Raw genomic sequence first — 57671 nt, forward strand, 5'->3', positions numbered from 1 at the left:
GGGGCGGGCACCGGCGCGGTGAACTGTTCCGCCTGGAGCGAGTACAGCTCCGCGTAGATACCGCCACCGGCCAGCAACTCCTCTGGAGTGCCGGACTCCGCCAGCCGCCCCTGGTCGAGCACATGCACCAGATCGGCGTGCCGCACGGACGCCAGCCGGTGGGTGATGAGGACCACGGTCTGGCCCGACGAGGCCAGGGCGCGGATCTTCTCGAAGACCTCCAGCTCGGCCCGGGCGTCCAGGGCCGCCGTCGGCTCGTCCACGACCAGGATCCGGCCGCGTCGGTAGGCCGCCCGCGAGATCCCCAGCCGCTGCCACTGTCCGCCGGACAGCTCGTGCCCTCCGCTGAACTGGCGGGCGAGCAGGGTGTCCAGGCCGCGCGGCAGACCGGCCACCACGTCCTCGGCGCCGGCCTCGGCGAGCGCGGACGTCATGCGGTCCTCCGTCAGCGGCGCCGAGGAGCGGCCGATCGCCACGTTGACGCGGGCCGTGAACGGCCAGCGCTTGAAGTCCTGGGCGACCATCGCCACCCGCTCGGCCAGCTGGTACCGGTCGGCGGTCGCCGCGTCCACGTCGTCCCACAGGATGCGGCCGCTGTCCGGCCGGTACAGGCCCGCCAGCAGCTTGACCAGGGTGGTCTTGCCGGAGCCGTTCTCGCCGACCAGGGCCACGATCCGGCCGAGCGGGAGGCTGAGGGTGACGTCGTCGAGGGCCGGGCGCGCGGACTCGCCGGGATAGCTGAAGCTGACGTGTTCGAAGCGGATCTCCCGCGGGTCCTCGGGCAGGGGTGCGCCGCCGACCGGGATCGCCCGTTCGGCCGCCTCCACGTACAGCCGCTGCAGATCGCCCACGAACAGCGCGTCCTCGTGCAGCGAATTGACCGCCACGACCAGGTTGTCCAGGCTCGACGAGCCCGTCCGGATCGCGATCACCGCCGTACCGGCCACCGACAGCGCCATCGCCCCGGCCAGCAGCAGCCCGGTGAGCGTCGCGTACGTCGCCACGGTCGTGATGCCCGTCCAGGCCGACGCGATCACCCCGGTGCGCGCCGCCAGCCGGGCGAGCCGCGCCTGCTCGGCCTCCGCGGTCTCCGCCATGGCCCGGTAGTGCCGCAGCAGGAAGGGGCCGACACCGTGCACCCGGATCTCGGGCGCCGCCTCCGGCTCGGTCAGCAGAGTGCTGACCAGGCGGCTCGCCCGGGCGTGCTGCACCCAGGTGTGCCAGGACTCGTAGCGCCGCCGGGCGTTCGTCAGCGCGCCCCAGGCGGTCGGCAGCGTCATCGTCGCCAGCAGCGGCAGCAGCACCGGATGCAGCACGGTCAGCACGCTCGCCGCCGCGACCAGCGAGATCAGGGCGCTGACCACACGCGTGGCGTACGAGATCATCCGCCGCGCCGATCCGGCGCCGTACTGGGCGGTGTCCAGCAGTTTGTGGAAGGCGTGGTCCTCGATCGCGGACAGCTCCACGGCGGCCGCCCGCTCCAGGTACAGCTCGGTGGCCACCCGCTCCACCTTGGGCTCCAGCCACCCGGTCGCCCAGGTGGACGCGGCCCGCAGCAGCGCCCCGACCAGGGCCACGGCGGCCATGACGGCCAGTACCGGTACGGCGTCGCGCAGCCGGTCCCCGATCGCGCCCCCCGCGATCAGCCGCCCCAGCACGCTGTTCACGGCCAGCAGGCCCACCGCCTGCGCCACGCCCCGGCCCACCTCGGCCGCCAGCACGGCCCGCGCCGCCCGCGGGTCCGCCTGCCAGGCCAGTCGGCAGCTCGCCCCCAGCAGCTCCGGCAACCGCGTCACCATGGCCCGCAGACTCAGCTCCAGGAACGCTTCGTTGTGCCGGTTCCAGCCCATGTCGTAACGCAGCGGCCCGCCGAACAGCAACTGCTCGGACTCCGACACCCCGGGCTGCGCACCACCGACGCGCTTCTTCCGCCGACGGAGGAGGCGCGTCCACCTACGGCTGCCGCGGGGGCGGGCGTCCTCCCGCGCGTCGGATCCGTGTGTTCCCGCGCCGGCTTCCGCACGCCGGGCTTCCTCCCGGGGGCCGGCGTCCTGCGTCCCGCTCCGTTCCTCCGCGCTTCGCGCGTCGCCCAGTTCGTCCGAGTCCCGCGTTTTCCCCACCGCCGGCTTCCCCCTTCGCCTCGCCGGACGGCCACTATCGCGGGACGGCGTCCGCGAGGGCAGGGCGCGAGTGGGGGAAGGCCCGGCGCGCGGGCGTACGCCCCATGGCGGCACGAGGGCCGCGTGGGTCCGGTGCCGGGTGGTGACCCCGGCCCGGACCCGCGCGGCCCTCGTGCCGATGTTTACGCAACCATGCGCGCCAGCCCGTTAGGCGGTCACCGGGCGGGACCACGTCGGCGTCGTTCCCGTGACCCGGCACAGGGCCAGGTACAGCGGTATCGGCGGGGTGTACGGGAGTGTGCCGTCCGGCTTGTGGATCAGGCCGGGGACCGCCGGGGCGTCCGGAACTACCGCCCCGGCGGCGTACAGGGCGGGGGCCGGCCACTCCAGGGCGTAGTCGGAGTCGGACGGGACGAGCCACCACCAGTGCGCCTCATCGGCGTAGACGCACCCCACCCGTGGCAGCCGGGGCATCAGCAGCGGGCCGAAACAGGCGGGCACCGCCACCGCGTCGCAGCCCAGCGGGGCCGCCATCCCCTCGGGCACGGGCAGCCGGCGGGGCCTGGCCGAGCCGTGCAGTCCGCGCTTGAGGCGGACCAGCGTGTCCAGGCTCAGCACCTGACCGCCGGATGTGGCCCTCACTCCCGTCCCCCCTCTCGGAGCCGCGCGGTCGGAGCGGCCCCCACGGCCCCCGTCCCGTGCTGCGTGTCCGCCTCGTCGCCGTCGTCCTCGCCGCCGGCCGGGCCGGGCTTGGGGCGGGCTCCCCAGCCCAGGTCGTTGCAGGGTCCGCAGTCGTGCCACGGCTCGTCGGCCTGGCGCGGCAGCTCCGCCCAGACCAGCAGGCCCGGGCCGTGTTCGTGGGCCCCCCACGCGTGACAGAGGGCGTCGATGAGAAGCAGTCCCCTCCCGTGCTCCTCCTCGGGCCGAGCCCGCGACGGATGCGGCGCACCCGGCGCACAGCCCTCGTCACGCACGGCTATCCGCACCAGGTCCTCGCCGTCGTGCAGCTCGCAGACGATGAGGCTGCTCGCGGTGTGGACGAGGGCGTTGGTGACCAGCTCGGTGACCACCAGTGCGGCGGTGTCGCAGACGTCCTCGCATACCGACCAGCCGTTCAGCCGCGCCCGGGTCATGCGTCTGGCCTGCGCGGGAGAGCCCGGATGGGCGGCCAGCTCGAACCGGAACCGGCGCTCGGCAGCGACCCCTGCGGGGTCTGCTCCCGGGGCGGCACCGAGGCTGTGGGGGTGGCCTGCGGCGGCGTCTGTTCCTAAGGGCGCGGACGGAATCACGCTTGCCACTATCGCCCCGGCGTGAACACTTGGCAAGTGTCACTCTGAAAATTGCAGAGTGCGGTGTGACGTTGTGGAACGGCGTGGCACACTGCTCGCAACAGCACGTCGAACGGCGCCAGTTGAGATCAGCGTGGATCGGTACCGAACCGTACAGATCCTTCGAATAGGTCTTCGAATGGCGCCGTATGGCTGTCAGCATGCTGGTGGATTCCCAGGGGGCGAGGAGGTGGAGGGTGAGCGAGCCGCGGTCCGCGCCGACGGTCGGTCAGGTCGTCCTCGGCCGACGCCTGCTGGACCTGCGGGAACGCGCCGGGCTCAAGCGCGAGGAGGCCGCCAAGGTCCTGCGTGTCGCCCCCGCCACCGTGCGCCGCATGGAGATGGCCGAGGTCGGCCTGAAAATCCCGTACCTGCAACTGCTGCTGAAGTCCTACGGCGTCTCCGACGAGGAGGCCGAGACCTTCGTGCAGCTGGCCGAGGAGGCCAACAAACCCGGCTGGTGGCAGCGGTTCCACGACATCCTGCCCGGCTGGTTCTCCATGTACGTCAGCCTGGAGGGCGCGGCCTCCCTCATCCGCTCCTACGATCCGCACTTCGTCCCCGGCCTGTTGCAGACCGAGGACTACGCGCGCGGCGTGCTGAGATCGGGCGCCATCGGCCAGACCCGGCCCGAGGACATCGAGCGCCATGTCGCGCTGCGCGTACAACGCCAGGAACTGCTCACCCGCCCGGACGCGCCCCGTTTCTGGGCCGTGTTCGACGAGACCGCGCTGCGCCGCCCCGTCGGCGGCCCGGAGGTGATGCGTGCCCAGATCGACAAGCTGCTCGACGCCACGAAGCTGCCCCACGTCACGCTGCAGGTCGCGCCGTTCCTGAGCGGCCCGCATCCCGGGACGTTCGGGCCCTTCGTGCTGTTCCGATTTGCCATGTCAGAACTGCCGGACATGGTCTACAGCGAGTACCTGACCGGCGCCGTCTACCTGGACGCGCGCGCGGAGGTGGCGACCCACCTCGAGGTCATGGACCGCATGGCGGCGCAGGCCGCTACGGCACATCGCACGAAGGAGATCCTCCGGGATCTCCGCAAGGAGCTGTGAATGGATCGCATCAAGCCGCGCAAACACGTCTACAACGGCATGCCCGCACGGGAGTTGGGCAGCGAGGGCTGGCACAAGCCCTGGAGCGGCGGCAACGGTGGCAACTGCCTGGAGGCCATGAAACTCGCCGACGGCCGCATCGCCGTCCGCCAGTCCACCGACCCGGACGGCCCGGCGCTGATCTACACCACCGACGAGATGACGGCGTTCATCGAGGGCGCCAAGGCGGGGGAGGCCGACTTTCTGCTGTCGTGACGCGACGGTCCGGACGCGGTGGTCCGGCGCTCGATCGGCTTTCCTTTCCGTGGTTGTGAATTGATGGGTAATCAGGCAATGGTTGAGATCGACAGCAGGAAGTGCGCAACGGCCGGCAGACGTCGGTTCCGGACCTTCACGCGCCACACGTGGCACGTGTCAACCGACCAGTCCCGCACCGGAATCCGATGAAGTCCGGGTAGGCCGGCCTCCGGTTCGGAGGTCGGCCTACCCGGCACGTACACCCCCACGCCCCTTCAGACAGTGCCGGGCAACCCCCGGCACAGTGCCTCCAACGCCGCCTCGTACGCGTGCTCCGCGGGCGTCGCGTACCCCACGACCAGGCCGTCTGCGGCCTCCATGTCCGTCTCCGGATGCCGGAAGCCGGCCAGCCCGTCCAGCGCGACGCCCTGCCAGGCCGCGGCCTTGACGGCGGACCGCTCGGTGCCGGGCGGCAGCCGCAGCACCGCGTGCAGACCCGCCGCGACCCCGCTCACCTCGACGTGCGGCGCCTGCGCGGCGAGGGCGGCCACGAGCCGGTCGCGCCGGCTCCGGTACCGCTGTCGCATCCGCCGTACATGACGGTCGTACGACCCGCTCGCGAGGAAGTCGGCGAGGCTCAGCTGGTCGAGGACGCTCGCCCACGCCTCACGCTCTCCCTTGGCCGCCAGCACCCCCTCGACGTACCGCTCCGGAAGCACCATCCATCCCAGCCGCACGGCCGGTGACAGGCTCTTGCTGACCGAGCCCAGCAGGATCACCCGCTCGGGGTCGAGTCCCTGGACGGCGCCGACGGGCTTGCGGTCGTAGCGGAACTCCCCGTCGTAGTCGTCCTCCAGCACCACACCGCCACGCGCGCGTGCCCAGTCGATCACGGCCGCCCGGCGCTCGGCGTGCAGCGGCCCGCCCGTCGGGAACTGGTGCGCGGGCGTGAGCAGTACGGCCCGCTCCCGCCCCAACCGGTCCACCCGCGCCCCGTGTTCGTCGAGGGGCAGCGGTACGGTCCGCACGCCCGCGGCCGTGAGCAGGTCCCGGTGGAAGGGCAGCCCGTACGCCTCCACGGCCAGCGGCCCGCGCAGCACCCCGCCGCCGAACAGCAGCCGCAGGGCGTGCGCGAACCCGGAGCAGACCACGATCCGGTCCGCGTGGGTCCGCACGCCACGCGCGCGTGCCAGATATTCCGCGAGCGCCTCCCGCAACTCCACGCGCCCGGCCGGATCGCCGGGTCCGAACACCTCGTTCGGCGCCTGCTGGAGAGCCCGCCGGTACGAGGTCAGCCAGGCCGCGCGGGGGAACGCGGAGGCATCCGGGGTGCCTTGACGCAGGTCGTGCAGCGGGGGGTGCGGGGGTGGGGTCGGCGTCGAGGCGCGCTTGCCCGGGGTCGGCGTCGAGGCACGTGTGCCCGGGATCGGTGTCGAGGGCCGTGTGCCCGGGGTCGGCGTCGAGGTACGCGTGCGTGAGGTCGGAGTCGAGGTACGCACGCGTGGGGATGCCTTCGCGGACCCCCGTTCGGCGCGCCGCAGCGGTGCGGCGCGGTCCGCGACACGGGTGCCCGAACCCTGCCGGGCGGTCAGCCATCCCTCCGCGACGAGCTCCGCGTACGCGTCGGCCACCGTGTTGCGGGCGACGCCCAGGTCGGCCGCGAGCGAACGGTAGGGCGGCAGCCGGGTGCCGGGCGCGAGCCGCCCGTCGCGCACGGCCTCGCGCAACGCGGCGATGAGCGCGGCCCGCCGCCCACCCGTCCCGGACAGCTCCAGATGCAGGTCCGTCCCGACCCGCTCCGCGGAATTGACCCACGATTTCGCCATGGAAATGCACCCTACAGCGGGTCTTTGAGGTCCGTAGGGTCGATCACATGACGACGCACGCGACGCACACGACATCCCTGACGGTTCCCGCCGGCCCCGCGGCCGCGGCCGGTTCGCCCCGTACGCGCCTCGACTTCGCGAAGTCCGCCCCCAAGGTCTTCCGCGCCCTCGTCGGCTTCGACGCCGCCGCCCGCGAGGGCCTCGACCCGGCCCTCGTCGAACTGGTCCAGATCCGCTCCTCGCTCCTCAACCACTGCGCGTACTGCCTGCACATGCACACCAACGACGCCCGCAAGGCCGGTGAGAGCGAGGACCGGCTGCACATGGTCGCCGTCTGGCGCGAGGCACGCCATTTCTTCACCGAGCAGGAGCGGGCCGCCCTCGCCCTGACGGAGGCGGTGACCCTGGTGTCCGACGGCGGCGTCCCCGACGACGTCTACGCCGAGGCCGCGGCCCACTTCGACGAGGAGGAACTCGCCCACGTACTGGCCCTGATCCTCACGATCAACACGTGGAACAGGGTGGCGCTGTCGACGGGAAAGGTGGCGGGGACGGACGAGCGGCGCCGCTGAGGCAGCTCCGTTCACCGCACGGGTCCGCAGCCGCCCGCTACACGGCCATCGGCCGGTCGAACGGCCCGATCGGCGCCGGCAGTCGGGAACTCCCCGTCAGATGACGGTCCACGGCCGCCGCCACCGCCCGCCCCTCCGCGATCGCCCACACGATCAACGACTGCCCGCGAGCGGCGTCCCCGGCGGCGAACACGCCCGGCACACTCGTCGCGAACCCGGCGTCCCGCCTGATCGTCCCGCGCGGCTCCATCTGAAGCCCCAGCTGGTCGATCAGCCCGTCGCCCCGGTCCGGCCCGGAGAAGCCGAGCGCCAGCAGCACCAGGTCGGCGGGCAGTGTCCGCCCGGTGCCCGGCAACGGGCGCCGGGCCGCGTCGACCTCGACCAGATGCAGTGACCGCACATGCCCGCCCCCGTCCCCGGTGAAGCGGAGCGTGGACGCCGCGAACAGCCGCGCGTCCGCGCTCGCCGCCGGCGCCGTCCGAAGGTCACGCGCCTCCTCGTGGGCGGCCGACAGCCGGTAGACCTTCGGGTACGTCGGCCACGGCTCGGCGTCCTCGTCGCGCTCGGCGCCCGGCTGCGCGTAGATGTCCAACTGGGTCACCGAGGCCGCCCGTTGGCGCACCGCCGTACCCAGGCAGTCGGCGCCCGTGTCACCGCCGCCGACGATGACGACATGCTTACCGGCGGCGGACACCGGGGAGCTCTCGAGGTCCCCCTCGCACACCCGGTTGGCCAGCGGAAGATACTCCATGGCCTGATGTATGCCGTCCAACTCGCGCCCCGGTACGGGCAGTTCGCGCCACGCCGTCGCCCCCGTGGCGATCACCACGGCGTCGTAGCGGCTGCGCAGCTCGGCCGCCCCGACGTCCCGGCCGACCGCCGTCGACGTGCGGAACTTCGTCCCCTCGGCCAGCATCTGCTCGATCCGCCGCTCCAGATGGTGCTTCTCCATCTTGAACTCCGGGATGCCGTACCGCATCAACCCGCCGAGCCGGTCGTCCCTCTCGTACACCGCGACCGTGTGGCCGGCCCGGGTCAGCTGCTGTGCCGCCGCCAGCCCGGTCGGCCCCGAGCCGACCACCGCGACGGTCCGTCCGGAGAGCCGCTCCGGCGGCCGCGGCGGCGCCAGCCCCAGTTCCCAGGCCCGGTCGGCGATGGCCGCCTCGACGTTCTTGATGGTGACCGCGGGCTGGTTGATCGCCAACACGCACCCCGCCTCGCAGGGCGCGGGACACAACCGCCCGGTGAACTCGGGGAAGTTGTTGGTGGCGTGCAGCCGGTCGGCCGCCTGCCGCCAGTCGTCCCGGCTGACCAGGTCGTTCCACTCGGGGATCAGGTTGCCGAGCGGACAGGCTTCGTGGCAGAACGGTACGCCGCAGTCCATGCAACGGTCTGCCTGCCGGTTGACGATCGGCAGCAACACCCCGGGGACGTAGACCTCGTTCCAGTCCCGGACGCGCTCCTCGACCGGCCGGCGGGGCCATTCCTGCCGGGGCGTGGTCATGAAACCCTTGGGATCGGCCATGGCCGGTTTCCTTGCGTACGGGTACGGCGGCCGTGCGTCATCGGGCGGCACTCTTTCGGCCACGATACGACGGGTCGGGCAGCGGCGCAGAGTGGGCGGACAGCGCTTTCCGACCGGCCTTCTCAGGAGCCGCCCAGCCCGCCCTCCACACCCCTCAGGGCGCCCTCAGGTGATCGCCAGCACATACGCCACCGCCGCCCCGGCCGAGGCCACCGTCCGGACGTGGTTCCAGAACGTCCACTCGCGCACGTACGACGGCCAGTACGCCGCCGCCTCGGAGGTGCCCGGATCCAGCCTGCCCAGTATCTCGTTGCGGGGCACGTTCGCGACCATGGTCACCCCGAAGCACCCGAACAGATACAGCGCGCTGCCCACCAGCAGCTCCGCCGTGCCGCTCTCGGGCCACAGTACGAACGTCACCACGCCGATCACCGCGCACAGCACCGCGGACCCCACGAACACGATCATGAACGCCGGCCTCACCGCCGTCGTGTTGATCGCGTTCATCGCGGCCACTCCCTGCGCCGGCGGCAGCGTCGCCAATGCCCTCATCACGAACGTCGAGAACCCGTAGAACACCCCGGCCACCAGACCGGTCCCCAGCACCCCCAGCACCGTCAGCCAGAAGTACGGCCCATCGATCACCACAACGTCAACTCCCCGTGTCGGCCGGGACCTCGCCCGGCGCCCCCGTCACCACAAGTCGAGCCCCTTCCACGCACCGGGACCACGGCCGAGGAACGCGGGCCCGTGCGCGAGCGTCCCAGCCCCGGCACGACCACCGGTCCCGCTCCCGATCCCTCATCCCGCCTCCGCACCCGTCCCCGCGGACCGCCAGCTCCGCAGCACCGTCTCCACCCCGGCCCTGATCCGCCGACGAGCCTCGTGCCGCGGCACCCCGCTCATCAGCAGCTGGTCGTACGGCGTCTCCAGATGCCGCACGGACGCCGCCACCGCCGCGACCACCGCCCCCTCCGACAAGGCCCGCCCCGCCGCGCTCCGGCCCACCCGCCCGCTGCCCCGCACCGACGCGTGACCGGCGACGGCCCGCGCCCGCTCCTGCGGGCACCCGGGAAACAGCCGCCGTATCTCCGCAGCGAACGCCTCCGCGAACCGCACGTCCTCGGCGGCCCGCCGCCGCGCGTCCCGGGCCCGGCGCCGACGCCGCGCCTCCGCGTCCGCCAGGCACCGCTCCTCCGCCCGGGCCAGCCCCGCCTCCTCGACCAGGACGCCCTGCCGCTCGTAGCGCGCCTTCCGCCTGTTGAACCGAACGACGACCGCCGACAGCGTGCTCTCCTCCCGCGATCGCCGCGTCAACGCCGTGTCGCCGCGCGGCAGGAACACCAGATGCCCCAGGTCGGCGCAGTCCAGACAGCGCGGCGTTCCCTCTTCGAGCACGAGCATCCCGAGCGGCCCCGCCTGGCAGTCCGCGCAGTGGCGTCTCTTCAGCGGTTGGATCACGAGAAGTCCGGTGCGGGGCGGAGAAGTCGCGAGGTGCGCCATACGTGTTTCCTTCCCCCTCCTCATCCGCGGACCACTCGAAATCCCGCCCTCGGCAATCCCGCCCTCCGCACCACGCCGGGCCCGGACGCATGCCGATCGGTGCCTGACGCATCATGGGCCCTGTGCGACTCGAAGCGATCACCTGGGACCGGCTCGGCGACCTCCTGGCCGAGCGACTGCTCGACCTGAAGCCTGCCGACGGCGGTCCCTGGCCCCGTATCGCCTTCGACGGCGCCCCGGCGGCCCGCCCGGAAGACCTCGCCGAACGCGTCGCCGAGTCCCTGCGCACACGCGGCCGCCCCTCCCTGGTCGTCGGCACGCGGGGCTTCCTGCGCCCGGCCTCGGTCCGCCTCGAGTACGGCCACCAGGACCTGGAGGCCTACTACAACGGCTGGTTCGACACCGGCGCACTGTGGCGCGAGGTGTTCGGCCCTCTCGAACCCGGCGCCGACGGACGCGTCCTGCCCGACCTGTGGGACCCGTCCACCGACCGGGCCACCCGCAGCGAGTACGTCCAACTCCCGCCCGGCGGCTTCCTGTTGCTCCACGGCCCCCTCCTGCTGCGCCACTGGTTCCCCTTCGACCTGACCGTCCACCTCCTCCTCTCGCCGGGTGCCCTGCGCCGCCGCACCCCCGAGGCCGACCACTGGACACTCCCCGCCTACGAGCGCTACGAAGCCGAGACCGACCCGGCCGGCACGGCCGACGTACTCGTACGCGCGGACGACCCTCGCCATCCGGCGTGGAACGGGTGATCCGGCAACCAGAACTTCGCCGGTGTCGCCACGCTCGGGCCCGACAGGGCTCCGCACGACTCGGTGGTGTGGATCAAGCGTGAAGGCGACACCGTGGTCTTCTCCGTCTGAGCGGATGCGTCCTTCATGCCCCGCGGCGAGAATGTAGGGCGCCGGTTTCCGCGGTGCGTCCCGTGCCGCGCCGGCCGCCCGGCACCGGGAGGTACTCCATGACCACCGCCGGAGACATCATGCACCGGGGCGCCCAGTGGATCCCCGCTCACGAGACCCTGGACCGCGCCGCCCAGCTCATGCGGGAGCTGAACGTCGGGGCCCTGCCCATCAGCGACCAGGACGAGCGGTTGTGCGGCATCCTCACCGACCGCGACATCGTCGTCGGCTGTGTGGCCATGGGCCACGACCCGTCCAAGGTGACCGCCGGCGAGATGGCCAAGGGCACCCCACGCTGGATCGACGCGGGCGCCGACGTCGGTGACGTGCTGCGGGAGATGCGCGACCACCAGATCCGCCGGCTCCCCGTCATCGAGGACAAGAGGCTCGTCGGCATGATCAGCGAGGCCGACCTGGCCCAGCACCTGACGGAGGACCAGATCGCCGACTTCGCCCACGGCGTCTACGCCAGGACGACGACCGGCTGACCGCCGTCCCCGGATCTCACAGCCAGCCGTTGCGCCTGAACCCGCGGTAGAGGACCAGGCACGCCGCCGATATCACGGCTATGACCAGGGGGTAGCCGAACTTCCAGTGCAGCTCCGGCATGTACTGGAAGTTCATGCCGTACACCCCGCAGACCATCGTCGGTACGGCGATCACGGCGGCCCAGGCGGTTATCTTCCGCATGTCCTCGTTCTGCGCGACGGTGACCTGCGCGAGGTGGGCCTGCAGAATCGAGTTGAGCAGTTCGTCGAAGGAGGCGATCTGCTCCTTCGCCCGCATGAGGTGGTCCAGGACGTCGCGGAAGTACGCCTGTATCTCCGGGTCGACCACCCGGATCGGCCGTGTCGCGAGGTCCTCGATCGGGCGGGCGAGCGGCACCACCGCCCGCTTCAGTTCGAGGAGTTCACGCTTCAGCTGGTAGATCCGCCCGGGGTCGGTCCGCGCGCCGCTCTCCGCGAACACGTCCGTCTCCACCTGGTCGATGTCCGCCTGCACCGCGTCCGTGACGTTGAGATAGTCGTCGACCACGTGGTCCGCGATCGCGTGCAGCACCGCCGCCGGCCCCTTGCCCAGTTGCTGCGCGTCGGCCTCCAGCTCCTCACGCAGGGGGCCGAGGGAGCCGTGCATGCCGTGCCGGACGGTGATCACGAAGTCCTCGCCGACGAACACCATGATCTCGCCGGTGTTCACCACCTCGCTGGTCGCCGTCAGCTGCTCGTGCTCGACGTAGCAGACCGTCTTGAACACCGCGAACAGCGTGTCGCCGTACCGCTCCAGCTTCGGACGCTGGTGTGCCTCGACCGCGTCCTCCACCGCCAGCGGGTGCAGGTCGAACAGCTCGGCGATGCCCGCGAACTCCTGGTCCGTCGGCTCGTGCAGCCCGAGCCAGACGAAGCCGTCCCGGTTCTTGCGCACACGTTCCACCGTGTCGACCAGGTCGCTGCCTCCCGGCACCCGCACACCGTCCCGGTAGCTCACGCAGTTCACCACCGAGGAGCCCAGAGGGGAGCGGGCCGGGTGGCTCAGGTCGACGCGCGGGCGCCGTCGAGTCAGCCGTGCCACCTTGCGGAGGCCACCGACCCTGCCGAGGCTCGTGACCTTTCGCAGATTCCCTGCCATGGACATGTGGATCTCCTCGCGTGGATCTCCTCGTGCGTGACGCGCCGTTCGCGTCAGGAGCCCTCCAGCCCCTTCTGCTCGTTCGCGCCGTGCCGCATTCCTGCGTCGTGGCGCGCCAGTCTGCCAGTTCTTCGTAAGCGCCGGGTGAGCCTGTGGGAACAGTGCATTCCGCTTTGTTCCCGCCTGTGGACGACGGGGCTCGCCCGTACGACGTCGCGGTCGTCGCGTCGACCGCTCGCCGCAAGCGGGGCAACTGGGATGATCGCGGCATGACGCGATCCGACGGGTATCTCCTCGACAACCGGCAGAGCGAGGCGGCCGAGCGTTTCAACGCCTTCGCCAGGCTCTTCGACCCCACGACCTTCCGGCACCTCGAAGGGTTCGGCGTCGGCGCCGGCTGGCGCTGCTGGGAGGTCGGCGCCGGGGGCACCTCCGTGGTGTCCTGGCTGGCCAAGAAGGTCGGGCCGACCGGAAAGGTCGTCGCCACCGACATCGACACCTCCCTCCTGGCCGCCGCCGCACGCCCGCCGGTGAACGTCCGCGTCCACGACGTGGGCACCGAGGAACCGCCGGGGGAGGGGTTCGACCTGGTGCACGCCCGGCTCGTCCTCGTCCACGTCCCCGACCGCGAACGGGCGTTGCGGTCGATGGTCACGGCCCTGCGCCCCGGTGGCCGACTCCTGATCGAGGACGCCGACCCGGCCCTGCAGCCCCTCGTCTGCCCCGACGAACACGGCCCCGATCAGCGCCTCGCCAACCGCCTGCGGCACGGCTTCCGCCAACTCCTCGCCGACCGCGGGGCCGACCTCTCCTACGGCCGCCGCCTGCCCCGACTGCTGCGCGAGGCGGGCCTGCGCCAGGTGGAGGCCGATGCCTACTTCCCGCTCGCCTCACCGGACTGCGCGGCCCTGGAGTCCGCCACCGTCCGCCAGATCCGCGGCCGACTCGTCGACGCCGGACTCGCCACGGACGAGGACATCGAGACCCACCTCGCGAACGTGGCCGCCGGGGGAATGGACCTGGCCACGGCCCCGATGATCTCCGCATGGGGACGCAAGGCATAGACCTGCCGGGGGCCGGGGGCCGGGGGCCGGGGGCCGGGGGCCGGGGGTACGAGAGGTGCGTCGCCCCCCGATCACAGCGTCCGTTCAACCCTTCCGCTCGATCACGGCGCCCGGCTCAGCCCCTCCCCGGTGGCCTCCCGCCCACCCGCTCGACGGCCTGCGCCCCGGCCCTGCACCCTTCCCGCGCCGCGTCCTCCGGCTCCGCGCCGGCGACCAGCGCGGCGAGGAAGGCGCCCGTGAAGGCGTCACCGGCGCCCGTGGTGTCGGTGGGAGTCGCCGGTACGGCGGGGACGTGGGCGGACACCGCACCGGAGCGGGCCACCAGAGCACCGTCCCGGCCCTGCTTGGCCACCACCAGCGGCACGTGCCGGCTCAGCTTCGCGGCCGCGTCCGACGCGTCGGCGAGCCCGGTGAGCAGGCACGCCTCGTCCCGGCTCGGCAGCAGCAGGTCCAGACCGTCGACGAGGCCCAGGAAACGGTCCACCCCGAGTCGCGTGAGAAAACCCGCCGACGCGGGGTCCAGGCTCACCGGCACACCACGCGCGCGTGCCGCCCGCAGCGCGACCGTGACGAGCGCGCGGCTGGGCTCGGAGAACAGCAGATATCCCGACAGGTGCAGCCGGGCCACGCCGTCCAGCAGCGTGTCCGACCAGTCCCCGGGGTCCAGCCGCAGCGACGCCCCGCTGTCGGTCAGGAACGTCCGCTCGGCCGCTTCGCCCGTGTCCACCAGGCAGATCACCGTCCCCGTGGCCGCCTGCGGATCGACCACGAGCCGCGGCCGCACCCCGCACGCGGCCAGCTCCCGCTCGTGCCAGTCCGCCGCGTCCGCGCCGACCCGGCCGAGGAGCCGTACGTCCGGGCAGCCCCAATGTGCCGCCCAGCAGGCCACATTGGCGCCGGCGCCACCCGGCACCGTGCGGATCGCGGCAGCCGTGTCGGTTCCCGGTGCCAGCGGCCCGCGGTGCCGGGCGACGACGTCCGTGATCACGTCACCGACGACCAGCAGGGCACCGCCCCCCGAGGTCTCCGCCGCCGCCCGCGCGCCGCCGGATCCCGCCCCCTGCGGCGTCGTCGTCACGCTCCGGCCCAGGCCGCCGCGATCCGTGCCGCGAGCCTCACGTTGCCGCGCACCGCCGCCAGATTGGCGCTCAGCGAGGCGCCGTCGGTGTGCCGCACGAGATAGTCGAGCAGGAACGGCGTGACCGCCTGCCCGGTCACCCCCTCGGCCTCGCACGCGTGCAGCGCGTCGGCCAGCACACGCGCGTGCAACCCGGGATCGAGCTGCTCCTCCTCGGGCACGGGGTTGGCGACGATCAGCGCCGACTCCGGTCCGTCGAGCGCGTCCTGCGCCCGCATGACGTCCGCCACCTGCCCGGGACTCTCCAACGTCCACTCCACCGGATGTCCCGAGTCGGACAGATAGAAGCCGGGGAAGCGGTCCGTGCCGTATCCGGCCACCGCGACGCCCAGCGTCTCCAGGCGCTGCAAAGTCGCCGGCACGTCCAGGATCGACTTCACACCCGCGCACACCACGGTGATCCGCGTCCGCGCCAGCAGCCCCAGGTCGGCCGACTCGTCCTGCGTCACCGTCCACTCCCGGTGCACCCCGCCGAGGCCACCCGTGGCGAACACCCGCACCCCTGCCAGCGCCGCCAGCAGTGCCGTGGCCGACACCGTGGTCGCCCCGCTGACCCCCGATGCCACCGCGAGCGGCAGGTCGCGGTGGCCCAGCTTGCGGATGCCGTCCTCGTTCGCGACGCGCTCCAACTGCTCCTTGTCGAGGCCGACGTGGGGCCGCCCGTCCAGCACGGCGATCGTCGCCGGAACGGCGCCCTCCCGTCGTACGACGTCCTCCAGCTCCAGCGCCACCTGCAGATTCCGCGGACGCGGCAGCCCATGCGCGATGATCGTGGACTCCAGGGCCACCACGGGTCGACGCGCGTCGACCGCCTCGCGTACTTCCTCCGACACCACCAGCATCACGAACCCGCCTCCTGTCGTTCGTTCTTCCCTCATCCCTGGCGAGCGGCGTGCCCGGTCAAACCCTTGCGGTGGGTCGAGGACGACACGAGCCTGGGGTGCATGACGGACAACACGGCACGTCTCGACCACGTCGTCCTCTGGGTACGCGACCCCGTGGCGTCGGCCGGCTTCTACGAGAAGACCGTCGGCCTGGAAACGCTGCGGCTCACCGACTTCGCCGAGGGCAAAGCGCCCTTCCCCTCGGTACGGCTCAACGAGGAGACCATCCTCGACCTCATGCCGCTCTCCATGGCCGAGCGGATGCGGATGCTCCCGGGCGCCGCCGACAGCTCGGGCCACCCGGTCAACCACGTCTGCCTGGCCATGCCCGCCGACGACTTCGAGAAACTGCGCAGCCGACTCCAGGAGAGCTCGGTGCCCGTGTCGGACATCGACCACGACTCCTTCGGCGCCCGCGGAAAGGCCAGGCGCAGCTTCTACTTCCGTGATCCGGACGGGAACGTCTTCGAGGTCCGGCACTACGACTAGCGCAGGGCGGTGCCCACGCGCGCGTGTGGGTGACCTGGGCACCGCTCCTCCCGTCTGGCGGCCTCACACGGGCTGTTCGCCGTCCAGCACCCCATGCGGGTTCAGCACGTACTTGCGGCGGGCGCCCTGGTCGAACTCGGCGTAGCCGCGCGGCGCGTCCTCGATGCCGATGACGGTCGCGTTGACCGCCTTGGCGGTGTGCACGCGCTCGTGCAGGATCGCCCGCATCAGGTTCCGGTGGTACTTCATCACCGGGCACTGTCCGGTCGTGAAGCGGTGGCTCTTGGCCCAGCCCAGGCCCAGCCGCACCTTCGGCGTCCCCGACTTCGCGTCCTCGTCGACCCCGCCGGGGTCGTCCGTGACGTAGAGCCCCGGGATGCCCAGGGCGCCGCCCGCGTGGGTGATCGGCATCAGCGAGTTGAGGACCGTGGCCGGAGCTTCCCGGGCATCCGGGCCGTGGGCCCGGGCCTCGAAGCCGATGGCGTCGACCGCCGCGTCCACCTCATGCGTGATCGCCGTCCCTTCGGCTTCCGAGCCCTCGGATGCCAGTGGCTGTGCGCATGGTCGAGTCTGCTACCGCCGCACTCTCCCGGCCACCCTTCGCGTACCCCTTTCGGGCCGCCCGACCGGTCGCGTCAGGGAAGAGGGGCGGATCAGAACAGCGGCTCGGGCAGCACACCCTCCAGGGCGAGCAGTTTCCGCTTGGTCTCCAGCCCGCCGCCGAACCCGCCGATGCCCCCGTCGCTCTCCACGACCCGATGGCAGGGCACCACCACCGGCAGCGGGTTGGAGCCCATCGCCGCCCCCACAGCCTGCGCCGCGCCCGGTTGTCCCACCCGCCCGGCCAGGTCGCCGTAGCCGACGACGGCGCCGTAGGGCACCCCGGACGCCAGCTCGCGCAGCACCTGCCGGTTGAAGCCGGAGATCAGCGACCAGTCCAGCGGCAGGTCGAAGTCGTGCCGCTCGCCCGCGAAGTACGCCTCCACCTGCCGTATCGCCTCGGCCAGCAGGGGCGAGTCGGGTGCCTCGACAGGCTCGCCGCCCAGCCGCGACCGGAGCCGCTCGAGCGCCTTGTCGCGCACCGCGTCCGTGGCGTGGAACACGACGTTGACCAGACCCTCGCGGGTCGCGGCGAGCAGCAGCGGACCGATCCCGGTGCCGACCACCGCCCACACGACCTGCTGTTCGTACCGCCCATCGCTGTCCATGCGCCCACCGTACGGCCCGGCACTGACAACGCCCGCCCGGCCGCCGCTCAGGGCGACTGCAGTGCCGCCCGGACCCTGTCGGGCCTGTTGGTGATGACGCCGTCGACCCCGTACCGCGCCGCCCGGCGGGCGGCGTCCGCGTCGTCGACGGTCCAGGCGAAGACCGACAGCGGCTTGGCGTGCGGCCCCCTGAACGCGTGCACCGTGGAGACGTAGCCCGCCGAGGCCGAAGCGAGAGAGGGGTTGATCCCGTCGGTGAACGCCGCGTACTCGGGCAGGTGGGCGATTGTCGGCGCACCGAGGTAGGCCGTCCTGACCGCGGGCTTCAGGTCGTGGACGATCCGCAGACTGTCCGCGCTGAAGCTCTGCACGACTAGCCGGTCGGCCAGGTGCGGCCGGTCCAGCCAGCCGTCGTTGCCCAGCAGCTTGAGGATCTGCCGTTCGATGCCCGGGTACAGCTGCGGGTTCTTGATCTCGAGCAGCAGCTTCTCGTGATTGCGTTCGACACGGCGCATGTACTGCTCCAGGGTCGGCACGCGCGTGCCCGCGTACCGGGGCGCGAACCAGGCGCCGGCGTCCAGGCGCGCGATCTCGGCCGCGGTGAAGTCCTTCACCTTCCAGGGCGCGCGGTGCGGGAAGACCTCCTGCACGTCGGTCGTCCGCTGCAGGCTGTCGTCGTGGAGGACGACGAGCTCGCCGTCCTTGGTGCGCTGAACGTCGTTCTCGACCCAGGAGAAGCCCATCCGGGCCGCCTTGTCGATGGAGGCCAGGGTGTTCTCCGGGGCATAGGCGGAGGCACCCCGGTGGGCGATGACCATAGGCGGCTCGCCGACGCCCGCCCGGGCGTCGGAACCGGGCAGCAGGAAGGCGGCGACCCCCAGCAGCGCGGTGACGATGGCGACAACTGCGCGCGCGTACATACGCACTCCTCGCGTCGAGCGATCACGTACAGCTCAACTCTGACAGCAGAGAGTAAACGACACCGGGGTACAGAATGGACACACATTGAATGGAGTTGCCCAAGTCCGCTCACCGGTGCCGCACAACTGGGGCAACGACGTGTTTCTTTGCCGGAAAATCGTTCGACCATTCCGGTGGGGGTCATACTCTCTGCCTCACCCCTGACCGCTCGGTAGGTCGCGGGAGGGGCGCATTCAAGAAATTCCGGTACGCAAAGGGCGGGAAGGGCAGCCGCGCATGCAAGGCACGGTCGACGGATTCAGCTACGGACTCGTCACACCGCTGGTGGCCTACCTCATGGCCTGCCTCGGTGGCGCCCTCGGCCTGCGCTGCACCACCAGATCCATGCTCGTTACACATACATCGCGCCCCGCCTGGCTCGCCCTGGGGTCCGCCGCGATCGGCTCCGGCATATGGACCATGCACTTCGTCGCCATGATGGGGTTCACGGTCAGGCAGGCGCCCATCCACTACGACAAGGCGATGACGTTCGCCAGCCTGGGCGTCGCCATCGTGATGGTGGGGGTGGGGATCTTCATCGTCGGATACCGCGGCGCCAGGGGGACCGCCCTGTTCACAGGCGGAACGATCACCGGCCTGGGTATCGCGTCGATGCACTACCTGGGCATGGCCGCCATGCGCCTGAACGGAAAGCTGGAGTACAACACGTTCACGGTCGCAGCCTCCGTCGTCATCGCGATGTGCGCCGCCACCGCCGCCCTGTGGGCAGCGGGACAGGTCCGGGGGTTCCTGTGGAGCGTGGGCGCGAGCCTCGTCATGGGTCTCGCCGTCAGCGGCATGCACTACACGGGCATGGCCGCCCTCACCGTCCACCTCCATGGCATGTCCGCCCCCACCTCCGGCGAGTCGCCCGCGGCCCTGCTGTGGCCCATGCTGATCGGCCCGCTCGCCTTCCTCCTGATCGCCGCGGTGGTGGTGATGTTCGACCCGCTGATGGTCATGGGCAAGCCCGACTGGAGCCCCGTCGAGCACAAGCCGGGCGTGCCGGCCCACCCCTCCGTGCACCACCCGGCCCACCACCCCCACCGACCGGTCCGGCCCCTGGGCCGCCGCGGCTCCCGCACCCCGCAGAACCGCTGATCGGACCGCATTGTCAGTGGGGGGTCGTACGGTGGATGCCATGCGGCCCGTTTCCAACATCGAACGCACGGTGGCGCCCTTCGAGGTCGTCAGCCCCTACCAGCCCAGCGGCGACCAGCCGGCGGCCATCGCCGACCTGGCCAAGCGCATCGAGGCCGGTGAGAAGGACGTCGTCCTGCTCGGCGCGACCGGCACCGGCAAGTCCGCCACCACCGCGTGGATGATCGAGAAGCTCCAGCGCCCCACGCTCGTGATGGCGCCGAACAAGACGCTGGCCGCCCAGCTGGCGAACGAATTCCGCGAGCTGCTGCCGAACAACGCGGTCGAGTACTTCGTCTCGTACTACGACTACTACCAGCCCGAGGCCTACGTCCCCCAGTCGGACACCTACATCGAGAAGGACTCCTCGATCAACGAGGAGGTCGAGCGCCTGCGCCACTCCGCGACGAACTCGCTGCTCACCCGCCGCGACGTCGTCGTGGTCGCCTCGGTGTCCTGCATCTACGGCCTCGGCACGCCGCAGGAGTACGTGGACCGCATGGTCCCCCTCAGGGTCGGCGACGAGATCGACCGCGACCAGCTGCTGCGCCGCTTCGTCGACATCCAGTACACGCGCAACGACCTGGCGTTCACCCGCGGCACCTTCCGGGTCCGCGGCGACACGATCGAGATCTTCCCGGTCTACGAGGAGCTCGCCGTCCGCATCGAGATGTTCGGCGACGAGATCGAGGCCCTCTCCACGCTGCACCCGCTCACCGGCGAGATCATCAGCGACGACGAGCACCTGTACGTGTTCCCGGCCTCCCACTACGTCGCGGGACCGGAGCGCATGGAGCGGGCCGTCAACGACATCGAGAAGGAGCTCGGCGAGCGCCTGGCCGAGCTGGAGAAGCAGGGCAAGCTCCTGGAGGCCCAGCGGCTGCGCATGCGGACCACGTACGACATCGAGATGCTCCGCCAGATCGGCTCCTGCTCGGGTGTGGAGAACTACTCGATGCACTTCGACGGCCGCCTGCCCGGCTCCCCGCCGAACACCCTGCTCGACTACTTCCCGGACGACTTCCTGCTGGTCATCGACGAGTCGCACGTCACCGTGCCGCAGATCGGCGCCATGTACGAGGGCGACGCCTCCCGCAAGCGCACCCTCGTCGACCACGGCTTCCGCCTGCCCTCCGCCCTCGACAACCGCCCACTGAAGTGGGAGGAGTTCCAGGAGCGCATCGGACAGACGGTGTACCTGTCGGCGACCCCGGGCAAGTACGAACTCTCGCGCGGGGACGGCGTCGTCGAGCAGATCATCCGCCCCACTGGCCTCGTGGACCCGGAGGTCGTCGTCAAGCCCACCGAGGGCCAGATCGACGACCTGGTGCACGAGATCCGCACCCGCACCGAGAAGGACGAGCGGGTCCTGGTCACCACCCTCACCAAGAAGATGGCCGAGGACCTCACGGACTACTTCCTGGAGCTCGGCATCCAGGTGCGCTACCTGCACAGCGACGTCGACACCCTGCGCCGTGTCGAGCTGCTGCGCGAGCTGCGCTCCGGCGAGTTCGACGTCCTGGTCGGCATCAACCTCCTCCGCGAGGGACTCGACCTGCCCGAGGTGTCCCTGGTGGCGATCCTCGACGCCGACAAGGAGGGCTTCCTGCGCTCCGGCACCTCCCTGATCCAGACCATCGGCCGCGCGGCGCGCAACGTCTCCGGCCAGGTCCACATGTACGCCGACAAGATCACCCCGGCGATGGAGAAGGCCATCGAGGAGACCAACCGCCGCCGGGAGAAGCAGGTCGCCTACAACAAGGAGCGGGGCATCGACCCCCAGCCGCTCCGCAAGAAGATCAACGACATCGTCGCGCAGATCGCCCGCGAGGACGTCGACACCGAGCAGCTGCTCGGCAGCGGTTACCGCAAGTCCAAGGACGGCAAGGGCGCCAAGGCACCCGTGCCCGCGCTGGGCGGGAAGGCCGCCGGCGGTGCCAAGTCCGCCAAGGGCAAGGCCAAGGAGACGGTCCCGACCGACCGCCCCGCGGCCGAACTCGCCGAGCAGATCGAGGAGATGACGGCGCGTATGCGTGCCGCCGCGGCGGACCTGCAGTTCGAGATCGCCGCCCGACTGCGCGACGAGGTCTCGGAGATGAAGAAGGAGCTGCGCCAGATGAAGGAGGCGGGACTGGCCTGACCTCGTCGGTCCCCCCTTGCCCCGGCCCGCCGACTGTGTTGCAACACCGACACAAACCGGGAGCCGGGGTACGGCACTGTCGGTCCCCCTGCGTAGGGTTCTGCTCAACCGCGGACTCCGCGGCAACAGGGGACAGCTCGAGAGGGGAATCAGCGCGTGACCGTCAACATGACCAAGGGTCAGGCCATCAGTCTGCAGAAGAACGACGGGGGCAGCCTGACCGCGGTGCGCATGGGTCTCGGCTGGCAGGCGGCCCCCCGGCGCGGCCTGTTCGGTTCGCGTACGCGGGAGATCGACCTGGACGCCTCCGCCGTCCTGTTCGCCGACAAGCAGCCCGTGGACGTCGTCTTCTTCCGCCACCTCGTGAGCGACGACGGCTCCGTGCGCCACACCGGCGACAACCTCGTCGGCGGTGTCGGCCAGGGCGGCGACGACGAGGCGATCCTCGTCGACCTCGCGCGCGTCCCGGTCCACATCGACCAGATCGTCTTCACCGTGAACTCCTTCACGGGACAGACCTTCCAGGAGGTGCAGAACGCCTTCTGCCGCCTCGTCGACGAGACCAACGGCCAGGAGCTGGCCCGCTACACGCTCGCGGGCGGCGGCGCCTACACGGCCCAGATCATGGCGAAGGTGCACCGCTCGGGCGCGGGCTGGACGATGACGGCCATCGGCGCCCCGGCCAACGGCCGCACCTTCCAGGACCTGATGCCGACGATCCTGCCGGTCCTGTAGGACCACCCGACGAGCGACACACGGCACACCGGCGACACAGGGGGACGAGGGCGATGGCGGCCGAGCTGGTGCGGGGGCAGAACCACCCGCTCTCCCAGGCCCGACTCGAGATCCGGGTCTCGGCCGGCGCGCCGGTCGTGGCCTCGGCCACGCTCGGCGACGAGAACGGCAAGGCGCGCAGCACCGAATGGGTGGCCCACCCGGGTGCGCCGACCCTGCCGGGCCTGGAGGTCTCCCGGCAGGCGGCCGCGGACCACCGTCTCGCGGTGGACCTGGACGCCATGCCGGAGGCCGTCCACCGGGTGAACGTGCTGCTCGCGCTGCCCACGGTGGGCGGCGCGGGCCCGGCCCGCTTCGGCGCCGTGGCCGCCCCCTTCGTCGCCGTCACCGGCCTCGACGGCACCGAGGTCGCCACCTACACGATCACCGGTCTGGACGCCGAGTCGGCCGTCGTGGCCCTGGAGCTCTATCGCCGGCAGGGCGCCTGGAAGGTGCGTGCCGTCGGACAGGGATACGCCGGCGGTCTCGCCGAACTCCTCACCGACCAGGGCCTGCCCGAGGCCCACCACCTCGCGGGCCACATCGAAGAGGCGGTCGCCCAGAGCCTGGCCCGCTCGGTCCCGGCACCCCCGCAGCGGACGGCGGACGGCGACCGAACGCGACAGGCCGCGGGACCCCATGCCTCTCCCTACGGCCCGCAGGGCACGACCGCGCCCGGCGCCGGGCTGCCCACGGTGCCGCAGGGCCTCACGCCCCCGGACGCCTCGGCCCTCGCCCAGCCGCCCGCGACCAACGCCTCCGGCCCCATCGACTACAGCCACCCGGGCCGCAGGCCCGCCGCACCGCCCCCGCCCGTCCCGACGGCGCCCCCGGCCGCGCCGGGACAGCCCGCGCAGCCGGTCGCGGGCGACGCGACCGGCTGGTCCATGGACGAGCGGCTCTACAACCAGGTCTGGGGCATGTTCGAGGACCTGGCCCGTACGACGGCCGCCTACCGCAGCGCCGTCGACTTCGCCGACTCCCGTATGGAGAAGGAGCTCGACCAGGCCCTGTCCGACCCGCGCAGCAGGATCGGCGGACAGGGCGACGCCGCGCGGGAGACGGCGCAGGCCAAGCACGCGCACCTCGTCGACCAGGCCCGGGCGGCCCTGGACCGCGACCTCGCCCAGCTCGCCGCCGAGGCCGATGTCGTCGAGCCCGCGCTGCCGCCCGCGTACGCGCGCTGGGACAACCCCGTGTGGCACGGCTACCGGGTGCCGATGGAGATCCCGATGGCCGTACGCGTGGGCGATCTCCATCTGCCGGAGAGCGGGCTGCTGCGCATTCCGATGCTGGTGCGACTGCCGTTGGAACGCGGCCTGTGGATCGACAGCGGACGCTCAGAGCTGTACGACGAGTCGTTCGCCGACGGCGCGGGACTGGCGCACCTGGCCATGGAGACGGCGGTCGCGCTCGCGTCGCGTCTGCTGGCCGTCTATCCGGCCGGCGAGTTCACCGTGCATGTCGTCGATCCGGCAGGCTCGGGCGCGCAGGCGCTCGCACCGCTGGTGAGGACCGGTGTGCTCGCGGCCCCGCCCGCCCTGGGAGCCGCGGGTGTGGCGGACGTCCTCGGCCGCCTCACCGAGCGCGTCGACCTGGTGCAGATGGCGGTGCGCGGCGGCGCCGCCGACTCGCTGCCGCCCGGCTTCGACACGGCGGAGCAGCTGCTGATCGTCAACGACTTCCCGCACGGCTTCGACGACCGGGCCGTGAACCAGCTGCGCTACCTCGCGGACGAGGGCCCCGCCGTCGGCGTCCACCTGATGATGGTCGCGGACCGGGAGGAGGCCTCGAGCTACGGGCCCCTGCTCGACCCGCTGTGGCGTTCGCTGCTGCGACTGACACCGGTGCCCGACGACCACCTCGCCGACCCCTGGGTCGGCCACGCCTGGACGTACGAGCCCGCGCTCGTACCGCCCGGGAGCCAGATCCTCCAGCAGGTGCTGACTCTGGTGGCGGCAGCCCGTACCAAGTACACGTAAAGCGGTCCTGAGCTGCTAGTTTGACCTTTCTTTTGCCAATCGCTTTACCTTTCCTTGGTGGTTCGGGTACGGTTGTTCCCACGGAGGGGAGTACTCCCTGTCGACTGCGGCGTACCCGTCAATACGGATCCGATCGGATCCCGGGGCGCCGGCCCACCGTGGGTGGAAGAGACCTCCGGCAGCGCGACGACGCTGGTAATTGGCCGTTCCGTCCTGCCGGAGGCGCAGTGGATGTTTCCGTGAACCTGTGGGTTCTGACCATCGTGGGCCTTGCCGCCCTGATCGCGCTCGACTTCTTCATCGGTCGCAAACCGCACGACGTGTCGATCAAGGAAGCGGGGATCTGGACGATCGTCTGGATCGCCCTCGCCGGGCTCTTCGGGCTCGGCCTGTTCGTCTTCGCGGGCGGACAGCCCGCCGGCGAGTTCTTCGCGGGCTTCATCACCGAGAAGTCGCTGAGCGTCGACAACCTCTTCGTCTTCGTCCTGATCATGGCGAAGTTCGCCGTGCCCTCGCAGTACCAGCAGCGGGTCCTGCTGATCGGCGTCCTCATAGCCCTGGTCCTGCGCGCGATCTTCATCGCCGCGGGCGCCGCGATCCTGGCCAGCTTCTCCTGGGTCTTCTACCTCTTCGGCGCCTTCCTCATCTGGACGGCCTGGAAGCTGATCCAGGAGGCCCGGGCCGACGAGGAGGAAGAGGAGTTCGAGGAGAACAGGCTCCTCAAGGCCGCGGAGCGCCGCTTCGGCGTGGCCGACCGCTACCACGGCACCAAGTTGTGGATCCAGCAGAACGGCAAGCGGGTCATGACCCCGATGCTGGTCGTGATGCTGGCGATCGGCACCACGGACGTCCTCTTCGCCCTCGACTCGATCCCCGCGATCTTCGGCCTCACCCAGGACCCGTACATCGTCTTCACCGCCAACGCCTTCGCTCTGATGGGCCTCAGGCAGCTGTACTTCCTCATCGGTGGCCTGCTCCGGAAGCTGGTCCACCTCAGCTACGGCCTGTCGATCATCCTGGGCTTCATCGGCGTCAAGCTGGTGCTGCACGCCTTGCACGAGTCCGGCGTCCATGTGCCGGAGATCTCCATACCGGTCTCCCTCGGCGTGATCTGCGCGGTCCTGATCGTCATCACGATCACCAGCCTGCGTGCTTCGAAGAAGCAGGCGGCGGCCGAGGCGGCGCGGGCCGGGAGCGAAGGCGCTCCGAAGGACGGCGTCCAGGTCTGAGCACGACCGACGTAGGAACAACCAGCACCGGGAGCGAGGCGGGATGAATTGCAACATATCGCTCCCGGTGTTTCGTTGGTTGCCAGGCGATCCCACCCCGGGAGAGCCATGGCCCGGTGGAGGAACCCGTGGACGCACCGGAGAAGTTCGTACAGATCGTCGACTTCGAGACCGACCGCATCGAGGAACTGCGAAAGCTGGGCGAGGAGATGGACCAGCGCTTCGCAGGCCGCAGCGGCGGTCCCACGCACCGCCTCATCCTCAAGGACAGGAACCGGCCGAACCGCTACCTCGTGGTGATCGAGTTCGACTCGTACGAGCAGGCGATGGCCAACAGCAACGACCCCGAGACCACCAAGTTCGCCGAGCGGATGGCCGCGTTGTGCACCCGGCCGCCGTCCTTCACCGACTGCGACGTCCAGGAGATGACACAGCTCAAATGACGCGATGCGGGCCCCGTACCACCGGAATGCGGGGCCCGTGCCCCACTGCGAGGATCGCTCCATGAGCGCTCGGCTCGGGTCGCTCACCACACAGTGGACGTCTCTCGTGCCGGTTCTGGCGGTCGTCCTGCTGATCTTCACCTGGGGGCGCGACCTTCCCGGCGCGGTCGTGGCGCTGGTGACGCTGGTCCTCGCGGGGGCCGTGCTGGCCGCCGTCCATCACGCCGAGGTGGTCGCCCACCGGGTCGGCGAACCCTTCGGCTCCCTCGTCCTCGCGGTCGCCGTCACGATCATCGAGGTCGCCCTCATCGTCACTCTGATGGCGGACGGCGGCGACAAGGGCTCGACCCTGGCCAGGGACACGGTCTTCGCGGCCGTGATGATCACCTGCAACGGCATCGTCGGCCTCTGTCTGCTCGTCGCCTCGCTACGGCACGGCACCGCGGTGTTCAACCCCGAGGGCACCGGCGCCGCCCTCGCGACCGTCGCCACCCTGGCCACGCTCAGCCTGGTCCTGCCGACGTTCACCACGAGCAAGCCCGGCCCGGAATTCTCCGGCATCCAGCTCACCTTCGCCGCGATCTCCTCCTTGATCCTCTACGGCCTGTTCGTCGCGACCCAGACGGTGCGGCACCGCGACTACTTCCTGCCCATCACCCGCCAGGGAGACGTGATCACCGCCGACGTCCACGCCGACGCACCCACCGCCCGGACCGCGTGGATCAGCCTGAGCCTGCTCGGCCTCGCGCTGATCGGCGTGGTCGGCCTCGCCAAGGGCGTGTCCCCGACGATCGAGTCCGGTGTGGAGGCCGCCGGACTGCCCCATGCCGTCGTCGGCGTGATCATCGCCCTGCTGGTGCTGCTGCCCGAGACCATCGCCGCACTGCGCTCCGCCCGGCGGGACCGCGTGCAGACCAGCCTGAATCTCGCGCTCGGCTCGGCCATGGCGAGCATCGGCCTGACCATCCCCGCCGTCGCCCTGGCCTCGGTATGGCTCTCCGGCCCCCTCGTCCTCGGACTCGGCGCCACGCACATGGTGCTGCTCGCCCTGACCGTGGTGGTGGCCTCCCTGACGGTGGTGCCCGGACGGGCCACCCCGTTGCAGGGAGGCGTGCATCTGGTGCTGTTCGCGGCCTACTTGGAACTCGCGATCAACCCGTAGAAACGTCCCGGCAGTCCCGCTCCCGGGGTGCCGTGATAGACCGGGTCCGAACAGCGGTCCCCGTGGATCGCCCTATCCGACCGGACCGGAGGAACCGTGCCCCGCACCCTGGCCAACGCCCCGATCATGATCCTCAACGGGCCCAACCTGAACCTGCTCGGCCAGCGGCAGCCCGAGATCTACGGCAAGGACACCCTGGCCGACGTGGAGGCCCTGTGCGCCAAGGCCGCGGCCGCGCACGGCGGCACCGTGGACTTCCGGCAGTCCAACCACGAGGGCGAACTGGTCGACTGGATCCACGAGGCACGGCTGAACCACTGCGGGATCGTCATCAACCCCGGCGCCTACTCGCACACGTCCGTGGCGATCCTGGACGCGCTCAACACCTGTGACGGACTGCCCGTGCTGGAGGTCCACATCTCCAACATCCACAAGCGAGAGTCCTTCCGGCACCACTCCTACGTGTCCCTGCGCGCCGACGGGGTCATCGCCGGCTGTGGTGTGCAGGGATACGTCTTCGGCGTGGAGCGGGTGGCGGCACTGGCGGGGCCGGCACAGGCGGAGGCGTAACCACCGCTCGCGGTGCAAGCCCCGCTCGTGGCGCAACTCCCGCTCGCCAGGAGGGCGTCCCTTACAGGCGCCCCGCCTCGACGATCCGTCGCAGGAAACGCCGTGTGCGTTCCTGCTGCGGGTCGCCGAAGACCTGCTCGGCCGTCCCGCGCTCCAGGACGACGCCCCCGTCCAGAAAACAGACCTGGTCGGCGACGTCCCGGGCGAAGCCCATCTCGTGCGTGGCCAGCACCATGGTCATGCCGTCGTCCTTCAGGTCGCGCACGACGGTGAGCACCTCGCCGACGAGCTCCGGATCGAGGGCGGCGGTGATCTCGTCGAGCAGCAGCAGCCGGGGGCGCACGGCGAGAGCGCGCACGATGGCCACACGCTGCTGCTGGCCCCCGCTCAGCCGGTCCGGGTACGCGTGGGCCTTCTCGGCGAGCCCGAGCCGCTCCAGCAGCTCTCCGGCACGCTCCTCGGCCTCCTCGCGGGACACGCCGTGGACCCGCCGCGGAGCGAGGGTGATGTTGTCCAGCACGGTCATGTGCGGAAACAGGTTGTACGCCTGGAAGACCACGCCGATACGGCGCCGTACCGCGTCCTGGGCGACGCGCGGGTCCGTGATCTCCTCGCCGTCCAGCCAGATCGCCCCGTCGTCGATCTCCTCCAGCAGGTTCGCGCACCGCAGCAGTGTCGACTTGCCCGAACCGGAGGCGCCGATCAGAGCGGTCACCGTGTGCGGGGCGACCTCCAGGTCGACGTCCCGCAGGACCACGGAGCCGCCGAACGTCTTGCGCACGGACTCCATGCGCAGCACGGGGGCGTCGCTCATATCGCTCCTCCTTGGGCGCGCTGCCGGTCCATCCGCGCCGTCACCCAGTCCGTGAAGCGCGTCATCGGGATCGTCAGCGCCACGAAGACCAGGCCCGCGACGATGTACGACGTGTAGTTCATGCTGCGCTGCGCGACGATGTCGGCCGCCCGCACGGCGTCGATCGCGCCGCCGATCGACACCAGACCGGTGTCCTTCTGGAGGGACACGAGGTCGTTCAGCAGGGGCGGCACCTGGCGGCGTACGGCCTGGGGGAGGACCACGTACCGCAGTGCCTGCCGGTTGGTGAGGCCCAGTGAGCGGGCCGCGGCCCGCTGAGAGGGATGGATGGACTCGATGCCGGCCCGGAACACCTCGGCGACGTACGCCGAGTACGTCAGCGTCAGTGCCGTACCGCCGAGCAGCACCGGATCGACGGTCACGCCCTGCAGACGCAGCGCGGGCACGCCGAAGATCACGATCATCAGGTTGATGATCAGCGGCAGACCGCGGAAGAAGTCCGTGTACGCGGCCGCGAGCACCCGCAACGGGAAGAACACCGGCCCGGGCAGGGTGCGCGCGATGGCGATCAGCATGCCCAGGACCAGCACCAGCACGCCGCAGATCAGCAGCAGCCGGACGTTGAGCCACAGCCCTTCGAGCACCTTGGGCAACGCCTCGCGCGCGTAGTGCGCGTCGAAGAAGGTCTCCTTGGTGCGCGGCCAGCCGGGCGCGTTGACCACGACCACGTACAGCACGACGGCCGTGACGAGGGTGGACAGTGCGGCGATGGCCGTCGCGCGGCGGGCGCGGGCACGCTTGTGGCGCTCACGGTCCAGACGCCGCTCCGAGGGGACGTACGCGTCGTCCGCGCCCGGCGTGCCTCCCCTGCCGTCCGCGTCTTCCCGGCCCGAGTCGTCCTTCAGGAGCGTCACTTGAGCACCGGAGCGTCGACGGCGTCGGACAGCCACTGCTTCTCCAGCTTCGCCAGCGTGCCGTCCTCGCGAAGGGCGTCCACGGCCGACGACACGCACGACGTGAGAGCGCTGCCCTTGTCGAGGACGAGCCCGAACTGCTCGGGCGTGGCGCCCTGGTTCTCGAACTGGCCGACGATCCTGGCGTCGGTCACCTGGGCCGCGGTGACGTAGAACGCGGTCGGCAGGTCGGTGACGATCGCGTCGACCTGACGGTTCTTGAGCGCGGAGACGGCCTGGTCGTTCTTGGAGTACACGGCCGCCTGCTGCGACGGCTTCACCACGTCGCTGATGTAGTTCAGGCTCGTCGTGCCGACCTGGGCGCCCAGCTTGAGGCCCTTCAGATCCGCGATGCCGGTCGCCTTGGCGGCCTTGCTGCCCTTGAGCGCGATGACGGCCTGACGCACGTCGTAGTAGCCGGACGAGAAGTCCACGGCCTTCTTGCGCTCGGCGCTGATCGACACCTGGTTGATGTCGAAGTCGAATGTCTTCTCGCCGGGAGCGAAGGCCTTGTTGAAGGGAACGCTCTGCCAGACGACCGCGTTCTTGCCGTACCCGAGCTGCTGGGCGACGGCGTACGCGACCGCCGACTCGAAGCCCTTGCCGTTGGCCGGCTTGTCGTCCTTGAACCAGGGCTCGTACGCGGGCTCGTCGGTGGCGATCGTCAGCCTGCCGGAGGTCTTGGTGGCCAACTTGCCCTTGGCGCAGGCGCTGCCCGCCGAACCCGAGGCGTTGTCGCTCGCCTTCTCCTCCGGCTGCGGCGCGCAGCCGACGGCCGTGGCGAGCAGGGCGATGGTTGCCGCGGCGACGGCGCGGCGCAGTGCGCGAGGGGCAAGGTGCATGGCGGGAGATTGACAGCCCGACGTCTCGTTTGTCGAGGTCACGTCGGCAACTGTCCGCATACTGGGAACGGGTGTTGCATTCCTGTGAACACGCACCGGCCATACGCGGCGCAAGGCCGGGGCCGCCGGCCGAGGGCGGGGTTGGAAAGACCGGCGGCCCGTACCGCGCAGGAGCCGTCGTCCTGAACGGGGCGGTTTCCAGTTGACTGCGCAACCAAGTGCGCCGGGAGCGCGCGCAGGCCACCGGCGCGTGTGAACGGTTCACACGGGGCGCGTGCGCCGACTCGGCGCGGGCGCGCGGGACTTCGGCCCAGGGAGGGCGGTACGTCGGCTCCGGGTGCGTGACGCATTCGCCGTTCCGCGCGCTGTACGCCATGACTCCCATGGGTCACGGGCCCGTCCTCTCGAGGCGGCAAGCGGGCCGAGGCGCACAGGGGCGGAGGACCATCGGCCCTCCGCCCCTGTGCGCCGTCTCGCGACCCCTACCACCCGCGCGCGTGCCACTCCGGCAGTTGGGGCCGCTCCGCGCCCAGCGTCGTGTCGTTGCCGTGCCCCGGGTAGACCCAGGTCTCGTCCGGCAGCACGGCGAAGATCTTCGTCTCGACGTCGTGGATCAGACTCGCGAACGCCTTCGGATCCTTACGGGTGTTGCCGACCCCGCCGGGGAAGAGGCAGTCGCCCGTGAACACATGGGGATGCCCGTGCGGGTCGTCGTAGACGAGCGCGATCGAGCCCGGCGTGTGCCCGACCAGATGGCGCGCGGTGAGCTCCACCCGCCCCACCCGGATGGTGTCGCCGTCGTCGACCGGGACGTCGGTCGGCACCGGGATGCCCGAGACGTCGTCCCGGCCCGCGTACGTGCGCGCCCCGGTGGCCGCGACGACCTGGGCGAGCGCCTGCCAGTGGTCCCCGTGCTGGTGCGTGGTGACGACGGAGGCGATGCCGTCGTCACCGATCATGCCGAGCAGGGTGTCCGCGTCGTTGGCCGCGTCGATCAGCAACTGCTCGTCCGTGGCCCGGCAGCGCAGCAGATAGGCGTTGTTGTCCATCGGGCCGACCGCGATCTTGGTGATCATCAGGTCCTTGAGCTCGTGCACGTCCGCCGGGCCGCCGACCTTCACCTGTCCGCTGTACGTCATGGCCGTCAGCCTATAGCGGGGGAGGGCGCCGAAGGTCGCGCCTGCGCCCGAGGGACCCCGGCTGCTACAGCGGCGGTAGTCCGGGGAGCGAGCCGCCCCGCACCGTCAGCCCGGAGCCGCCCCGGCGTCCCGCGAGCCAGCCCAGCAGCTCGGGCGCCGGACCCGTGACCGTGATCTCCGCGTCCGCCGCCTCCCGGCCGGTGCGCCACGCGCGCGTACCGTCCGTGAGGCGCGTCGGCGGCACGTCCGGGTGGCCCGAGAAGCGGTCGGCGAGAAAGGCGATCTCCCGCTCCGTGAACTGCTCCGGAACGTGCTCCAGCTCGTATCCGATACCGAGGTCCACGTGGTGCAGCTCGACCTCCGCCCAACGCCGGAACGGCACCCGCGACGCCGAGTCGGTGACCCCGTTGCGCAGCTCCACCGTCCGCGACCAGTCCGCGGGTGCCGCCCCCGCCGCCTGGAAGCGGGCCGCGCTCTGGCGCAGGTCGGCGAGCTGAGTCTCCAGGGGGCGCGGCGCGTCCCGCTCGATGTCGGCGTCCCGAGCCTCCCCGGAGACGTACATCGGGCGGCCCTCCAGGACGTTCACGAGGGCGTCGGCGTTGCGGGCGAGGTGCGCGAGGACGTGGCCGCGGGTCCAGCCCGGCAGCCGTGACGGCTCGGCCACCGACGCGTTGTCCAGTTCGGCGGCTGCGGTGAGCAGCCGGTCCGTCGCGTCACGTACAGACGCCAGGTCATGACCGTGATCAATCATGGTGCTGACCCTAGTCTCGCCACACCTTTGGGTGAAGGTGGTGAAGCAGTGCCGTAAATCGAAAGCACGTGCTATATGGTCGAGAGCGGCGTCGGGCATGCTGGATGGCCGGGGATTGTTATGCAACCCGGAATCCGACCGGCGTTGTCAGTGGCTCCCCCTAGTGTGAGAAGACACGGGGGCCTCGCCCCTGTCACTTCTCTCAAGAAAGGTGCGGACCGGCGTGGCCGACCGTCTCATCGTCCGTGGCGCGCGCGAGCACAACCTCAAGAATGTCTCGCTCGACCTGCCGCGCGACTCGCTCATCGTCTTCACGGGCCTGTCGGGGTCGGGCAAGTCCTCGCTGGCCTTCGACACCATCTTCGCCGAGGGGCAGCGGCGCTACGTGGAGTCGCTCTCCTCGTACGCCCGGCAGTTCCTCGGCCAGATGGACAAGCCGGACGTCGACTTCATCGAAGGTCTGTCGCCGGCCGTCTCCATCGACCAGAAGTCGACCTCGCGCAACCCGCGCTCGACGGTCGGCACGATCACCGAGGTCTACGACTACCTCCGGCTGCTCTTCGCGCGCATCGGCAAGCCGCACTGTCCCGAGTGCGGCCGACCGATCTCCCGCCAGTCGCCGCAGGCCATCGTGGACAAGGTCCTGGAGCTGCCGGAGGGGAGCCGCTTCCAGGTACTGTCGCCGCTGGTGCGGGAGCGCAAGGGAGAGTTCGTCGATCTCTTCGCCGACCTGCAGACCAAGGGCTACAGCCGGGCGCGCGTGGACGGCGAGACCGTCCAGCTCTCCAACCCGCCGACGCTGAAGAAGCAGGAGAAGCACACCATCGAGGTGGTCATCGACCGCCTCACGGTGAAGGACTCCGCCAAGCGCCGCCTCACCGACTCCGTGGAGACCGCCCTAGGCCTGTCCGGCGGCATGGTCGTGCTCGACTTCGTCGACCTGCCCCAGGACGACCCCGAGCGCGAGCGCATGTACTCGGAGCACCTGTACTGCCCGTACGACGACCTGTCCTTCGAGGAGCTCGAGCCCCGCTCCTTCTCCTTCAACTCGCCCTTCGGCGCCTGCCCCGAGTGCACCGGCATCGGCACGCGCATGGAGGTCGACCCGGAGCTGATCGTCCCGGACGAGGACAAGTCCCTCGACGAGGGCGCCATCCACCCCTGGTCGCACGGGCACACCAAGGACTACTTCGGCCGCCTCATCGGTGCCCTGGCGGACGCGCTGGGCTTCCGGACGGACATCCCCTTCGCCGGCCTGCCGCAGCGTGCCAAGAAGGCCCTCCTGTACGGCCACAAGACCCAGATCGAGGTCCGCTACCGCAACCGCTACGGCCGCGAGCGCGTGTACACGACGCCCTTCGAAGGCGCCGTTCCCTTCGTCAAGCGCCGGCACAGCGAGGCCGAGAGCGACTCCAGCCGGGAGCGCTTCGAGGGCTACATGCGCGAGGTGCCCTGCCCCACCTGTGAGGGCACGCGCCTGAAGCCGATCGTCCTCGCGGTCACGATCATGGAGAAGTCGATCGCCGAGGTCTCGGCGATGTCCATCAGCGACTGTGCGGACTTCCTGGGCGAGCTGAAGCTGACCGCCCGCGACAAGAAGATCGCCGAGCGCGTGCTGAAGGAGGTCAACGAGCGGCTGCGCTTCCTGGTCGACGTCGGCCTGGACTACCTCTCCCTCAACCGCGCGGCCGGCACGCTCTCCGGCGGCGAGGCCCAGCGCATCCGCCTGGCCACGCAGATCGGCTCCGGCCTCGTGGGCGTCCTGTACGTCCTCGACGAGCCGTCCATCGGCCTGCACCAGCGCGACAACCACCGGCTGATCGAGACCCTGGTCCGGCTGCGCGACATGGGCAATACGCTCATCGTCGTCGAGCACGACGAGGACACCATCAAGGTCGCCGACTGGGTCGTCGACATCGGCCCAGGCGCGGGCGAGCACGGCGGCAAGGTCGTGCACAGCGGCTCCCTGAAGGAGCTGCTCGCCAACGCCGAGTCGCAGACCGGCCAGTACCTGTCCGGCAAGAAGTCGATCCCGCTGCCCGACATCCGCCGCCCGCAGGACCCCTCCCGCCGGCTCACCGTGCACGGTGCCCGCGAGAACAACCTGCAGGACATCGACGTCTCGTTCCCGCTGGGTGTCTTCACGGCCGTCACCGGTGTGTCCGGTTCCGGCAAGTCGACGCTGGTCAACGACATCCTGTACACGCACCTGGCCCGCGAGCTGAACGGCGCTCGCAACGTCCCCGGCAGGCACACGCGCGTGGACGGCGACGACCTCGTCGACAAGGTCGTGCACGTCGACCAGTCGCCCATCGGCCGCACCCCGCGGTCCAACCCGGCGACCTACACCGGCGTCTTCGACCACATCCGCAGGCTGTTCGCCGAGACCACCGAGGCGAAGGTCCGCGGCTACCAGCCCGGTCGCTTCTCCTTCAACGTCAAGGGCGGCCGCTGCGAGAACTGCGCGGGCGACGGCACGATCAAGATCGAGATGAACTTCCTCCCGGACGTCTACGTCCCGTGCGAGGTCTGCCACGGCGCCCGGTACAACCGGGAGACCCTGGAGGTCCACTACAAGGGCAAGTCCATCGCCGAGGTCCTGAACATGCCCATCGAGGAGGCGATGAACTTCTTCGAGGCCGTGCCGGCGATCAACCGTCACCTCACGACGCTGAACGACGTCGGTCTCGGCTACGTCCGCCTCGGCCAGTCCGCGACCACCCTCTCCGGTGGTGAGGCACAGCGTGTGAAGCTTGCCAGCGAGCTGCAGAAGCGCTCCACGGGACGTACCGTCTACGTCCTCGACGAGCCGACCACCGGTCTGCACTTCGAGGACATCAGCAAGCTGCTCAAGGTGCTGTCCGGCCTGGTCGACAAGGGCAACACGGTCATCGTCATCGAGCACAACCTCGACGTCATCAAGACCGCCGACTGGCTCGTCGACATGGGTCCCGAGGGCGGCGCCGGCGGCGGACTCGTCGTCGCCGAGGGCACGCCCGAGGAGGTCGCCGGAGTCCCGGCCAGCCACACGGGCAAGTTCCTGCGCGAGATCCTCGGCGCCGACCGGATCAGCGACGCGGCCTCGGTGAAGGCCCCACGCAGGACGGCGGCGAAGAAGACGGTCGCGGCCAAGTCGACGGCGAACAGGACGGCGACGGCCAAGGCCGCGACGACCAGGGCCACGACGGCGAAGACCGCCGACAGCACGGCCACGAAGAAGGCGACGCCCGCGAAGAAGACCACACGGGCACGCAAGGCCTGAGGTCGCCGACGACGGCGGAAGGCACGGCGCCCCGCGGGAATCCCCCGCGGGGCGCCGTTCTTCACAGATCCCCGAGTTCGGAGGCGTACGGCGGCTCCGCGCCCGCCCGGGAACACGTGACCGCGGCCGCCCGCGCCGCGAAGCGCAGCAGCCTCGTCCACCCGTCGGCTCCCAGTCCCAGCAGCGCTTCCGCGGACAGGGCGTCCTGGGCGGCCAGACCGTGCAGCAGAGCAGCGTTCACGGTGTCGCCGGCCCCGATGGTGTCCACGACCTCGACCTTCTCGCCCGGCACGGAATGCACCGCGCCGTCCGCGGTGAAGACACTCAGCCCGTCACCGCCCCGGGTGACCACGACCGCCGAGGGCCCCGCGGCCAGCCACTCACGCGGGGTGCCGCCCAGCCACAGGGCGTCCTCCTCGGAGAGCTTCAGCAGCGACACGGACGGCAGCCAGCTCTTGAAGCGCGCGCGGTAGGCGTCCGCGTCCGGGATCAGTCCCGTCCGGATGTTGGGGTCGAGGGCGGTGAACACGCCCTGTTCGGCCGCCGCTCGCATCAGCTCCTCGTAGGCGCTCGCACCGGGTTCCAGGACGAGCGAACACGTCCCGAAGGACACGGCCCGCGTCCCGGCGGGGAGCGCCCCGGGCGCGGTGAACAGCCGGTCCGCGGTGCCCTCCACGTAGAAGGAGTAGGCGGCCGAGCCGTTCCCGTCGATCGTCGCGACGGCGAGCGTGGTCGGCTCGGGGCCGCGCTGTACGGCCGACACGTCCACGCCGGCTTCCCGGAGGCCGTCGAGCAGGGCCTCGCCGAAGGCGTCGCGCGAGGTGCGGGAGCAGAACGCCGTGGGGGAGCCGAGGCGGCCGAGGGCCACGGCCGTGTTGTACGGACCGCCGCCGAGCGCCGGCTTCAGCCCGGCGAGGGCACCCGTGCCCTGCGGTACCAGATCGATCAGGGCCTCACCGGCGACGACGATCACGAGACGGTTCCTCTCTCGAACTGCGCGGACTGCGGGTACTGCTTGGACCTGCCGGACTCGGCGGATCTCTCGGACGCACCGGATCGCCCGGGTTCAGGGCACCCGCACGAGGTCCGGTGGACGAAGGCGCAGGGGAGCCGGACGGTGCGGGCGGGGCGGTCCGGTGCGGCGAGGCGTTCCAGCAGCAGCCGTACCGCCTGCGTGCCGATCTCCCTGCCGGGCTGGGCGATCGCCGTGAGCCGGGGCGAGAAGAGATCGGCCCAGGGGAAGTCGTCGAAGCAGCACAGGGCCATGTCGTCGGGCACGGACAGACCGCGGTCGCGCAGGGCGCGCAGGGCACCGAGGGTCATCGCGTTGTTGGCCGTCACGAGTGCGGTGGGTGGAGCGGCGAGAGACAGCAGGGCGGCCGTGGCCCGTTCGGCACCGGCCGACTCGGAGTCGCCGTGCGCCAGGAGACTCTCGTCGTGGGGGAGCCCGGCGGCGGCGAGTCCCTGCCGGTAGCCGGCGATGCGTTCGCGGGTGGTGCTGAGGCCGGGCAGCCCGGCGATCAGGGCGATGCGGCGGTGGCCGAGTCCGGCGAGGTGGGCGACGAGCCGCGCGGTCGGTTCGGCGCTCTCGGCACAGACCTGGTCGAAGCGCAGGCCCCCGTCCCCGCCCGACGCCTGAGTCCCCGCCGCGTCCACCTCGACCAATCGATCGAGGAACACGGTCGGGACGTCATGGCGCGCGAGGTAGGTGACGAGTGCGCGTGGGTCGGCGGAGGGAGCGACGATCATGCCGTCCACCCGCCGTTCGTGCAGCAGCTGGACGACCGTGCGCTCGTGCGCGGGATCGTCGTGCGGGTCGGCGATGAGCAGGCCGTGGCCCGCGTCCAGGGCGGCCGCTTCCACGCCCTGAAGGATCTCGGTGAAGTACGGGTTCCTGATGGCCGACACCGCGAGCCCGATCGACCGGGTACGGGAGGTGACCAAGGAGCGGGCCAGGGTGTTCGGCGTGTAGCCCAGCCGGTCGATCGCGTCCAGGACGGATTGCCGGGTGTGCGGCAGGACCGGCCGGGTGCCGTTGAGGACGTGCGAGACGGTCGCCACGGACACCCCGGCGCTCCGTGCGACATCGGCCATGGTCGCCACAGCGTCCTCCTCTCGCGCACCCGGCGGGCTCAGGCCGGAACGTATCTCATTCACCGCCCGACGTAAACGCTTACGCAAGCGTTTAACTCACGCTACCCCGACCCGCGGGCCCCCGGGAGTATCGTCACCGTGCACCGCCCCCTCAGCAGCGGAGACCCGTATGCCTGCCCGCCCTTCCCCGAGCCGTCGTACCGTCCTGCGCGGCGCGGCCCTCACGCCCGTGGCCGGTCTCGGACTCGCCGCCTGTTCGGCAGGGGCCGGGGCGGAAGGGGCGCCGGCCACACCGACGGCGCCCGTCGCAGTCGGACCGGGATCGGACGTCGCCAAGGGCGGCGCCGCGCTCTACCGGGACCACAACGTCGTGGTCAGCCGGGCCGAGGACGGCTCGCTGAAGGCGTACAGCACGATCTGCACGCACGCGGGGTGCCCGATCAACAAGCTGGCGGGGACGACGCTGGTCTGTCCCTGCCACGGCAGCGAGTTCGATGCCAGGACCGGCAAGGTCCTGCGCTCCCCGGCCACGGAGCCGCTGCGGGAACTGTCGGTGCGCACCGCGAACGGCAAGATCGTCGCCGGTCCGCTCGCCTAGGGCCGGTCGTTTGGATCAGCTCGGCGTCGCGCGCACCCGTCGCGTCGGCGCTCGCCGAGGGCTCACTCCCAGTCCCACCCGATGCCCACGATGCCCGTCCGCACCCGGGGCTCGACGAGGTGGACCGAGTGGTGGTGGCCGCTGAGGGCGAGTTCCTGGCGGCCGCCTCGCGGAGCGGCCGCGGAGTGCTGGGCGAAGCGATGGCAGCGCACGGGAAGCGCCCGTTCGTCGAAGCGCACCTGGAGCGCGTACTGTCCGCCGGCCGGCCCGAATCCGCGGACGTACTCGCGGCAGGCGCCCGCCGTGCCGTCCTCGACGCCGTAGCGGAAGAGGAACGTGTCCCCGGCCCGCAGCCGGGTGTCGAAGAGCAGCTCGGCCACGAGGACCCCGGTGTCCTGGTGCGCGCGCACGCGTCCTGTGCGGCAGTTCTCCAGCGCGTGCACCCGCATGCGCTCCGGCGCGCATCCCGGGTCGCCGTGGTGGACGGCGACGAAACGGTCGATGCCGTCCTTGTGGGCGCGCACGATGTGCTGCGACTCGCGCCCCGCCAGCTCGCGGCGCGGGCCGATGCGCACCCGCTCGTGGTGCCCGAGGGTGTGCAGCCCGCCGTCCGGCGGCAGGTGCAGCTCGGTCAGCATCCGGTCCAGGACGTCCGAGGCGGCGACCAGGGAGCGGTACGAGCGGGCGGCGGGCCGTTCGGCGCAGGCCCGCTCGTCGGTCTCGGCGAGCAGCCGTATCAGTGACTCCTCCGGCAGCTGGAGTATCTCCTCCAGGGCCCGCACGGCGCGCAGCGACTCCGGGCGCTGCGGCCGCCGGGCGCCCTGCTGCCAGTAACTCAGGCTGGTGACGCCGACCTTCACCCCGTGCCGCGACAGATGGTGCTGCACACGCTGCAGCGGCAGCCCTCGGGCGGCGATGGCGGCGCGCAACGCGACGTGGAAGGGCCCGCCCCGCAGGGCCGATTCCAGTTCCGCGCCGACGACGGCGGCGACGTCCGCGTGCTGTGTGGCGTGCGGCATGCAGGGGGCCTTTCTGTGAATGCTCGCTACGGCTGGTCGGGCCGGTTCGTGCGAAGGTCGGGGCCACCCCGTCGGCGTCGGGGGCGTCTTCACATCCGTACGCCGTCGTTCACGGCCCCGAGTTCCCCCGCATTGAAGCGTGTTGACCAAGTCCCGACAACACCTGATGCCCTACGGCCGCACACACCTGGCCGAGACACGCTCGGTGGCTCATGATCGTCGAGGTGGGGAGGCACGGGGCCGTCGCCGGCGCCGCGGGGCGGCCACCTGCGATGCGTGCCGGACTCCCCGGGGGCGCGTAGGCTCGGTAGGCGTTGTCCACAGCCTCGCCGTACTGTCACCCCCCGCCAGTAGGGTGTGAGACATGGCCGACCCCTCCAGCTACCGCCCCAAGCCGGGACAGATCCCCGACTCACCCGGGGTGTACAGGTTCCGTGACGAGCACCGCCGGGTGATCTACGTCGGAAAGGCGAAAAGCCTGCGCCAGCGCCTGGCGAACTATTTCCAGGACCTGGCGAACCTGCACCCCCGCACCCGGACGATGGTCACCACCGCCGCGTCCGTGGAGTGGACCGTGGTGTCCACAGAGGTCGAGGCGCTGCAGCTGGAGTATTCCTGGATCAAGGAGTACGACCCCCGGTTCAACGTCAAGTACCGCGACGACAAGAGCTACCCGTACCTCGCGGTGACGATGAACGAGGAGTTCCCGCGCGTGCAGGTGATGCGCGGTCACAAGAGGAAGGGCGTCCGGTACTTCGGCCCGTACGCGCACGCGTGGGCGATCCGCGACACCGTCGACCTCCTCCTGCGAGTCTTCCCCGTGCGCACCTGCTCGGCCGGCGTCTTCAAGAACGCCACCCGCACCGGCCGCCCCTGCCTGCTCGGCTACATCGGCAAGTGCTCGGCACCCTGCGTGGGCCGCGTCGACCCCGAGGAGCACCGCGAACTCGCCGAGGAGTTCTGCGACTTCATGGCCGGCCGCACCGGCACCTACCTCCGCCGCCTCGAGACGCGGATGACGGAGGCGGCCGAGGAGATGGAGTACGAGCGGGCCGCCCGCCTGCGCGACGACATCGAGGCCCTGCGGAAGGCCATGGAGAAGAACGCGGTCGTGCTCGCCGACGCGACCGACGCCGACCTGATCGCGGTCGCCGAGGACGAGCTGGAGGCGGCCGTCCAGATCTTCCACGTGCGCGGCGGACGCGTGCGCGGCCAGCGCGGCTGGGTCACCGACAAGGTCGAGGAGATCACCACCGGCGCCCTCGTCGAGCACGCGTTGCAGCAGCTCTACGGCGAGGAGAAGGGCGACTCCGTCCCCAAGGAGGTCCTCGTCCCCGCCCTGCCCGACCCGGTCGAGCCCGTGCAGGAGTGGCTCGCCGACCGGCGCGGCTCGGGCGTCTCGCTGCGCATCCCGCAGCGCGGCGACAAGAAGGCCCTGATGGAGACCGTGCAGCGCAACGCCCAGCAGGCGCTCGCCCTGCACAAGACCAAGCGCGCCTCCGACCTCACCACGCGTTCGCGTGCCCTGGAGGAGATCGCCGAGGCCCTCGACCTCGACAGCGCCCCCCTCCGCATCGAGTGCTACGACATCTCGCACCTCCAGGGCGACGACGTCGTCGCCTCCATGGTCGTCTTCGAGGACGGTCTGCAACGCAAGAGCGAGTACCGCCGCTTCCAGATCAAGGGCTTCGAGGGCCAGGACGACGTCCGCTCCATGCACGAGGTGATCACCCGCCGCTTCCGGCGCTACCTCGCCGAGAAGGAGAAGACCGGCGAATGGGTGGAGGACGGCCACGGGGACGGCCTCGCGGGTGAGACGACGGAAGGCATCCCGGCAGCCCTGGAGACCGACGGCCTCGCGCCCGACGGCATCACGTCCGACGGCCTGAAGAACGAGGACGGCCGGCCCAAGAAGTTCGCCTACCCGCCCCAGCTCGTCGTCGTCGACGGCGGACAGCCGCAGGTCGCGGCGGCGAAGCGGGCCCTGGACGAGCTCGGCATCGACGACGTCGCTGTCTGCGGTCTCGCCAAGCGGCTGGAAGAGGTCTGGCTGCCCGAGGACGAGGACCCGGTGGTCCTGCCCCGCACCAGCGAGGGCCTCTACCTGCTGCAGCGCGTGCGCGACGAGGCGCACCGCTTCGCGATCACCTACCAGCGCACCAAGCGGGCCAAGCGCTTCCGCTCCAGCCCGCTGGACGACGTGCCCGGCCTCGGCGACACCCGCAAGCAGGCACTTCTGAAGCACTTCGGTTCGTTGAAGAAATTGCGATCCGCCACCATCGACCAGATCTGCGAGGTGCCCGGCATAGGCCGCAAGACGGCCGAGACGATCGCCGTGGCCCTCGCCCAGGCGGCTCCGGCCGCACCGGCCGTGAACACGGCGACCGGAGAGATCATGGAGGAGGAACCCGGCACCATGGGTTCCGGTGGGGAGCCCGTGACGACGGGTGCCCCGGACGAACGACGGGGGCAGGAGACATGAATGTGAACAACCACGACGAGCAACACGAACAGACGGGCCCAGGCGGAGACGGAGCACAGGTGAGTACGGGCACGACCGGCGAGGCGGGTGGGCTTCCCGAAGTCGCCATCCCCGAGCTGGTGATCATCTCCGGCATGTCCGGCGCGGGAAGGTCGACGGCCGCCAAGTGTCTGGAGGACCTCGGCTGGTTCGTCGTCGACAACCTGCCGCCCGCGCTGATCCCCACCATGGTGGAGCTCGGCGCCCGCTCGCAGGGCAACGTGGCCCGGATCGCGGTCGTCGTCGACGTACGCGGCCGGCGCTTCTTCGACAATCTGCGCGAGTCCCTGGCGGACCTCGATACCCGCCACGTCACCCGCCGGATCGTCTTCCTGGAGTCCTCCGACGAGGCCCTGGTCCGCCGCTTCGAGTCGGTGCGCCGCCCGCACCCCCTCCAGGGCGACGGCCGCATCGTCGACGGCATCGCCGCCGAGCGCGAACTGCTGCGCGAGCTGCGCGGCGACGCCGACCTGGTGATCGACACCTCCAGCCTGAACGTGCACGAGCTGCGCGCCAAGATGGACGCCCAGTTCGCCGGCGAGGAGGAGCCCGAGCTGCGGGCCACCGTGATGTCCTTCGGGTTCAAGTACGGCCTTCCCGTCGACGCCGACCTGGTCGCGGACATGCGCTTCCTGCCCAACCCGCACTGGGTTCCGGAGCTGCGCCCCTTCACCGGCCTCAACGAGGAGGTGGCGGCGTACGTCTTCAACCAGCCCGGCGCCAAGGAGTTCCTCGACCGCTACGCGGAGCTGCTGCGCCTCATCGCGGCCGGCTACCGCCGTGAGGGCAAGCGGTACGTGACCATCGCCATCGGGTGTACGGGCGGCAAGCACCGCTCGGTGGCCATGTCGGAGAAGCTCGCCGCGCGCCTCGCGGCCGAGGGCGTGGAGACGGTGGTCGTGCACCGGGACATGGGACGCGAATGACGGAACGCTCTGTGCGGCTGAGCAGGCTGCGCCGGATGGTGCCCGAGTCACGCACGGGCCGGCCGGTCGAGGCCCGCGGAGCCCGGCCGCGCCGGCGCGGTGCGCAGCCCAAGGTCGTCGCCCTCGGCGGCGGCATGGGCCTGTCCGCCTCGCTCGCCGCGCTGCGCCGGATCACCGGCGACCTCACCGCCGTCGTCACCGTGGCCGACGACGGCGGCTCCAGCGGGCGCCTGCGCGACGAGCTGGGCGTACTGCCGCCCGGCGACCTGCGCAAGGCGCTGGCCGCGCTGTGCGGCGACGACGACTGGGGCCAGACCTGGGCCCGGGTCATCCAGCACCGCTTCCACTCCAAGGGCGATCTGCACGACCACGCGGTCGGCAACCTCCTGATCGTCGCCCTGTGGGAGCAGCTGGGGGACCATGTCCAGGCCCTCGACCTGGTCGGCAGGCTGCTCGGCGCGCACGGGCGCGTGCTGCCCATGTCCGCCGTACCGCTGGAACTGCAGGCCCTGGTCAAGGGGCACGACCCGGACCGGCCCGAGGAGGTGGACACGGTACGCGGACAGGCCACGGTCGCCCTCACACCCGGCGAGGTGCAGTCGGTGCACCTCGTGCCGCACGACCCGCCGGCCGTCCCCGAGGCCGTCGAGGCGGTCCTGGACGCGGACTGGGTCGTGCTCGGCCCCGGCTCCTGGTTCTCCTCGGTGATCCCGCACCTGCTCGTGCCGGAACTGCTGGACGCCCTCACCCAGACCAAGGCGCGCCGGGTACTCTCGCTGAACCTCGCCCCGCAGCCCGGAGAAACCGAGGGCTTCTCCCCGCAGCGTCATTTGGAGGTTTTGGGACGACACGCCCCTAAACTCGCCCTGGACGTGGTGCTGGCCGACGAGGCCGCCGTGCCCGACCGTGATGTGCTCACCGAAGCCGCCAAGCGGCTCGGTGCCGCGGTCGAGCTCGCCCCGGTGGCACGGAGGGACGGAACTCCGCGGCACGACCCGGAGCTGCTGGCCGCCGCGTACGACCGTATTTTTCGGATGCATGGAAGGATCGGCCCATGGCGATGACGGCAGCGGTGAAGGACGAGATCTCCCGGCTCCCCGTCACCCGGACCTGCTGCAGGAAGGCGGAGGTCTCCGCCATTCTGCGGTTCGCCGGCGGCCTCCACCTGGTCAGCGGGCGCATCGTGATCGAGGCGGAGCTGGACACCGCGATGGCGGCCCGACGCCTGAAGAGAGACATCCTGGAGATCTTCGGCCACTCCTCGGAGCTGATCGTGATGGCGCCCGGCGGACTGCGCCGCGGTTCGCGTTACGTCGTCCGGGTCGTCGCCGGCGGTGACCAGCTGGCCCGCCAGACCGGCCTGGTGGACGGGCGCGGCCGCCCGATCCGCGGCCTGCCCCCGCAGGTGGTCTCGGGGGCCACCTGCGACGCGGAGGCCGCCTGGCGCGGTGCGTTCCTGGCGCACGGCTCGCTCACCGAGCCCGGCCGCTCCTCCTCCCTGGAGGTGACCTGCCCGGGTCCCGAGGCGGCGCTCGCCCTGGTCGGCGCCGCCCGCAGGCTGTCGATCGCCGCGAAGGCCCGCGAGGTACGCGGCGTGGACCGCGTGGTCGTCCGCGACGGCGACGCGATCGGTGCGCTGCTCACCCGCCTCGGCGCCCACGAGTCGGTGCTGGCCTGGGAGGAGCGCCGGATGCGCCGGGAGGTGCGGGCCACGGCGAACCGTCTCGCCAACTTCGACGACGCCAATCTCCGCCGCTCCGCACGCGCGGCCGTCGCCGCCGGCGCCCGGGTCCAGCGCGCGCTGGAGATCCTAGGTGACGAGGTCCCCGAGCACCTCGCGGCCGCCGGGCGTCTGCGCATGGAGCACAAGCAGGCCTCCCTGGAGGAGCTGGGCGCGCTCGCCGACCCGCCGCTGACCAAGGACGCCGTGGCCGGCCGTATCCGCCGCCTGCTGGCGATGGCCGACAAGCGCGCCTCCGACCTCGGCATTCCGGGCACGGAGTCCAGCATCTCCGAGGAGATGGCGGACAACCTCGTCGGCTGACCCACCGACAGCTCCTCACCACCCACAACCCCTCGCCGCCGGAGCCCACTTGGGAGTCGGCGGCGACCTTCACTGTCTTTGTGTCACCCTTGACTCGGTTGTGAACTGACATGAGCCTGGCAGCACTTCGTCACCGTGACGAAGGTCTGCTAGGGGGGTTCATGAGACCCAGAGCGAGATCGATCCTCGCTGTCGGCGCGCTTCTGCTCGGCGGAGCGAGCCTCGCGCCCATCGCCCAGGCACAGAACGGGACCTCACAGGGTTCCGATCCGAACGAGGTCAACGTCTATCGCGCGGAGGTCACCGCGAAGCAGGTACCCCTGCTGCTGGCCGCCGGGCAGGACGGCCAGGAACTCGGCGAGCAGGTCCCCGCGAAGGGGACGGCCACCGTCGAGGTCTATCTCACCGGCCGGCAGGCCGGAAAGCTGCGGAAGCAGGGCGTCGACCTCACCGAGCACACACTTTCGGCCAAGGCCGAGAAACGGGTGGACACCGCCGCCCAGGGCGTGTTCCGCCCATACGGCGGCAGCGGTGGCCTGAAGGAGGAGATCGTCCGGACCGGGCAGCTCAATCCCGGCCTCACCAAGGTCGTCTCCATCGGCAAGACGGTCAACGGCCAGGACATCCTCGCGCTCAAACTGACCAGGGACGCGAAGAAGACCAAGGACGGCTCCAGGCCCTCCGTGCTCTACATGTCCAACCAGCACGCCCGCGAGTGGATCACGCCGGAGATGACCCGCCGGCTGATGCACTACTACCTGGACAACTACAAGACCGACAAGCGCGTCAAGCGGATCGTCGACAGCACCGAGCTGTGGTTCGTCATCTCGGCCAACCCCGACGGCTACGACTACACCTTCAAGAACTCCGACACCCGCCTGTGGCGCAAGAACCTGCGGGACGTCAACGGCGACGGCGTCATCTCCACCGGCGACGGCGTCGACCTCAACCGCAACTTCGCCTACAAGTGGGGCTACGACGACGAGGGTTCGTCCCCCAACCCCACCAGCGAGACCTACCGCGGCGCGAGCCCCGGGTCCGAGCCCGAGACCAAGGCGCTGGACGCCTTCGAGAAACGGATCGGGTTCTCGTACGGCATCAACTACCACTCGGCCGCCGAGCTCCTCCTCTACGGCGTCGGCTGGCAGGTCGCCACCCCGACCCCGGACGACGTGCTCTACAAGGCCCTCGCCGGCACCCCGGACAACTCCGCGATCCCCGGCTACCGTCCGCAGGTCTCCTCGGAGCTGTACACCACCAACGGCGAGGCGGACGGCCACGCGGGGAACGTCAACGGCATGTCGATGTTCACCCCGGAGATGTCGACCTGCCAGACCGCGTCGAACCTCGACCCCAATGACCAGTGGAACGCGGCCGACTGCCAGTCCGTGTTCAACTTCCCGGACGACGAGAAGCTGATCCAGCAGGAGTTCGCGAAGAACGTCCCGTTCGCGCTGTCGGTCGCCGATACCGCCCGGCACCCCGACACCCCGTCCTCGTCGCTGGGCCTGAAGGCCGCCGACTTCACCCCGGCGAAGTTCACCACCTCGTACTCGCGCGGCGCCGACCAGGAGGTCTCGGTCGTCGTCCGCAAGGCGGTCCGCGACAAGGAGCTCAACTACCGCGTCAACGGCGGCCGCACGAAGGACCGGCCGCTGAAGGCGTGGAAGGGCGGCGAGACCTACGGTGGCAAGGACAACCTGCACTTCGACGAGTACCGCGCCAAGGTCCGCGACGGCGACCCGGGCGACAAGGTCGAGGTGTGGTTCACCGGCCGGTCCAGGAGCGGCAAGAAGGTCTCCAGCGAGCACTTCACCTACACCGTCGCCCAGCGGGCCAAGGCCGACACGCTCGTCGTGGCCGAGGAGGGCGCGACGGCCACGCAGGCGCAGATCTACGTGGACGCGCTGAAGGCCAACGGCCGCAAGGCACTCGTCTGGGACGTCGCCACCCAGGGCGCGCCCGACGCGCTCGGCGTGCTGAAGCACTTCAGGACCGTCGTGCACTACACGGGCGCGAGCGTCCCGGGCAACGCCACCCAGCTGCAGCTGCGCGCCTACCTCAACGAGGGCGGCAAGCTGATCGAGGCGGGGGAGCAGGCCGGCGGCAGCGTCGACCTCGGCGGCGGCACCCTGTCCAACGACTTCAGCCAGTACTACCTGGGCGCCTACTCGCGTACGTCGACCCCGGGCGCCACCGGCTTCACCGGCTCCGGTGAACTCACCGGCTTCAGCGGGGCGCTCGGCGCGGCACCCGGCAACCCGCTCGACAAGGCGGGCACCTACGCCGTCACCTCCGACTCGCTGCCCGCGAACAAGTACCCGCAGTTCGCGAGTGCCGGGGCAGGCCAGTTCGCGGGGACCGTCAACCCGTACGGACCCTACTCGGGTTCGTACATGGCGGCCGCCGTCCACACCGACGACTCCTACAAGCGCCTCACCCGCACCATCGACCTCACCGGTGTCGCGGCGGCCGACAAGCCGACCGTGCGCAGCCAGTTGCTCTGGGACACCGAGCCGGGCTACGACCACGTCATCGTCGAGGCCCACACCACCGGCGCCGACGACTGGACCACGCTTCCGGAGGCGGGCGGCGCGACCAGCACGGCCGTACCGGCGGAGTGCGAGGCGGGCTTCCTGGTCAACGAGCACCCGTGGCTCAAGCACTACCTGACCGTCGCCTCCTCCGGCTGCACCGCGACCGGCAGCAGCGGCTCCTGGAACAGCCTCACCGGCTCCTCCAGCGGCTGGCAGCAGGTCAACTACGACCTGAGCGCCTACGCCGGCAAGTCCGTCGAGGTGTCGATCAGTTACGTCACAGACCCCGGCACCGGCGGCCGCGGCGTCCTCGCCGACGACACCTCGCTGGTCCTCGGCGGCACGGCCACCCAGCCCGAGGGCTTCGAGACGTCGCTCGGCGCCTGGAGCGTCCCCGGACCGCCCCCGGGCAGCCCGGCGGTGCTGAAGGACTGGGCGCGGACCGGAGCGCTCTTCAAGACCTACGGCGCCGTCACCACCGACCGCACCGTGCTGTTGGGCTTCGGCCTGGAGCACGTCACCGCGGCGGCGGACCGCGCCGCCCTGGTCAAGAAGGCACTCGCGGCCCTGGAAGGGTGAACTGCCTGGTCAACGATGACTAGGTCACCGTAGTCAAAAGGAGTGATCGGAATTTCGAGCCGGGCGGTCCGTACCCCTACTGGCGGGTACGGACCGCCTGCCCATGTATGGGGCGTCTCGATGTCACTCCGGGGGCCTCAGGGAGGTAGGGTCGGGGGTGGTCGGGGACATCCCAAACAGAGCTCGCCGGCACCGCATGGCCGGCGTACCAACGAGGAGATCGGTTCGTGACGATCCGCGTAGGCATCAACGGCTTCGGTCGTATCGGTCGCAACTACTTCCGCGCGCTGCTGGAGCAGGGTGCTGACATCGAGATCGTGGCTGTCAACGACCTGGGTGACACTGCGACCACCGCTCACCTGCTGAAGTACGACACCATCCTGGGCCGTCTCAAGGCCGAGGTCTCGCACACCGCCGACACCATCACGGTCGACGGCAAGACCATCAAGGTCCTGTCCGAGCGCAACCCCGCCGACATCCCGTGGGGCGAGCTGGGCGTCGACATCGTCATCGAGTCGACCGGCATCTTCACGAAGAAGGCCGACGCCGAGAAGCACATCGCCGGCGGCGCCAAGAAGGTCCTCATCTCGGCTCCGGCCAAGGACGAGGACATCACCGTCGTGATGGGCGTCAACCAGGACAAGTACGACCCGGCGAACCACCACGTCATCTCCAACGCCTCCTGCACCACCAACTGTGTGGCGCCGATGGCGAAGGTCCTCGACGAGAACTTCGGCATCGTCAAGGGTCTGATGACGACGGTGCACGCGTACACCAACGACCAGCGCATCCTGGACTTCCCGCACAAGGACCTGCGTCGCGCGCGTGCCGCCGCCGAGAACATCATCCCGACCACCACGGGTGCCGCGAAGGCCACCGCGCTGGTCCTGCCGCAGCTGAAGGGCAAGCTCGACGGCATCGCGATGCGCGTCCCGGTCCCGACCGGCTCGGCCACCGACCTCGTCGTGGAGCTCTCCCGCGAGGTCACCAAGGACGAGGTCAACGCCGCCTTCAAGAAGGCCTCCGAGGGCGAGCTGCAGGGCTACCTGTCCTACACGGAGGACGAGATCGTCTCCTCGGACATCGTCAGCGACCCGGCGTCCTGCACCTTCGACTCCTCCCTGACCATGGTCCAGGAGGGCACGACGGTGAAGATCCTCGGCTGGTACGACAACGAGTGGGGCTACTCCAACCGCCTCGTCGACCTCACGGTCTTCGTCGGCAACCAGCTCTGATCGCCGCAGCAGGCAGCACCTCGGTGTGAGTGCAGGGCTCGGGCAGCGCGCGGCCGCGCTGTCCGAGCCCTGTGTCGCGTGGCTGGGACCCGACCGGCCCTCGCGCCCGCCCCGCGCAGGTAGCAGCCTCACGGAGAAGAGCAACCCACTCGGACCTCCGAGCCTCCCGAGCCCTCTCTAGGAGCCCCTTCATGAAGACGATCGACGAACTTCTCGCCGAAGGCGTGGACGGCAAGCGGGTCTTCGTCCGCGCCGACCTCAACGTGCCGCTCGCCGACGGCCTCATCACCGACGACGGCCGCATCCGCGCCGTCCTGCCCACCGTCAGGGCCCTCGCCGAGGCGGGCGCCAAGGTGGTCGTCGCCTCGCACCTGGGCCGCCCCAAGGGCGCCCCGGACCTCGCCTTCTCCCTGCTGCCCGCCGCCGAGCGGCTCGGTGAACTGCTCGGCGCCCCCGTGGCGTTCGCCCAGGACACCATCGGCCCCGCCGCCCACGACGCGGTGGGAGGCCTGCAGCCCGGCCAGGTCGCGGTGATCGAGAACCTCCGCTTCAACGCCGGTGAGACCTCCAAGGACGACACCGAGCGCGGCGAGTTCGCCGACCGCCTCGCCGCCCTGGCGGACGTCTACGTCGGCGACGGCTTCGGCGCGGTGCACCGCAAGCACGCCTCCGTCTACGACCTCCCGGCCCGGCTGCCGCACTACGCCGGCTACCTCATCGCCAACGAGGTAGGCGTCCTGAAGAAGCTCACCGACGAGGTCCGGCGGCCGTACGTCGTCGCGCTCGGCGGCGCCAAGGTCTCCGACAAGCTCGCCGTCATCGACGAACTGCTGGGCAAGGCCGACCGCCTGCTCATCGGCGGCGGCATGGCCTACACCTTCCTCAAGGCCAAGGGCTACGAGATCGGCAAGTCCCTTCTGCAGGAGGACCAGATCCCGGCCGTTCGGGAGTACATCGAGCGCGCGGAGAAGACCGGCGTCGAGCTGGTCCTGCCCGTCGACGTGCTGGTCGGCCCGGAGTTCCCGGACCTGAAGACCAAGGCCCCGACAAGCCCCACCACCGTCGCCGCGGACGCCGTGCCCGCCGACCAGATGGGCCTGGACGTCGGTCCGGAGACCCGCAAGCTGTACGCCTCGAAGATCACGGACGCCGCCACCGTCTTCTGGAACGGCCCGATGGGCGTCTTCGAGCACCCCGATTTCGCCGAGGGCACCAAGGCGGTCGCCCAGGCCCTCATCGACTCCCCGGCCTTCACGGTCGTCGGCGGCGGCGACTCCGCCGCGGCCGTGCGCCTCCTGGGCTTCGACGAGACCGCATTCGGCCACATCTCGACCGGTGGCGGCGCCTCCCTCGAATACCTCGAGGGCAAGACGCTCCCCGGACTCGCCGCACTGGAGGACTGACCAAGCATGAGCACGCGCACGCCGCTGATGGCGGGCAACTGGAAGATGAACCTCAACCACCTCGAGGCCATCGCCCACGTCCAGAAGCTCGCCTTCGCCCTGGCCGACAAGGACTACGAGGCCGTCGAGGTCGCCGTCCTGCCGCCCTTCACAGACCTGCGCTCCGTGCAGACCCTGGTCGACGGCGACAAGCTCAAGATCAAGTACGGCGCCCAGGACATCTCGGCCCATGACTCCGGCGCCTACACCGGTGAGATCTCCGGCGCCATGCTGGCCAAGCTGAAGTGCACCTACGTGGCCATCGGCCACTCCGAGCGCCGTCAGTACCACGCCGAGACCGACGAGCTCGTCAACGCCAAGGTCAAGGCCGCCTACAAGCACGGTCTGACCCCGATCCTGTGCGTCGGCGAGGAGCTGGACGTCCGCGAGGCGGGCAACCACGTCACCCACACCCTCGCCCAGGTCGAGGGCGGCCTGAAGGACCTCCCGGCCGAGCAGGCCGAGACCATCGTGATCGCCTACGAGCCCGTCTGGGCCATCGGCACCGGCAAGGTCTGCGGCGCCGAGGACGCCCAGGAGGTCTGCGCCGCCGTGCGCGGCAAGATCGCCGAGCTGTACACGCAGGAGCTGGCCGACAAGGTCCGCATCCAGTACGGCGGCTCGGTCAAGGCCGGCAACGTCGCCGAGATCATGGCCCAGGCCGACATCGACGGGGCTCTGGTGGGCGGCGCGTCGCTGGACGCCGACGAGTTCGTCAAGATCGTGCGCTTCCGCGACCAGTGAGTATGCGCTAGGCCCGATCCGTCGTACCCTTGCGGGGTCCAGCACTGTGCTGGACCCCGCGTCGTCCATCCGAATCCGAGGAAGTTGGTCCAGCCGTGGTTTTGGGGTTCTCGATCGCCCTGATCGTCTTCAGCCTGCTGCTGATGCTGCTGGTGCTGATGCACAAGGGGAAGGGCGGCGGCCTCTCCGACATGTTCGGTGGCGGCATGCAGTCGTCCGTCGGCGGCTCCTCGGTCGCCGAGCGCAACCTCGACCGCATCACCCTGGTGATCGGTCTGCTGTGGTTCGCGTGCATTGTCGTACTCGGCCTCATCATGAAGACGTCCTGACGTCGAACAGCTGAGCGGCAACGCACACACATCACCTCCATTCCGCACGTAAGGCCCCATGTTCGGTACGCGCAGCTGAGCGCGGCCTATCATGGGGCTTGCGTCTAGGTGTGGGGGGCTGTAACTCCAACCACTGGACGTGCGTTGGGCCTTACGTAGACTGAGGCGCTCGCAACGAAGCGAAACGCCGACTCGCTTCGCGGCACCATCACGCAGGGAGTTACGACCGTGGCAAGTGGCAACGCGATCCGAGGAAGCCGGGTCGGGGCGGGGCCGATGGGCGAGGCCGAGCGTGGCGAGTCCGCGCCGCGTCTGCGCATCTCCTTCTGGTGCTCCAACGGGCACGAGACGCAGCCCAGCTTCGCCAGCGACGCGCAGGTTCCCGAGACCTGGGACTGCCCGCGCTGCGGCTTCCCGGCCGGACAGGACCGGGACAACCCGCCGGACCCGCCGCGAACCGAGCCCTACAAGACGCACCTCGCGTACGTCCGGGAGCGGCGCAGCGACGCGGACGGCGAGGCCATCCTCGCCGAGGCGCTCGCCAAACTGCGGGGCGAGATCTAGGAGTCGAAAGCCGGCCGGGCACCGAGAGGGCGCCTGGCCGGAGCTGTTTCACACCCACCGCCACCCGCTCCCGAACCGGTTGTCAGTGGCACCCTCTACGGTTTGTGCATCGTCCCGACACGGACGAATCGTGAGGGGGCGCTGTGGCGACGGTCGAGTCCGCGGGGGTGCGTGCGCCGGCGTGGCGCGGGGGGTTCGGGCGGTTGTGGAGCGCCACCGTGCTCTCCAGCTTCGGGGACGCCCTGCGCAATGCGGCGCTGCCCCTGCTCGCCGTGCGTCTCACGGACCGGCCGCTGCTCGTCGCGACGGTGACCGCCTGCGGCTATCTGCCCTGGCTCGCCTTCGGGCTGCTCGGCGGTGCGGTGGCCGACCGGGTGGACCAGCGGCGGGCGATGTGGACGGTGGACGCGTCACGAGGGCTGCTGGTCGCCTCCTTCGCGGTCGCCGTCGCCCTCGGGCACGCCTCCATCGGGCTGCTGATCGCGCTGGCCTTCACCCTGACCACACTCCAGACCCTGTTCGACAACGCGTCCACGGCCCTGCTGCCCGTCCTGGTGGGCCGCGAGGTCCTCGGCAGCGCGAACGCCCGGCTGCTGACCGGGCAGCGCATCGCCGGCGGACTACTGGGCGCACCGGCCGTCCCCCTGCTGCTGGCGGCCGGCGCCGCCGCGCCGTTCGCGGTGGACGCGGCGACCTTCCTGGTGGCCGCGGCCCTCGTCGCCTCGCTGCGGAGCGCCGCCCCGCGGCGGAGACCGGCGGTGGCGGGCAGCACCCTGCGCCGGGAGATCGCGCAGGGACTGCGCACCCTCGTCCGGGACCGCGCCCTGCGCGGACTGTGCGCCGCCACGGCCCTGTGCAACATCGGCATGGGCGCACAGCTCGCCACCCTGGTGCTCCTCGTGACCGGCCGGCTGCACGGCGGCACCGCCGGATACGCCGCGGCCGGCACCGCGGCCACCCTGGGCGGCCTGGCCGGGGGAGTGGTCAACCGCCGGTTCGTCGCCCGTCTCGGCCGGCTGCGGGCGGTGCTGACCGCGGGCACCGCGCAGACCGCGGCCCTCGTCGTCATGGGCAGCGTGCGCAGCCTGCCCGTCGTGGTGGCCGCGATCGCGGTCTTCGGGCTGATGGGCATGGTGTGGAACGTCAACACCACGACCCTGATGCAGGAGCGCAGCCCCGCCGACATGCTCGGCCGGGTCAGCTCCGCCTTCCGGACCCTTTCCCACGCCGGGGTCCCGCTGGGCGCCCTCCTCGGCGGTGCCGTCGCCACCGCCTGGGGCCTCAACACCCCGCCCCTGCTGACGGCCGCCTTCTTCGTCCTCGCCGTCATCGCGCTGATACCCGCGCTCAAGGTGAACGTACCTGTTGTTGCGCCGCACGACGACGCCACGACGGCTCACGCGCCGCGCTGATCAACTAGGTTGGAACAGCTGGGACAGGCACGAAAGAAGGCTGAAGTCGCACATGAACGCAGACGGCCGTACCAGGCTCAACCAGATGCCCGAGTGGACCGCGCTGGCCAAGCACCGCGAGGAACTCTCCGGCACCCATCTGCGGGAGCTGTTCGCCGCCGACCCGGGCCGCGGCGGCGGATACACCCTCCAGGTGGGAGACCTGTACGTCGACTACTCCAAGCACCTGGTCACCGACGAGACGCTCGCGCTGCTGCGTGAACTGGCCGCCGCCACCGACGTGTTCGGGCTGCGCGACGCCATGTTCCGCGGCGAGAAGATCAACACGACGGAGGACCGCGCGGTCCTGCACACCGCCCTGCGCGCCGCACCCGACGCGGTGATCGAGGTCGACGGCGAGAACGTGGTCCCTCGCGTGCACGCGGTCCTCGACAAGATGGCCGGCTTCGCCGACCGCGTCCGTTCCGGCGCCTGGACCGGCCACACCGGCAAGCGCATCAAGAACGTGGTCAACGTCGGCATCGGCGGCTCGGACCTCGGCCCCGCGATGGCCTACGAGGTGCTGCGCGGCTACACGGACCGCGACCTCACGGTCCGCTTCGTGTCGAACGTCGACGGCGCCGACCTGCACGAGGCCACCCGTGACCTGGACGCCGCCGAGACGCTGTTCGTCATCGCCTCCAAGACCTTCACCACCATCGAGACGATCACCAACGCGACCTCGGCGCGCGAGTGGCTGCTCGGTGAACTGAAGGCCGGTCAGGAGGCCGTCGCCCGGCACTTCGTGGCCCTGTCGACGAACGCCGAGAAGGTGGCCGACTTCGGCATCGACACGGCGAACATGTTCGAGTTCTGGGACTGGGTCGGCGGCCGCTACTCCTTCGACTCCGCGATCGGCCTGTCGCTGATGATCGCCATCGGACCGGACCGCTTCCGGGAGATGCTCGACGGGTTCCGGCTGGTCGACGAGCACTTCCGCACCGCGCCGGCCGAGGCCAACGTGCCGCTGCTGCTGGGTTTGCTGGGCATCTGGTACGGCAACTTCCACGACGCCCAGTCGCACGCGGTGCTGCCCTACAGCCACTACCTCTCCAAGTTCACGGCGTATCTGCAGCAGCTCGACATGGAGTCCAACGGCAAGTACGTGGACCGGGACGGGCAGCAGGTCGACTGGCAGACCGGGCCGGTGGTGTGGGGCACCCCGGGCACCAACGGGCAGCACGCCTACTACCAGTTGATCCACCAGGGCACGAAGCTGATCCCCGCGGACTTCATCGGGTTCGCCGAGCCGGTCGCGGAGCTGAGCGAGGGGCTGAAGGCGCAGCACGACCTGCTGATGGCCAACTTCTTCGCGCAGACGCAGGCGTTGGCCTTCGGCAAGACGCCGGACGAGGTGCGGTCGGAGGGCGTGCCGGAGGAGCTGGTGGCGCACAAGACGTTCAAGGGCAACCACCCGACGACCACGATCCTCGCGCGCGAGCTGACGCCGTCCGTGCTGGGCCAGCTCATCGCCCTCTACGAGCACAAGGTGTTCGTCCAGGGCGCCGTGTGGAACATCGACTCCTTCGACCAGTGGGGCGTGGAGCTGGGCAAGGTGCTGGCCAAGCGGGTCGAGCCGGCGCTGACGGAGGGCGCGGACGTGCCGGGTCTGGACGCCTCCAGCAGGGCGCTGGTGGCCAGGTACCGCGAGCTGCGCGGACGCGGCTGACCACCTCGGTGCCTGAGCGGGCGGTGCGTGATCGTCCCGCTCAGGCCACCGCGCTCAGGGTGTCCGCGAGGCGCCGTCGTGCCGCTCGTGCCGCCGGGAGGGCGGCGAGCCCCGTCGCGCCGAGCACCGCCGCCGTCCCGAGCAGCACCAGCAGCACCGGCGAGGGTGCCTGGGCGATCCCCGAGCCGATGCCGCTCGACCTGCCCTGGGCGTTGATCAGCCAGTGCGCGAGCGGCGTGCCCAGCGCGGTGCCCGCGAGGGTGGCGGCCAGGGCCGTGCAGCCGGTGGCGGTGACGGTGATCGCGGTGATCTGGCGGGGGGAGAGGCCGATGGCCTTGAGGGCGAGCAGATCGCGTTCGCTCTCGCGGACGGTGCCGCCGATCGCGGTGAGCAGTTCGATCAGGCCGATCAGTGCGAGGACGGCGATCAGACCGGCCACGACCCCGCGCAGCGGTGAGAGCCCGTCGGCCGGGTTGGTCACGGCGTGCACGTCCAGCCGTCCGTGCCCGGCGGCGGTCAGGCGGGCGGCCACCGTGCGGGGGTCGGCGCCGGGACGCAGCCGTACCTGGTAGAGGGTCGGGGTCAGGCGGGGGTCGTTCTGGCGGAGGGTGTCCAGGGAGGTGGAGACGACCCGGCCGGCGTTCTCCGGTTCGATGCTGCGGCCGACGATGTGCAGGATCTGCGGCTGGTCGCCGACGGTCAGGCGGACCCAGTCGCCGATCCGGACGTCCAGCAGGTCGAGCAGGCCCTGTCCGGCCACCGCCTCGTCGTCCCCGCGGGCGCGGCGGCCCTCGGCGAGGGCGTAGGGGTAGGGATCGTGGCGGGTGCCCAGGCCGCGCAGGGCGATGGTGGCGGTCTGGCCGGGGACCAGGGCGGCCACCTCCAGGCCGGGGTAGGCGGCGGCGACCTGCGGGTCGCGGTCCAGAAGGGTCCGGGTGTCGTGCTCGCCCAGGCCGTCGTTGGCGTGGACGGTGAGGGCGGCCGGCAGACCGATCCGCTCCGGGCTGCTGTGGAAGCGGTCGATGGTGGTCCATGCGGACATCGCGACGACGATCAGCAGCAGGGGCAGTGCCAGCCGGGCCACGGTGGTCACCGACCGCAGGCGACGGCTGACGACCGTGTGCCAGCCCAGCACCAGCGCGGGCGACAGCCGGGTCCCGAGCGCGCGCCGGGAGAGCGCGGAGAGCTGCCCGCCCGGCAGGGACGACCCGACACGCGCGCCCGGGAGGCGCTCTCCCCGGGCCCCCACGGGCCGTACTCCCGGCACCGGTGGCACCCGCCCGGCGCGCCAGGCCGCCAGGCCCGTCGTCGCGCCGATGAACAGCACGGCGCCCACCGGGACCGCGAACATCGCCGCCGTGTACCCGGGCAGCCCCTGCCAGACGGCGACCGCGTCCCCGAGGCGGCCGGGGAAGTGGCTGCCCAGCGTCTCCGTCAGCGCGGCCGCGGTCACGGCGCCGAGCAGGGCGTAGGCGAGGTGCTGCGACAGGAAGACCCGTACCACCTGGCCCGGGGTGAAGCCGATCGCCTTCAGGACGGAGATGTCCCGCAGGTGACCGCGGATGCGGGTGGCGATCGCGCCGTGGACCGCCAGACCGGCGGCGATCAGCGCGCCGAGCCCGAACAGACCCAGCACCTGACCCAGCAGCCGGTAGTCGCCCTGGGCCTCTGCGCGCGCCTGCTGCCAGGTGGAGACCTCGCCCACGGCTCCGGCGCCGAGGACGGTGACGGCGCGCTGGACGACGTAGTCGGTGTCCGCGGGGTCGGTCAGGCGCAGGCCGATGACCCGGCCGGTCGGGTGGGGCACGGCGGACGGCAGCGTCCAGACCACGCCCGCCCGCTCGCCCGCGTGATAGCGGGGCTCGGCTGCGTCGGCCACGCCCAGAACGGTCACCGTCCGCCCGGTGCCCGGCAGGGTGAGCGTGTCGCCCGGTTCGGCGAGCAGGGCGCGGGCCAGGCTGGTCTCCAGGACCACGCCGTCCGGGGTCCGGGCGTTCAGCCAGCGTCCGGAGGTGATCAGGGGCCGGCCGAAGTTGGGACGGTCGGGTGTCGCGCGCAGTTCGACGGCGGCCCGGGTGCCGCGGGAGGCGAGAGTGGCGGAGGCGGTGGAGTAGGGGCCGGCGACGAACTCGACGCCGTCCAGGCCCGTGAGCCGCCCCACCCTGGCGGACTCGCTGGTGTGGATCCAGACGTGCGCGCCGCGCGACTCGGCGAAGACCCGCTGCCAGGGGTTGGTGGCGTAGCCGAAGAGGGCGGTGGCCAGCAACAGCGAGAC

The 57671-nt window shown here is 71.0% G+C and carries 51 protein-coding genes (2 of these 51 only partly in view); 29 read left to right on the forward strand and 22 right to left on the reverse strand.

Annotated elements, in window-relative coordinates:
- The 3 genes from ACQF4J_RS34000 to ACQF4J_RS34010 form a co-directional block, all read right to left on the reverse strand.
- A protein-coding gene (locus ACQF4J_RS34000) for an ABC transporter ATP-binding protein (RefSeq protein WP_351798786.1) crosses the window boundary here: on the reverse strand, positions 1–1850 show its 5' portion. It extends 13 nt beyond the left edge of the window; 1850 of the gene's 1863 nt are visible here — the first part of the coding sequence; its start codon is at positions 1848–1850; the stop codon falls past the left edge of the window.
- 477 nt (positions 1851–2327) lie between these two features.
- On the reverse strand, positions 2328–2762 hold the full coding sequence (locus tag ACQF4J_RS34005; protein WP_351561823.1) for a hypothetical protein: 435 nt from the start codon (positions 2760–2762) through the stop codon (positions 2328–2330).
- A complete protein-coding gene (locus ACQF4J_RS34010) occupies positions 2759–3418 on the reverse strand; it encodes an ATP-binding protein (protein ID WP_427167555.1) in 660 nt (219 codons plus the stop codon). Before ACQF4J_RS34010 ends, ACQF4J_RS34005 begins: the two co-directional genes overlap by 4 nt.
- 227 nt (positions 3419–3645) lie before the next feature.
- Between ACQF4J_RS34010 and ACQF4J_RS34015 the strand changes: the two genes are divergently transcribed.
- Positions 3646–4506 (forward strand): helix-turn-helix domain-containing protein, encoded by an 861-nt coding sequence (locus ACQF4J_RS34015; protein WP_351561818.1) that lies wholly within the window; start codon positions 3646–3648, stop codon positions 4504–4506.
- Positions 4507–4761 carry a DUF397 domain-containing protein gene (locus tag ACQF4J_RS34020; RefSeq protein WP_058925966.1) on the forward strand — a complete coding sequence of 85 codons (255 nt, stop codon included), beginning with the start codon at positions 4507–4509 and terminating at the stop codon, positions 4759–4761.
- A gap of 257 nt (positions 4762–5018) precedes the next feature.
- Here the strand turns inward: ACQF4J_RS34020 and ACQF4J_RS34025 are convergent, their stop codons facing one another.
- Entirely contained in the window at positions 5019–6569 is a 1551-nt protein-coding gene (locus ACQF4J_RS34025; protein ID WP_427167556.1) for a PLP-dependent aminotransferase family protein, read from the reverse strand.
- Between the two features lie 47 nt (positions 6570–6616).
- On the opposite strand from ACQF4J_RS34025, the gene ACQF4J_RS34030 reads away from it, so the two are divergent.
- Entirely contained in the window at positions 6617–7141 is a 525-nt protein-coding gene (locus ACQF4J_RS34030) for a carboxymuconolactone decarboxylase family protein (RefSeq protein ID WP_351561812.1), read from the forward strand.
- A 37-nt stretch (positions 7142–7178) separates the two neighbouring features.
- Here the strand turns inward: ACQF4J_RS34030 and ACQF4J_RS34035 are convergent, their stop codons facing one another.
- The 3 genes from ACQF4J_RS34035 to ACQF4J_RS34045 form a co-directional block, all read right to left on the reverse strand.
- On the reverse strand, positions 7179–8666 hold the full coding sequence (locus tag ACQF4J_RS34035) for a glutamate synthase subunit beta (RefSeq protein WP_427167557.1): 1488 nt from the start codon (positions 8664–8666) through the stop codon (positions 7179–7181).
- Positions 8667–8831: 165 nt separating this feature from the next.
- Entirely contained in the window at positions 8832–9311 is a 480-nt protein-coding gene (locus tag ACQF4J_RS34040; RefSeq protein WP_427167558.1) for a DUF1772 domain-containing protein, read from the reverse strand.
- 156 nt (positions 9312–9467) lie between these two features.
- Positions 9468–10169 carry a DUF2293 domain-containing protein gene (locus ACQF4J_RS34045; RefSeq protein WP_351561804.1) on the reverse strand — a complete coding sequence of 234 codons (702 nt, stop codon included), beginning with the start codon at positions 10167–10169 and terminating at the stop codon, positions 9468–9470.
- 113 nt (positions 10170–10282) lie between these two features.
- Here ACQF4J_RS34045 and ACQF4J_RS34050 point away from each other — a divergent pair, with 113 nt between their 5' ends.
- Together ACQF4J_RS34050 and ACQF4J_RS34055 are read left to right on the forward strand one after the other, a co-directional pair.
- Positions 10283–10924, forward strand: coding sequence for a uridine kinase (locus tag ACQF4J_RS34050; RefSeq protein WP_351561801.1), 642 nt, complete (start codon positions 10283–10285; stop codon positions 10922–10924).
- A 209-nt stretch (positions 10925–11133) separates the two neighbouring features.
- Positions 11134–11562 (forward strand): CBS domain-containing protein, encoded by a 429-nt coding sequence (locus ACQF4J_RS34055; protein WP_351561798.1) that lies wholly within the window; start codon positions 11134–11136, stop codon positions 11560–11562.
- Positions 11563–11578: 16 nt separating this feature from the next.
- On the opposite strand, the gene corA is transcribed toward ACQF4J_RS34055, so the two are convergent.
- Positions 11579–12706: a magnesium/cobalt transporter CorA gene (gene corA / locus ACQF4J_RS34060; protein ID WP_351561795.1), complete on the reverse strand. Its 1128-nt coding sequence runs from the start codon at positions 12704–12706 to the stop codon at positions 11579–11581.
- A gap of 263 nt (positions 12707–12969) precedes the next feature.
- Here corA and ACQF4J_RS34065 point away from each other — a divergent pair, with 263 nt between their 5' ends.
- Positions 12970–13764 carry a methyltransferase gene (locus tag ACQF4J_RS34065; protein WP_351561792.1) on the forward strand — a complete coding sequence of 265 codons (795 nt, stop codon included), beginning with the start codon at positions 12970–12972 and terminating at the stop codon, positions 13762–13764.
- Between the two features lie 115 nt (positions 13765–13879).
- Here the strand turns inward: ACQF4J_RS34065 and ACQF4J_RS34070 are convergent, their stop codons facing one another.
- The gene (locus ACQF4J_RS34070; RefSeq protein WP_427167559.1) at positions 13880–14842 is read right to left on the reverse strand and encodes a carbohydrate kinase family protein; all 963 of its coding nucleotides are present in this window, start codon (positions 14840–14842) and stop codon (positions 13880–13882) included.
- The gene (locus ACQF4J_RS34075; protein ID WP_351798781.1) at positions 14839–15744 is read right to left on the reverse strand and encodes a pseudouridine-5'-phosphate glycosidase; all 906 of its coding nucleotides are present in this window, start codon (positions 15742–15744) and stop codon (positions 14839–14841) included. Before ACQF4J_RS34075 ends, ACQF4J_RS34070 begins: the two co-directional genes overlap by 4 nt.
- Before the next feature lie 102 nt (positions 15745–15846).
- Between ACQF4J_RS34075 and ACQF4J_RS34080 the strand changes: the two genes are divergently transcribed.
- Positions 15847–16275, forward strand: a complete 429-nt coding sequence (locus ACQF4J_RS34080; protein WP_427167560.1) for a VOC family protein — start codon at positions 15847–15849, stop codon at positions 16273–16275.
- Between the two features lie 63 nt (positions 16276–16338).
- Here the strand turns inward: ACQF4J_RS34080 and ACQF4J_RS34085 are convergent, their stop codons facing one another.
- The 3 genes from ACQF4J_RS34085 to ACQF4J_RS34095 all read right to left on the reverse strand — a co-directional run bounded on the left by ACQF4J_RS34085 (position 16339) and on the right by ACQF4J_RS34095 (position 18403).
- Complete coding sequence (locus ACQF4J_RS34085) at positions 16339–16776, reverse strand: hypothetical protein (RefSeq protein ID WP_351561784.1); 438 nt, start codon at positions 16774–16776, stop codon at positions 16339–16341.
- Positions 16777–16928: 152 nt separating this feature from the next.
- On the reverse strand, positions 16929–17483 hold the full coding sequence (locus ACQF4J_RS34090) for a methylated-DNA--[protein]-cysteine S-methyltransferase (protein WP_351561781.1): 555 nt from the start codon (positions 17481–17483) through the stop codon (positions 16929–16931).
- A gap of 47 nt (positions 17484–17530) precedes the next feature.
- Entirely contained in the window at positions 17531–18403 is an 873-nt protein-coding gene (locus tag ACQF4J_RS34095; RefSeq protein WP_427167561.1) for a glycerophosphodiester phosphodiesterase family protein, read from the reverse strand.
- 277 nt (positions 18404–18680) lie between these two features.
- On the opposite strand from ACQF4J_RS34095, the gene ACQF4J_RS34100 reads away from it, so the two are divergent.
- The 8 genes from ACQF4J_RS34100 (at position 18681) to aroQ (ending at position 27883) form a co-directional block, all read left to right on the forward strand.
- Positions 18681–19544, forward strand: a complete 864-nt coding sequence (locus ACQF4J_RS34100; RefSeq protein ID WP_351561775.1) for an MHYT domain-containing protein — start codon at positions 18681–18683, stop codon at positions 19542–19544.
- 40 nt (positions 19545–19584) lie between these two features.
- The gene (gene uvrB, locus ACQF4J_RS34105) at positions 19585–21723 is read left to right on the forward strand and encodes an excinuclease ABC subunit UvrB (RefSeq protein WP_351561772.1); all 2139 of its coding nucleotides are present in this window, start codon (positions 19585–19587) and stop codon (positions 21721–21723) included.
- Positions 21724–21879: 156 nt separating this feature from the next.
- Positions 21880–22458: a TerD family protein gene (locus tag ACQF4J_RS34110; protein ID WP_351561769.1), complete on the forward strand. Its 579-nt coding sequence runs from the start codon at positions 21880–21882 to the stop codon at positions 22456–22458.
- Between the two features lie 53 nt (positions 22459–22511).
- On the forward strand, positions 22512–24479 hold the full coding sequence (locus ACQF4J_RS34115; RefSeq protein ID WP_427167563.1) for a TerD family protein: 1968 nt from the start codon (positions 22512–22514) through the stop codon (positions 24477–24479).
- Positions 24480–24706: 227 nt separating this feature from the next.
- A complete protein-coding gene (locus ACQF4J_RS34120) occupies positions 24707–25708 on the forward strand; it encodes a TerC family protein (RefSeq protein ID WP_427167564.1) in 1002 nt (333 codons plus the stop codon).
- A 128-nt stretch (positions 25709–25836) separates the two neighbouring features.
- Positions 25837–26151, forward strand: coding sequence for a hypothetical protein (locus ACQF4J_RS34125; RefSeq protein WP_351561756.1), 315 nt, complete (start codon positions 25837–25839; stop codon positions 26149–26151).
- A gap of 61 nt (positions 26152–26212) precedes the next feature.
- Entirely contained in the window at positions 26213–27313 is a 1101-nt protein-coding gene (locus ACQF4J_RS34130) for a calcium:proton antiporter (RefSeq protein WP_351798573.1), read from the forward strand.
- A 96-nt stretch (positions 27314–27409) separates the two neighbouring features.
- Positions 27410–27883 (forward strand): type II 3-dehydroquinate dehydratase, encoded by a 474-nt coding sequence (aroQ, locus tag ACQF4J_RS34135; protein WP_272175572.1) that lies wholly within the window; start codon positions 27410–27412, stop codon positions 27881–27883.
- A 61-nt stretch (positions 27884–27944) separates the two neighbouring features.
- On the opposite strand, the gene ACQF4J_RS34140 is transcribed toward aroQ, so the two are convergent.
- From ACQF4J_RS34140 to ACQF4J_RS34160, 5 genes are all read right to left on the reverse strand, one after another.
- Positions 27945–28697 carry an amino acid ABC transporter ATP-binding protein gene (locus ACQF4J_RS34140; RefSeq protein WP_427167565.1) on the reverse strand — a complete coding sequence of 251 codons (753 nt, stop codon included), beginning with the start codon at positions 28695–28697 and terminating at the stop codon, positions 27945–27947.
- Complete coding sequence (locus tag ACQF4J_RS34145; RefSeq protein ID WP_427167566.1) at positions 28694–29611, reverse strand: amino acid ABC transporter permease; 918 nt, start codon at positions 29609–29611, stop codon at positions 28694–28696. Before ACQF4J_RS34145 ends, ACQF4J_RS34140 begins: the two co-directional genes overlap by 4 nt.
- Positions 29608–30492 (reverse strand): ABC transporter substrate-binding protein, encoded by an 885-nt coding sequence (locus ACQF4J_RS34150; protein WP_427167567.1) that lies wholly within the window; start codon positions 30490–30492, stop codon positions 29608–29610. The genes ACQF4J_RS34145 and ACQF4J_RS34150 overlap by 4 nt, the downstream gene beginning before the upstream one ends.
- Positions 30493–30974: 482 nt before the next feature.
- Complete coding sequence (locus ACQF4J_RS34155; protein WP_351561744.1) at positions 30975–31631, reverse strand: MBL fold metallo-hydrolase; 657 nt, start codon at positions 31629–31631, stop codon at positions 30975–30977.
- Positions 31632–31695: 64 nt separating this feature from the next.
- On the reverse strand, positions 31696–32382 hold the full coding sequence (locus ACQF4J_RS34160; protein ID WP_351561741.1) for a maleylpyruvate isomerase family mycothiol-dependent enzyme: 687 nt from the start codon (positions 32380–32382) through the stop codon (positions 31696–31698).
- A 223-nt stretch (positions 32383–32605) separates the two neighbouring features.
- Here ACQF4J_RS34160 and uvrA point away from each other — a divergent pair, with 223 nt between their 5' ends.
- A complete protein-coding gene (gene uvrA / locus ACQF4J_RS34165; RefSeq protein ID WP_351561738.1) occupies positions 32606–35644 on the forward strand; it encodes an excinuclease ABC subunit UvrA in 3039 nt (1012 codons plus the stop codon).
- A gap of 61 nt (positions 35645–35705) precedes the next feature.
- Here the strand turns inward: uvrA and ACQF4J_RS34170 are convergent, their stop codons facing one another.
- Both ACQF4J_RS34170 and ACQF4J_RS34175 read right to left on the reverse strand, forming a co-directional pair.
- Complete coding sequence (locus ACQF4J_RS34170) at positions 35706–36617, reverse strand: carbohydrate kinase family protein (RefSeq protein WP_351561735.1); 912 nt, start codon at positions 36615–36617, stop codon at positions 35706–35708.
- Positions 36614–37747 carry a LacI family DNA-binding transcriptional regulator gene (locus tag ACQF4J_RS34175; RefSeq protein ID WP_351561732.1) on the reverse strand — a complete coding sequence of 378 codons (1134 nt, stop codon included), beginning with the start codon at positions 37745–37747 and terminating at the stop codon, positions 36614–36616. Before ACQF4J_RS34175 ends, ACQF4J_RS34170 begins: the two co-directional genes overlap by 4 nt.
- 160 nt (positions 37748–37907) lie before the next feature.
- Between ACQF4J_RS34175 and ACQF4J_RS34180 the strand changes: the two genes are divergently transcribed.
- Positions 37908–38336, forward strand: a complete 429-nt coding sequence (locus tag ACQF4J_RS34180; RefSeq protein WP_351561729.1) for a Rieske (2Fe-2S) protein — start codon at positions 37908–37910, stop codon at positions 38334–38336.
- Between the two features lie 62 nt (positions 38337–38398).
- Here the strand turns inward: ACQF4J_RS34180 and ACQF4J_RS34185 are convergent, their stop codons facing one another.
- Positions 38399–39355, reverse strand: a complete 957-nt coding sequence (locus ACQF4J_RS34185; protein ID WP_351561726.1) for a hypothetical protein — start codon at positions 39353–39355, stop codon at positions 38399–38401.
- A gap of 364 nt (positions 39356–39719) precedes the next feature.
- Here ACQF4J_RS34185 and uvrC point away from each other — a divergent pair, with 364 nt between their 5' ends.
- The 12 genes from uvrC to pgi all read left to right on the forward strand — a co-directional run bounded on the left by uvrC (position 39720) and on the right by pgi (position 55396).
- Positions 39720–41837, forward strand: a complete 2118-nt coding sequence (uvrC, locus tag ACQF4J_RS34190; protein WP_427167569.1) for an excinuclease ABC subunit UvrC — start codon at positions 39720–39722, stop codon at positions 41835–41837.
- A complete protein-coding gene (gene rapZ / locus ACQF4J_RS34195) occupies positions 41834–42802 on the forward strand; it encodes an RNase adapter RapZ (RefSeq protein ID WP_351561720.1) in 969 nt (322 codons plus the stop codon). Before uvrC ends, rapZ begins: the two co-directional genes overlap by 4 nt.
- Positions 42799–43866, forward strand: coding sequence for a gluconeogenesis factor YvcK family protein (locus tag ACQF4J_RS34200; protein WP_351561718.1), 1068 nt, complete (start codon positions 42799–42801; stop codon positions 43864–43866). The genes rapZ and ACQF4J_RS34200 overlap by 4 nt, the downstream gene beginning before the upstream one ends.
- Complete coding sequence (whiA, locus tag ACQF4J_RS34205; RefSeq protein WP_351561715.1) at positions 43857–44846, forward strand: DNA-binding protein WhiA; 990 nt, start codon at positions 43857–43859, stop codon at positions 44844–44846. The genes ACQF4J_RS34200 and whiA overlap by 10 nt, the downstream gene beginning before the upstream one ends.
- 161 nt (positions 44847–45007) lie before the next feature.
- Complete coding sequence (locus ACQF4J_RS34210; RefSeq protein WP_351561712.1) at positions 45008–47962, forward strand: M14 family metallopeptidase; 2955 nt, start codon at positions 45008–45010, stop codon at positions 47960–47962.
- 227 nt (positions 47963–48189) lie between these two features.
- A complete protein-coding gene (gene gap / locus ACQF4J_RS34215; RefSeq protein ID WP_351561709.1) occupies positions 48190–49197 on the forward strand; it encodes a type I glyceraldehyde-3-phosphate dehydrogenase in 1008 nt (335 codons plus the stop codon).
- 191 nt (positions 49198–49388) lie between these two features.
- Positions 49389–50600: a phosphoglycerate kinase gene (locus ACQF4J_RS34220; protein WP_351561706.1), complete on the forward strand. Its 1212-nt coding sequence runs from the start codon at positions 49389–49391 to the stop codon at positions 50598–50600.
- Positions 50601–50606: 6 nt separating this feature from the next.
- A complete protein-coding gene (gene tpiA, locus ACQF4J_RS34225; protein WP_351561703.1) occupies positions 50607–51383 on the forward strand; it encodes a triose-phosphate isomerase in 777 nt (258 codons plus the stop codon).
- Positions 51384–51478: 95 nt separating this feature from the next.
- The gene (secG, locus tag ACQF4J_RS34230; protein WP_142151226.1) at positions 51479–51712 is read left to right on the forward strand and encodes a preprotein translocase subunit SecG; all 234 of its coding nucleotides are present in this window, start codon (positions 51479–51481) and stop codon (positions 51710–51712) included.
- Between the two features lie 228 nt (positions 51713–51940).
- Positions 51941–52276 (forward strand): RNA polymerase-binding protein RbpA, encoded by a 336-nt coding sequence (locus ACQF4J_RS34235; RefSeq protein ID WP_003976875.1) that lies wholly within the window; start codon positions 51941–51943, stop codon positions 52274–52276.
- A gap of 143 nt (positions 52277–52419) precedes the next feature.
- The gene (locus ACQF4J_RS34240) at positions 52420–53688 is read left to right on the forward strand and encodes an MFS transporter (RefSeq protein WP_427167570.1); all 1269 of its coding nucleotides are present in this window, start codon (positions 52420–52422) and stop codon (positions 53686–53688) included.
- Between the two features lie 52 nt (positions 53689–53740).
- The gene (gene pgi, locus ACQF4J_RS34245; protein ID WP_351561696.1) at positions 53741–55396 is read left to right on the forward strand and encodes a glucose-6-phosphate isomerase; all 1656 of its coding nucleotides are present in this window, start codon (positions 53741–53743) and stop codon (positions 55394–55396) included.
- Between the two features lie 40 nt (positions 55397–55436).
- Here pgi and ACQF4J_RS34250 read toward each other — a convergent pair whose 3' ends face one another.
- Positions 55437–57671 carry the 3' portion of an FtsX-like permease family protein gene (locus tag ACQF4J_RS34250; protein WP_427167571.1) on the reverse strand. The gene runs 90 nt beyond the window's last position, so only the last 2235 of its 2325 coding nucleotides appear in the window; its start codon lies beyond the right edge, outside the window; the stop codon is at positions 55437–55439.

The organism is Streptomyces sp. C1-1, assembly GCF_050214755.1.
Classification (GTDB): Bacteria; Actinomycetota; Actinomycetes; order Streptomycetales; family Streptomycetaceae; genus Streptomyces.

Bases quoted from the DNA above. Each gene is read 5' to 3' on its own strand.
- ACQF4J_RS34095 (WP_427167561.1), bottom strand. From the start codon at position 18,403: ATGTACGCGCGCGCAGTTGTCGCCATCGTCACCGCGCTGCTGGGGGTC.
- uvrB (WP_351561772.1), top strand. From the start codon at position 19,585: ATGCGGCCCGTTTCCAACATCGAACGCACGGTGGCGCCCTTCGAGGTC.
- ACQF4J_RS34100 (WP_351561775.1), top strand. From the start codon at position 18,681: ATGCAAGGCACGGTCGACGGATTCAGCTACGGACTCGTCACACCGCTG.
- ACQF4J_RS34035 (WP_427167557.1), bottom strand. From the start codon at position 8,666: ATGGCCGATCCCAAGGGTTTCATGACCACGCCCCGGCAGGAATGGCCC.
- ACQF4J_RS34050 (WP_351561801.1), top strand. From the start codon at position 10,283: ATGGGCCCTGTGCGACTCGAAGCGATCACCTGGGACCGGCTCGGCGAC.
- tpiA (WP_351561703.1), top strand. From the start codon at position 50,607: ATGAGCACGCGCACGCCGCTGATGGCGGGCAACTGGAAGATGAACCTC.
- ACQF4J_RS34200 (WP_351561718.1), top strand. From the start codon at position 42,799: ATGACGGAACGCTCTGTGCGGCTGAGCAGGCTGCGCCGGATGGTGCCC.
- ACQF4J_RS34140 (WP_427167565.1), bottom strand. From the start codon at position 28,697: ATGAGCGACGCCCCCGTGCTGCGCATGGAGTCCGTGCGCAAGACGTTC.
- ACQF4J_RS34150 (WP_427167567.1), bottom strand. From the start codon at position 30,492: ATGCACCTTGCCCCTCGCGCACTGCGCCGCGCCGTCGCCGCGGCAACC.
- ACQF4J_RS34210 (WP_351561712.1), top strand. From the start codon at position 45,008: ATGAGACCCAGAGCGAGATCGATCCTCGCTGTCGGCGCGCTTCTGCTC.
- ACQF4J_RS34090 (WP_351561781.1), bottom strand. From the start codon at position 17,483: ATGGACAGCGATGGGCGGTACGAACAGCAGGTCGTGTGGGCGGTGGTC.
- ACQF4J_RS34030 (WP_351561812.1), top strand. From the start codon at position 6,617: ATGACGACGCACGCGACGCACACGACATCCCTGACGGTTCCCGCCGGC.
- uvrC (WP_427167569.1), top strand. From the start codon at position 39,720: ATGGCCGACCCCTCCAGCTACCGCCCCAAGCCGGGACAGATCCCCGAC.
- rapZ (WP_351561720.1), top strand. From the start codon at position 41,834: ATGAATGTGAACAACCACGACGAGCAACACGAACAGACGGGCCCAGGC.
- corA (WP_351561795.1), bottom strand. From the start codon at position 12,706: ATGTCCATGGCAGGGAATCTGCGAAAGGTCACGAGCCTCGGCAGGGTC.
- ACQF4J_RS34180 (WP_351561729.1), top strand. From the start codon at position 37,908: ATGCCTGCCCGCCCTTCCCCGAGCCGTCGTACCGTCCTGCGCGGCGCG.
- ACQF4J_RS34220 (WP_351561706.1), top strand. From the start codon at position 49,389: ATGAAGACGATCGACGAACTTCTCGCCGAAGGCGTGGACGGCAAGCGG.
- ACQF4J_RS34130 (WP_351798573.1), top strand. From the start codon at position 26,213: ATGAGCGCTCGGCTCGGGTCGCTCACCACACAGTGGACGTCTCTCGTG.
- ACQF4J_RS34045 (WP_351561804.1), bottom strand. From the start codon at position 10,169: ATGGCGCACCTCGCGACTTCTCCGCCCCGCACCGGACTTCTCGTGATC.
- ACQF4J_RS34160 (WP_351561741.1), bottom strand. From the start codon at position 32,382: ATGATTGATCACGGTCATGACCTGGCGTCTGTACGTGACGCGACGGAC.
- ACQF4J_RS34185 (WP_351561726.1), bottom strand. From the start codon at position 39,355: ATGCCGCACGCCACACAGCACGCGGACGTCGCCGCCGTCGTCGGCGCG.
- ACQF4J_RS34075 (WP_351798781.1), bottom strand. From the start codon at position 15,744: ATGCTGGTGGTGTCGGAGGAAGTACGCGAGGCGGTCGACGCGCGTCGA.
- ACQF4J_RS34080 (WP_427167560.1), top strand. From the start codon at position 15,847: ATGACGGACAACACGGCACGTCTCGACCACGTCGTCCTCTGGGTACGC.
- ACQF4J_RS34025 (WP_427167556.1), bottom strand. From the start codon at position 6,569: ATGGCGAAATCGTGGGTCAATTCCGCGGAGCGGGTCGGGACGGACCTG.
- ACQF4J_RS34020 (WP_058925966.1), top strand. From the start codon at position 4,507: ATGGATCGCATCAAGCCGCGCAAACACGTCTACAACGGCATGCCCGCA.
- ACQF4J_RS34065 (WP_351561792.1), top strand. From the start codon at position 12,970: ATGACGCGATCCGACGGGTATCTCCTCGACAACCGGCAGAGCGAGGCG.
- ACQF4J_RS34115 (WP_427167563.1), top strand. From the start codon at position 22,512: ATGGCGGCCGAGCTGGTGCGGGGGCAGAACCACCCGCTCTCCCAGGCC.
- pgi (WP_351561696.1), top strand. From the start codon at position 53,741: ATGAACGCAGACGGCCGTACCAGGCTCAACCAGATGCCCGAGTGGACC.
- whiA (WP_351561715.1), top strand. From the start codon at position 43,857: ATGGCGATGACGGCAGCGGTGAAGGACGAGATCTCCCGGCTCCCCGTC.
- ACQF4J_RS34055 (WP_351561798.1), top strand. From the start codon at position 11,134: ATGACCACCGCCGGAGACATCATGCACCGGGGCGCCCAGTGGATCCCC.
- ACQF4J_RS34155 (WP_351561744.1), bottom strand. From the start codon at position 31,631: ATGACGTACAGCGGACAGGTGAAGGTCGGCGGCCCGGCGGACGTGCAC.